Source organism: Winogradskyella echinorum, from assembly GCF_014297365.1.
Classification (GTDB): Bacteria; Bacteroidota; Bacteroidia; order Flavobacteriales; family Flavobacteriaceae; genus Winogradskyella; species Winogradskyella echinorum.
Genome location: NZ_JACOQD010000001.1, coordinates 461,372 through 519,042, shown reverse-complemented (window position 1 = coordinate 519,042; position 57,671 = coordinate 461,372). Strand labels below are relative to the sequence as shown.

At 32.1% G+C, this 57,671-nt stretch carries 47 protein-coding genes and 1 tRNA gene (1 of these 48 cut by a window edge); 42 read left to right on the top strand and 6 right to left on the bottom strand.

What is annotated here, in order from left to right:
• Positions 1-14 precede the first annotated feature (14 nt).
• From mraZ to H8K90_RS02235, 17 genes are all read left to right on the top strand, one after another.
• Positions 15-485, top strand: a complete 471-nt coding sequence (gene mraZ / locus H8K90_RS02315; protein ID WP_186844323.1) for a division/cell wall cluster transcriptional repressor MraZ — start codon at positions 15-17, stop codon at positions 483-485.
• Positions 472-1,368 (top strand): 16S rRNA (cytosine(1402)-N(4))-methyltransferase RsmH, encoded by an 897-nt coding sequence (gene rsmH / locus H8K90_RS02310; RefSeq protein ID WP_186845244.1) that lies wholly within the window; start codon positions 472-474, stop codon positions 1,366-1,368. Before mraZ ends, rsmH begins: the two co-directional genes overlap by 14 nt.
• Positions 1,365-1,682: an FtsL-like putative cell division protein gene (locus H8K90_RS02305; RefSeq protein WP_186844322.1), complete on the top strand. Its 318-nt coding sequence runs from the start codon at positions 1,365-1,367 to the stop codon at positions 1,680-1,682. Before rsmH ends, H8K90_RS02305 begins: the two co-directional genes overlap by 4 nt.
• Positions 1,683-1,830: 148 nt before the next feature.
• On the top strand, positions 1,831-3,789 hold the full coding sequence (locus tag H8K90_RS02300) for a penicillin-binding protein (protein WP_186845243.1): 1,959 nt from the start codon (positions 1,831-1,833) through the stop codon (positions 3,787-3,789).
• Positions 3,786-5,249, top strand: a complete 1,464-nt coding sequence (locus H8K90_RS02295) for a UDP-N-acetylmuramoyl-L-alanyl-D-glutamate--2,6-diaminopimelate ligase (protein WP_186844321.1) — start codon at positions 3,786-3,788, stop codon at positions 5,247-5,249. The genes H8K90_RS02300 and H8K90_RS02295 overlap by 4 nt, the downstream gene beginning before the upstream one ends.
• A 4-nt stretch (positions 5,250-5,253) precedes the next feature.
• Complete coding sequence (gene mraY / locus H8K90_RS02290) at positions 5,254-6,495, top strand: phospho-N-acetylmuramoyl-pentapeptide-transferase (protein ID WP_186844320.1); 1,242 nt, start codon at positions 5,254-5,256, stop codon at positions 6,493-6,495.
• A gap of 121 nt (positions 6,496-6,616) precedes the next feature.
• Positions 6,617-8,011, top strand: coding sequence for a UDP-N-acetylmuramoyl-L-alanine--D-glutamate ligase (gene murD / locus H8K90_RS02285; protein WP_246457486.1), 1,395 nt, complete (start codon positions 6,617-6,619; stop codon positions 8,009-8,011).
• A 106-nt stretch (positions 8,012-8,117) separates the two neighbouring features.
• Positions 8,118-9,311, top strand: a complete 1,194-nt coding sequence (locus H8K90_RS02280) for an FtsW/RodA/SpoVE family cell cycle protein (protein WP_186845241.1) — start codon at positions 8,118-8,120, stop codon at positions 9,309-9,311.
• A complete protein-coding gene (gene murG, locus H8K90_RS02275) occupies positions 9,312-10,409 on the top strand; it encodes an undecaprenyldiphospho-muramoylpentapeptide beta-N-acetylglucosaminyltransferase (protein WP_186844319.1) in 1,098 nt (365 codons plus the stop codon).
• Positions 10,406-11,758: a UDP-N-acetylmuramate--L-alanine ligase gene (murC, locus tag H8K90_RS02270; RefSeq protein ID WP_186844318.1), complete on the top strand. Its 1,353-nt coding sequence runs from the start codon at positions 10,406-10,408 to the stop codon at positions 11,756-11,758. The genes murG and murC overlap by 4 nt, the downstream gene beginning before the upstream one ends.
• Positions 11,748-12,467 (top strand): cell division protein FtsQ/DivIB, encoded by a 720-nt coding sequence (locus H8K90_RS02265; protein WP_186844317.1) that lies wholly within the window; start codon positions 11,748-11,750, stop codon positions 12,465-12,467. The genes murC and H8K90_RS02265 overlap by 11 nt, the downstream gene beginning before the upstream one ends.
• A 3-nt stretch (positions 12,468-12,470) precedes the next feature.
• Positions 12,471-13,799 carry a cell division protein FtsA gene (gene ftsA / locus H8K90_RS02260; protein ID WP_186844316.1) on the top strand — a complete coding sequence of 443 codons (1,329 nt, stop codon included), beginning with the start codon at positions 12,471-12,473 and terminating at the stop codon, positions 13,797-13,799.
• A 121-nt stretch (positions 13,800-13,920) separates the two neighbouring features.
• Positions 13,921-15,855, top strand: a complete 1,935-nt coding sequence (gene ftsZ, locus H8K90_RS02255; RefSeq protein WP_186844315.1) for a cell division protein FtsZ — start codon at positions 13,921-13,923, stop codon at positions 15,853-15,855.
• A gap of 163 nt (positions 15,856-16,018) precedes the next feature.
• Entirely contained in the window at positions 16,019-16,468 is a 450-nt protein-coding gene (locus H8K90_RS02250) for a GatB/YqeY domain-containing protein (protein ID WP_186844314.1), read from the top strand.
• A gap of 7 nt (positions 16,469-16,475) precedes the next feature.
• Positions 16,476-16,549 (top strand) — tRNA-Arg (locus H8K90_RS02245).
• Positions 16,550-16,716: 167 nt separating this feature from the next.
• Positions 16,717-17,583: a zinc-dependent peptidase gene (locus tag H8K90_RS02240; RefSeq protein WP_246457484.1), complete on the top strand. Its 867-nt coding sequence runs from the start codon at positions 16,717-16,719 to the stop codon at positions 17,581-17,583.
• A gap of 48 nt (positions 17,584-17,631) precedes the next feature.
• Positions 17,632-18,573, top strand: a complete 942-nt coding sequence (locus H8K90_RS02235) for a UDP-glucuronic acid decarboxylase family protein (protein ID WP_186844313.1) — start codon at positions 17,632-17,634, stop codon at positions 18,571-18,573.
• A gap of 82 nt (positions 18,574-18,655) precedes the next feature.
• Here the strand turns inward: H8K90_RS02235 and H8K90_RS02230 are convergent, their stop codons facing one another.
• From H8K90_RS02230 to H8K90_RS02205, 6 genes are all read right to left on the bottom strand, one after another.
• Complete coding sequence (locus H8K90_RS02230; RefSeq protein ID WP_186844312.1) at positions 18,656-19,225, bottom strand: outer membrane beta-barrel protein; 570 nt, start codon at positions 19,223-19,225, stop codon at positions 18,656-18,658.
• Positions 19,226-19,318: 93 nt separating this feature from the next.
• Complete coding sequence (locus H8K90_RS02225; protein WP_186844311.1) at positions 19,319-20,380, bottom strand: nucleotidyltransferase family protein; 1,062 nt, start codon at positions 20,378-20,380, stop codon at positions 19,319-19,321.
• Positions 20,381-20,412: 32 nt separating this feature from the next.
• Positions 20,413-21,543: a hypothetical protein gene (locus H8K90_RS02220; protein WP_186844310.1), complete on the bottom strand. Its 1,131-nt coding sequence runs from the start codon at positions 21,541-21,543 to the stop codon at positions 20,413-20,415.
• A gap of 15 nt (positions 21,544-21,558) precedes the next feature.
• Positions 21,559-21,720: a hypothetical protein gene (locus tag H8K90_RS02215; RefSeq protein ID WP_186844309.1), complete on the bottom strand. Its 162-nt coding sequence runs from the start codon at positions 21,718-21,720 to the stop codon at positions 21,559-21,561.
• Positions 21,721-22,301: 581 nt separating this feature from the next.
• Positions 22,302-26,726, bottom strand: a complete 4,425-nt coding sequence (locus H8K90_RS02210) for a fibronectin type III domain-containing protein (protein ID WP_186844308.1) — start codon at positions 26,724-26,726, stop codon at positions 22,302-22,304.
• Positions 26,727-27,144: 418 nt separating this feature from the next.
• Complete coding sequence (locus H8K90_RS02205) at positions 27,145-30,714, bottom strand: beta strand repeat-containing protein (protein WP_186844307.1); 3,570 nt, start codon at positions 30,712-30,714, stop codon at positions 27,145-27,147.
• 473 nt (positions 30,715-31,187) lie between these two features.
• Between H8K90_RS02205 and H8K90_RS02200 the strand changes: the two genes are divergently transcribed.
• The 25 genes from H8K90_RS02200 to H8K90_RS02080 form a co-directional block, all read left to right on the top strand.
• A complete protein-coding gene (locus H8K90_RS02200; protein WP_186844306.1) occupies positions 31,188-31,592 on the top strand; it encodes a DUF2061 domain-containing protein in 405 nt (134 codons plus the stop codon).
• 14 nt (positions 31,593-31,606) lie between these two features.
• Positions 31,607-32,206, top strand: a complete 600-nt coding sequence (cysC, locus tag H8K90_RS02195; protein ID WP_186844305.1) for an adenylyl-sulfate kinase — start codon at positions 31,607-31,609, stop codon at positions 32,204-32,206.
• The gene (gene cysD / locus H8K90_RS02190) at positions 32,203-33,108 is read left to right on the top strand and encodes a sulfate adenylyltransferase subunit CysD (protein WP_186844304.1); all 906 of its coding nucleotides are present in this window, start codon (positions 32,203-32,205) and stop codon (positions 33,106-33,108) included. Before cysC ends, cysD begins: the two co-directional genes overlap by 4 nt.
• Positions 33,109-33,122: 14 nt before the next feature.
• Complete coding sequence (locus tag H8K90_RS02185) at positions 33,123-34,379, top strand: sulfate adenylyltransferase subunit 1 (protein ID WP_186844303.1); 1,257 nt, start codon at positions 33,123-33,125, stop codon at positions 34,377-34,379.
• Between the two features lie 7 nt (positions 34,380-34,386).
• Positions 34,387-35,178, top strand: coding sequence for a 3'(2'),5'-bisphosphate nucleotidase CysQ (cysQ, locus tag H8K90_RS02180; RefSeq protein ID WP_186844302.1), 792 nt, complete (start codon positions 34,387-34,389; stop codon positions 35,176-35,178).
• Between the two features lie 151 nt (positions 35,179-35,329).
• Positions 35,330-36,775, top strand: a complete 1,446-nt coding sequence (locus H8K90_RS17040; RefSeq protein WP_186844301.1) for a lipopolysaccharide biosynthesis protein — start codon at positions 35,330-35,332, stop codon at positions 36,773-36,775.
• 14 nt (positions 36,776-36,789) lie between these two features.
• Positions 36,790-37,779, top strand: coding sequence for a GNAT family N-acetyltransferase (locus H8K90_RS02170; protein ID WP_186844300.1), 990 nt, complete (start codon positions 36,790-36,792; stop codon positions 37,777-37,779).
• 4 nt (positions 37,780-37,783) lie between these two features.
• The gene (locus H8K90_RS02165; protein WP_186844299.1) at positions 37,784-38,767 is read left to right on the top strand and encodes a polysaccharide deacetylase family protein; all 984 of its coding nucleotides are present in this window, start codon (positions 37,784-37,786) and stop codon (positions 38,765-38,767) included.
• 2 nt (positions 38,768-38,769) lie between these two features.
• Positions 38,770-39,921, top strand: a complete 1,152-nt coding sequence (locus H8K90_RS02160) for a glycosyltransferase family 4 protein (protein ID WP_186844298.1) — start codon at positions 38,770-38,772, stop codon at positions 39,919-39,921.
• Positions 39,922-39,923: 2 nt separating this feature from the next.
• The gene (locus H8K90_RS02155) at positions 39,924-41,354 is read left to right on the top strand and encodes an MBOAT family O-acyltransferase (RefSeq protein WP_186844297.1); all 1,431 of its coding nucleotides are present in this window, start codon (positions 39,924-39,926) and stop codon (positions 41,352-41,354) included.
• A gap of 88 nt (positions 41,355-41,442) precedes the next feature.
• On the top strand, positions 41,443-42,267 hold the full coding sequence (locus tag H8K90_RS02150; protein WP_186844296.1) for a hypothetical protein: 825 nt from the start codon (positions 41,443-41,445) through the stop codon (positions 42,265-42,267).
• Positions 42,268-42,310: 43 nt separating this feature from the next.
• The gene (locus H8K90_RS02145) at positions 42,311-43,450 is read left to right on the top strand and encodes a glycosyltransferase family 4 protein (RefSeq protein ID WP_186844295.1); all 1,140 of its coding nucleotides are present in this window, start codon (positions 42,311-42,313) and stop codon (positions 43,448-43,450) included.
• The gene (locus tag H8K90_RS02140; RefSeq protein ID WP_186844294.1) at positions 43,443-44,600 is read left to right on the top strand and encodes a glycosyltransferase family 4 protein; all 1,158 of its coding nucleotides are present in this window, start codon (positions 43,443-43,445) and stop codon (positions 44,598-44,600) included. Before H8K90_RS02145 ends, H8K90_RS02140 begins: the two co-directional genes overlap by 8 nt.
• Positions 44,597-45,673, top strand: a complete 1,077-nt coding sequence (locus tag H8K90_RS02135) for a glycosyltransferase family 4 protein (protein WP_186844293.1) — start codon at positions 44,597-44,599, stop codon at positions 45,671-45,673. Before H8K90_RS02140 ends, H8K90_RS02135 begins: the two co-directional genes overlap by 4 nt.
• Before the next feature lie 4 nt (positions 45,674-45,677).
• Positions 45,678-46,769 carry a glycosyltransferase gene (locus H8K90_RS02130; RefSeq protein WP_186844292.1) on the top strand — a complete coding sequence of 364 codons (1,092 nt, stop codon included), beginning with the start codon at positions 45,678-45,680 and terminating at the stop codon, positions 46,767-46,769.
• Complete coding sequence (locus H8K90_RS02125; protein ID WP_186844291.1) at positions 46,762-47,922, top strand: glycosyltransferase family 4 protein; 1,161 nt, start codon at positions 46,762-46,764, stop codon at positions 47,920-47,922. Before H8K90_RS02130 ends, H8K90_RS02125 begins: the two co-directional genes overlap by 8 nt.
• Positions 47,922-48,380 (top strand): acyltransferase, encoded by a 459-nt coding sequence (locus H8K90_RS02120; protein WP_186844290.1) that lies wholly within the window; start codon positions 47,922-47,924, stop codon positions 48,378-48,380. Before H8K90_RS02125 ends, H8K90_RS02120 begins: the two co-directional genes overlap by 1 nt.
• On the top strand, positions 48,377-49,609 hold the full coding sequence (locus H8K90_RS02115; protein ID WP_186844289.1) for an O-antigen ligase family protein: 1,233 nt from the start codon (positions 48,377-48,379) through the stop codon (positions 49,607-49,609). The genes H8K90_RS02120 and H8K90_RS02115 overlap by 4 nt, the downstream gene beginning before the upstream one ends.
• Complete coding sequence (locus H8K90_RS02110; protein ID WP_186844288.1) at positions 49,610-51,748, top strand: Gfo/Idh/MocA family oxidoreductase; 2,139 nt, start codon at positions 49,610-49,612, stop codon at positions 51,746-51,748.
• Complete coding sequence (locus H8K90_RS02105; protein WP_186844287.1) at positions 51,729-52,943, top strand: delta-aminolevulinic acid dehydratase; 1,215 nt, start codon at positions 51,729-51,731, stop codon at positions 52,941-52,943. Before H8K90_RS02110 ends, H8K90_RS02105 begins: the two co-directional genes overlap by 20 nt.
• On the top strand, positions 52,933-53,631 hold the full coding sequence (locus H8K90_RS02100) for a WecB/TagA/CpsF family glycosyltransferase (protein ID WP_186844286.1): 699 nt from the start codon (positions 52,933-52,935) through the stop codon (positions 53,629-53,631). Before H8K90_RS02105 ends, H8K90_RS02100 begins: the two co-directional genes overlap by 11 nt.
• A gap of 23 nt (positions 53,632-53,654) precedes the next feature.
• Positions 53,655-54,755, top strand: a complete 1,101-nt coding sequence (wecB, locus tag H8K90_RS02095) for a non-hydrolyzing UDP-N-acetylglucosamine 2-epimerase (RefSeq protein ID WP_186844285.1) — start codon at positions 53,655-53,657, stop codon at positions 54,753-54,755.
• Positions 54,756-54,871: 116 nt separating this feature from the next.
• Complete coding sequence (locus H8K90_RS02090; RefSeq protein ID WP_186844284.1) at positions 54,872-55,972, top strand: MraY family glycosyltransferase; 1,101 nt, start codon at positions 54,872-54,874, stop codon at positions 55,970-55,972.
• A gap of 90 nt (positions 55,973-56,062) precedes the next feature.
• The gene (locus tag H8K90_RS02085) at positions 56,063-56,824 is read left to right on the top strand and encodes a polysaccharide biosynthesis/export family protein (RefSeq protein WP_186844283.1); all 762 of its coding nucleotides are present in this window, start codon (positions 56,063-56,065) and stop codon (positions 56,822-56,824) included.
• Position 56,825: 1 nt separating this feature from the next.
• Positions 56,826-57,671, top strand: the start of a protein-coding gene (locus H8K90_RS02080) for a GumC family protein (protein WP_186844282.1). 1,497 nt of this gene lie beyond the right edge of the window; the window shows 846 of its 2,343 coding nt (coding positions 1-846); its start codon is at positions 56,826-56,828; its stop codon lies off the right edge, out of view.

Sequence of the window (57,671 nt, the reverse complement as noted above, 5' to 3'; positions counted from 1 at the left end):
GTAAAACAAATACGTTGAATTCATTCATAGGAACATACGAGTGTAAAGCTGATGTCAAGGGAAGACTAATGATTCCGGCTGTTTTAAAGAAACAGTTAGCAGGTGCTTTGCAGGATGGTTTTGTGTTGAAGCGTGCTGTTTTTCAACCGTGTTTAGAATTATATCCAATGTCTGAGTGGAATGCAATGATGCAGAAGGTGAATAAGCTTAATCGGTTTAAGAAGAAAAATAACGATTTTATAAGACGTTTTACAGCTGGAGTTAAAATGGTTGAAGTTGATAATGCTGGGCGACTATTGATTCCTAAAGATCTAATCAGTTTTTCTGGTATTTCAAAGCAAGTGGTGTTGGCTTCTGCAGTTAATATTATTGAAATCTGGGATAAGGATAAATATGAACAAGCTATTGACGATGCTGCATCAGACTTTGCTGACCTTGCAGAAGAAGTAATGGGACAAGATGAAGATGACAATGGATTATCATAATGCGGTATTACTAAAAGAAACTGTTGATGGTTTAGATATTCAACCTAATGGTGTTTATGTAGATGTCACTTTCGGTGGTGGTGGTCATAGCAAAGAGATATTATCAAGGCTTGGTCCAAAAGGAAAATTATATGCATTCGATCAAGATAAAGATGCATTAGCTAATGCTATTGAAGATGATCGATTTGTTCTCATAAATGAGAATTTTAGATATATAAAAAGGTTCTTAAGATTTTATGGTGTTAAGGAGGTTGATGGTGTATTGGCGGACTTCGGTGTGTCATCACATCAATTTGATGTTGCAGAACGTGGTTTTTCTACACGCTTTGAAGCCGATTTAGACATGCGCATGAATCAGGATAATAAATTGTCTGCCTTTGAGGTGGTGAATAATTACTCTGAGGAGCGAATAAAAAATGTGCTTTTACAGTATGGTGAGTTAAGACAAGCGCCAGCAATGGCAAGAGTTATTGTCGCAGAAAGAGTGAAAGAGGAGATAAAAACAAGCGAGCAATTAAAAGCGGTTTTAAAACCCTTTTTAAATCATCAAAAAGAAAACAAGGTTTTAGCTCAAATCTATCAAGCGATTAGAATTGAAGTGAATCAGGAGATTGAAGTATTAAAAGAGTTATTGCTTCAAACACCAGAAATTTTAAAGAAAGGTGGGAGATTAAGTTTTATATCCTACCATTCTTTAGAAGATAGATTAGTAAAACGCTTTATTAGAAATGGTTTGTTTGAAGGTGAGCCAGAGCGCGATATGTTTGGGAATTTTGAAGTGCCTTTAAAGAAAGTAGGTAAACTGATAATTCCATCACAATCAGAAATAAAAGTCAATAATAGAGCAAGAAGTGCAAAGCTTCGAGTTGCTGAAAAGATATGAAGAAAAACATCTACAGCATATTACGTGGAAAGTTTCTAATCAGTGATGATTCGTTTAAAAATTGGCGCATCATCATTTTTATTTCAGTCCTAGCGATTATAATGATTGCGAGCTCACATAGTGCAGATAAAAAGGTGTATGAGATTGCAAAGTTAACTAATGAAGTTAAGGAATTGCGTTCGGCATTTGTGGATAAAAGAGGGAAGTTAATGCGTCTAAAAAAAGAATCTTTTGTAGAGGCAGAAATGAAGGAAAAAGGTATTGAGATTTCTTTAAATCCGCCAACAAAAATAGTAGTAAGAACCTCAAAGTAGGGTTTGTATAAATAAAAAAATAAGTTAGGATTTTTATTAGTCTTAATGGTATTAAAATCTCGATTATCGAGTAAAATCACAAGAGCAATAGACTTTGGCAACAACAGAAACTCACATATTAAACAGATTGTACTTCGTGGCAGGCTGCATGTTTGTCTTTGCTTTGGCTGTGGTGTTTAAGCTATGTACCATTCAATTTATTCAAGGCGATGAATACAGGGCATTAGCTGAAAAACGTACCATAAAGGACTTTCCAATACCTGCTAACCGCGGAAATGTATATTCGGCTGATGGAAGCTTATTAGCAACGTCTATTCCAAAATACGATATAAGAATTGATGCAATTCAGGCTAAGCAAGCTTTGTTTGATGAGCTTCTAGGTGCATTGGCAGATTCGCTTCATGCGTACAAAGGGAAACCAGCATCTTATTATAAAAATGTGATTAGAAAAGCTAGAGAGAATAAGAATAGATATTTCTTACTAGCACGTAATATTAGTTATTCCGATTACATAAGAATGCGCAATTTCCCACTATTAAACCTTGGTGCAATTAAAGGTGGATTAATTGTTGAGCAGACTACAAGACGTGAACATCCTATGGGCGAAATAGCATCGCGTTCTATTGGTTATGAACGTTTTGATAAAGATAGTAATGTTACTAGAGCTGGTATTGATGGTGCTTTTGGAGAGAAATATTTAAGAGGAAAAAGCGGAAAACGCCTTAAGCAAAAAATAGGTAATGGACAATGGAAGCCAATTGCCGATTTTGATCAAATAGAGCCAAAAGACGGTTATGATGTTTATACAACTATAGATGTTAATATTCAGGATATAGCGCATCATTCACTGTTAGGTCAGTTAGAAAAGTACCAAGCAGAACACGGTTGTGTTGTGGTGATGGATGTAAAAACAGGCGAGGTTAAGGCTATTGCCAATTTAGCTATAACCTCAAAAGGGACTTATTATGAAAAGCGTAATTATGCCGTTTACGAATCTCATGAACCTGGCTCAACCTTTAAGGTAATGGCTTTAATGGCTGCGTTAGAGGATAAAGTAGTGGATACTTCTACAATTGTTGACACAAAAAAAGGTAGAAAGATGTTTTATGGTCGTCCTATTAACGATTCGGGTAATGGGTTTGGAGAGATTTCAGTTGCTCGAGCTTTAGAGGTGTCGTCTAATATTGGTTTGGCCACAATCATTGATGAAAATTATGCTAAGCAACCTAAGAAGTTTATAAAGCACCTAAAACGTTGGAAGCTCAATGATTCTTTAGATATTCCAATAATGGGAGAGGGAATTCCGGATATTCCTGAGCCTGGAGCTGCAAACTGGAGTAGAAATGCCTTGCCGTCAATGGCTTATGGTTACAATCTTACTATAACACCGTTGCAAACCTTGGCATTTTACAATGCTATAGCTAATAATGGTGAATTAATTAAACCGCGTTTTATAAAATCGGTAAAGTCTTTTGATAAAGAAATTGAAGTATTTAAAAAAGAAGTGCTAGTTGATAAAATCTGTACAGATAAAACCTTAGCTGAAATTCAAGACATTCTAAAAAATGTAATAATCCGAGGAACAGGTGAACGTATGTATTCTGAGACCTTTTCTATGGCTGGTAAAACAGGAACAGCTAGAACGGATTATGCAAATTTTGAAAAGTGGAATAAAGATAAAAAATACATCTCTTCTTTTGCAGGTTATTTCCCTGCCGATAATCCAAAATACTCATGCATCGTGGTTATTCATAAACCAAGTACAGAAGTTGGTTATTACGGTGCCGATGTTTCTGGTCCGGTTTTTAAAAGAATTGCTCAAAAAATATATACAGATACACCAATTATAGATGAAGTTAAAACTTTAGACTTCAAAAATAATTTAGTGAATAAAGATTTTGAAGATTACTACGAAAATGCACGTAAATATAAAGAGTTAATGCCAAGTGTTGTCGGTATGCCAGCAATGGATGCTATTGCGCTACTTGAAAATTTACAAGTTAAGGTTAAGGTGAAATTGAATGGCAGTGGAACTGTAAAAAAGCAATCCATTGAAAGACATCAAAAGTTAAAAACCAATCAAACAATTGTTTTAGACGCATCATGATGATATTAAAAGACATATTGTATAAGGTTACTATTAATGCTGTTGTAGGTAGCACAAGCATTACTGTTAATAAGATTGAATTCGACTCAAGGAAAATTCAAACTAATGATGTATTTGTAGCTATTGCTGGAACCGTAACTGATGGGCATAAATATATTGACAATGTAATTGAAGCTGGTGCAACTGCAATAATATGCGAAAAGCTTCCAGATCTTCTTAAAGATGGTGTGGCTTATATAGAAGTAGCAAATTCTAATCAGGCATTAGCTTATATGGCAGCTAATTTTTATGAACACCCTTCTGCAAATTTAAAGTTAGTAGGTGTTACTGGTACAAATGGAAAAACTACAGTATCAAGTTTGTTGTATCAACTCTTTAAAAAAGCAGGCTATAAAGTTGGATTGTTGTCTACAGTTAAGATTATGGTAGATGATACTACTTATAAGGCTACACATACAACACCAGATTCTTTGGTGATTAACAAGTATTTAAAACAGATGAATGATGAAGGTGTGGAGTTCTGTTTTATGGAAGTGAGTTCGCATGGCATTCATCAATGCAGAACAGAGGGTTTACGCTTTGCTGGTGGAATTTTTACTAATCTGTCTCACGATCATTTAGATTACCATGAAACGTTTGCCGAATATAGGGATGTTAAAAAAAGGTTCTTTGATCAATTACCAAAAGATGCTTTTGCATTATCTAATATGGATGATAAAAATGGCTTGGTAATGTTTCAAAATACCCAAGCCAAAAAATACACTTACGCTTTAAAGAATTATGCAGATTATAGAGCGCAAATTTTAGAAAATGAATTCAGTGGACTTTTATTAAAAGTAAATGATAGTGAGCTTTGGACAAGATTAATAGGAAGTTTTAATGCGTATAATATTTTGGCTATTTATGGATCAGCTGAATTATTAGGATTAGAAAAAGATGAAATTTTAAGACTTATTAGTGAACTCGAAAATGTGTCTGGACGTTTTCAGTACTTCATTTCTGATGAAAAAATTACTGCTATTGTAGATTATGCGCACACACCTGATGCTTTAAAGAATGTGCTTGAAACTATCAATAACATAAGGACTAAAAATGAAGCCTTAATTACGGTTATTGGTTGTGGTGGCGATAGAGATAAAACAAAGCGTCCAAAAATGGCACATATCGCTTCGGCTTTGAGTACCAAAGCAATTTTTACCAGTGATAACCCACGAAGTGAAGTGCCAGAAACCATAATCGAGGATATGGAAAAGGGGGTAGAGCCACAGAATTTTAAAAAAACCTTGTCGATTACAAATAGAAAGCAGGCCATTAAAACAGCTTGCCAAATGGCAGAAGCAAAAGATATTATTCTAATTGCTGGTAAAGGGCATGAAACCTACCAAGAAATTAAAGGCGAACGCTTTGATTTTGATGATTATAAAACGGTTCAAGAATTTTTAAAACAATTACAAAAATAGATAGATGCTGTATTATTTATTTGAATATTTAGAACAACAATTCCAATTTCCTGGAGCGTCACTATTTGGTTTCTTAACCTTTAGAGCAGCTATGGCAATAATATTGTCATTGTTAATTTCTACCATTTTTGGAAAACGTATCATTCGATTTTTGCAAAAACAACAAGTTGGTGAAACCATTCGTGATTTAGGTTTAGAGGGACAAGTAGAAAAAGCGGGTACTCCAACAATGGGAGGAATCATAATCATCCTTGCAACGTTAATTCCTGTATTACTTTTAGCTAAGCTTGAAAATATTTACATCATTCTTCTTATTGTAACGACCCTTTGGATGGGTACAATTGGGTTTATTGATGATTATATCAAAAAATTTAAAAATGATAAAGAAGGTTTAAAAGGTAAATTCAAAGTGCTTGGTCAAGTTGGTTTAGGGATTATAGTTGGTGCTACATTATTCTTTCATAAAGATGTGACCATAAAAGAAAAATTACCAATTCATGAACAAAAAGTATTGTTAGCTGAAAATCCAGATTTACCAGCAGCTAAGTTGTTTGACGTGGAAGAGAAATCTACCAAAACAACAATTCCATTTGTTAAAAATAACGAGTTTGATTATTCAGATTTAATTACATGGATTAGTCCAGGGTTAGAAAAATATGCTTGGGTAATTTTTATTCTGGTAACAATTATAATTGTCACGGCAGTCTCAAATGGAGCTAATCTAACAGATGGAATAGACGGTCTCGCAGCAGGTACATCAGCAATTGTAGTTTTAACATTAGGAATATTTGCATGGATTTCTGGTAACATTATTTTCTCGGAATACTTGGATATTATGTACATACCGAAGGTTGAAGAAATCACCATTTACATTGCGGCATTTGTAGGAGCCTTAGTCGGATTTCTATGGTATAACGCTTATCCAGCACAGGTGTTTATGGGTGATACAGGTAGTTTAACAATAGGTGGTATTATAGCCGTTATTGCAATTGCTGTTAGAAAAGAATGGTTAATACCAGTGCTATGCGGCATTTTCTTAGCGGAGAATTTATCCGTGATGTTACAGGTGAGCTATTTTAAATACACAAGAAAAAAATATGGTGAGGGACGACGCATTTTCAAAATGTCGCCTTTGCATCATCATTATCAAAAATCAGGATATCACGAAAGTAAAATAGTAACACGCTTTTGGATTATTGGAATTCTATTAGCCATAATATCAATAGTAACCCTGAAGATTAGGTAAATATTTGTCATTCCTGCGACCGTGTGCGCTAAAGCTATAGCGGTAGCGTAAAGCAGGAATCCAAAATAGAAGTAGTTGTAAAGTAGATTCCTGCCTTTGCAGGAATGACAGAAAGAAGTGAATGAAAGACAAGAAGAATAACCTGCAAAGTGAGAAGTCCTTCCCTTCTGGTGAAGGATTTAGGAAGGGGCTTCTAGTGATTCTTGGAGGTGGAGAAAGTGGAGTTGGTACTGCGCTTTTGGGAAAAGCAAAAGGATACGAAGTATTTGTGTCTGATAAAGGAAAGATTCAAGAAAAGTATAAAGACGTTCTTTTAAATAATGAGATTGAATTTGAAGATCAGCAACATACAGAATCAAAAATTCTGAATGCAGATATCATTATGAAAAGTCCTGGGATTCCAGAAAAAGTAGATTTAGTAAAACAAATTCGTAATGCAGGTATAACTGTTGTTTCTGAAATTGAGTTTGCTTCAAAATATACCGATGCAACTTTAGTGGCAATAACAGGAAGTAATGGTAAAACTATAACAGCAACATTAACACATCATTTGTTGAAAACAGATTTAGATGTTGGACTAGCTGGAAATATTGGAGACAGTTTTGCAAAACAGATTCTAGAAAAGAATCATGAGAACTATGTCTTAGAGATCAGTAGTTTTCAGTTAGATGACATCATAGATTTTAAACCAAAAATTGCAATACTAACAAATATTACACCAGATCATTTAGATCGCTATGATTATAAGTTTGAAAACTATATCGCTTCAAAATTCAGAATTGTAGAAAACCAAACCCAAGATGATTATTTCATATATGATGCCGATGATGAAGTAATACAAGAGTGGTTAAAAAACAATACAATTCAATCTCAAAAATTACCTTTTTCATTAACCAAAGTTATTGAGCAAGGTGCATATTTAGATAATAATAATATAATAATAACAATAGATAATAACCAGATAATTATGCCAACAGAAAATTTAGCATTAGAGGGAAAACATAACGTTAAGAATGCAATGGCAGCTTCAACTGTGGCGCATTTACTTAAAATTAGAAAACAAACTATTAGAGAGAGTTTAGAGAATTTTCAAGGTGTAGAGCACCGTTTGGAGCATGTACTTAAAATAAACAAAGTGCAATACATCAATGACTCTAAAGCAACAAATGTTAATGCAACATATTTTGCATTAGAAAGTATGGATGCACCTACGGTTTGGATAGTTGGTGGTGTGGATAAAGGCAATGATTATAAAGAATTGTTTCCGTTTGTAAATGAAAAGGTAAAAGCTATTATCTGTCTTGGGGTTGATAATGCAAAGTTATTTGAGGCTTTCGGAAATATGGTTGATGTTATTATAGAAACACAATATATGAGCGAAGCAGTTAAGATAGCGTACAAAGTAGCAGATGCTGGTGACAATGTTTTGTTATCACCTGCTTGTGCAAGTTTCGATTTATTCGAAAATTATGAAGATAGAGGGCGTCAATTTAAAAATGCTGTAAGAAACTTGTAAAAGAGAAGCTCATCTTAATCTTCCCAAAGGGAAGAAACTGTTGAGGCAGAACTAGAGATTAATTAATCTAATAAATTTTTCCATTTTGGGAAATGTCCAAAGGACTATGGGGAACATGTTTACACAAATAAAAGGGGATAGAGCCATTTGGGCTATAGCTACACTCTTAGCTATATTTTCTTTTTTGCCAGTGTATAGTGCTGCGAGTAACTTAGCTTATGTAGGTGGTATCGGTAATACCTTTTCTTTTTTTATTAAGCATTTTATGCATTTAGCTTTAGGATTTGCAATTATGTATGGAGTACACAAAGTACCTTATAAATATTTTAGAGGCTTATCAATGATAATGATTCCAATAGTATTTGTACTTCTACTAGTGACAATGCTTCAAGGAACAACAATTGATGGTGCAAATGCGAGTCGTTGGATTCAGATTCCAATTGTAAATATGTCCTTTCAAACATCAACACTTGCTGCAGTTGTTTTAATGGTTTATGTGGCAAGATATCTTTCAAAGGTTAGAGAAAAAACAATCTCCTTTAAAGAGTCTATTTTACCATTATGGGCACCAATTTTTTTGATTTTGGTTTTAATATTACCAGCAAATTTCTCTACAACAGCTATTATTTTCACCATGATTATGATGCTAGCTTTTATTGGTGGTTACCCAATAAAACATTTACTGATTGTTATTGGTATAGGTTTAGCTGCCTTCGCAATGTTTATTTTGGTTGCGAAAGCATTTCCAGAAGTTATGCCTAATCGTATTGATACTTGGATGAGTAGAATTGAAAATTTTTCAAATGGCGAAGATACAGAAGCTGATTATCAAATAGAAAGAGCGAAGACAGCCATAGCATCTGGCGGAATAAAAGGCGTAGGACCAGGAAAAAGTGTACAGAAAAACCTTTTGCCACAATCTTCTTCAGATTTCATCTTTGCAATTATTATAGAAGAATATGGGCTAATAGGTGGTTTGTTTCTTTTAGTTCTTTATTCGTGGTTATTGTTTAGAATTGTTATTGTATCACAGAAATCAGATACCGTTTTTGGTAAGCTATTAGTGCTTGGTGTTGGTTTACCTATCGTGTTTCAGGCATTAATTAATATGGCTGTTGCAGTAGAATTGTTTCCAGTTACTGGTCAAACTTTACCCTTAATAAGTAGTGGTGGTACATCTATTTGGATGACCTGTTTAGCTATAGGAATAATACTAAGTGTTAGTGCAAAACGCGAAGAGATAAAAGGACAAGAAGCATCTGAGGAGAACCCATTGGATATATTAAGTGAAACCATATAAATGAGTAATTATAAATTCATATTATCAGGTGGAGGAACAGGAGGACATATATATCCTGCTGTTGCAATTGCTGACGAATTAAAATCGCGTTATCCTGATGCTGAATTTTTATTCGTTGGTGCATCAGACCGAATGGAAATGGATAAAGTTCCACAAGCTGGTTATAAGATTGAAGGTTTATGGATTTCTGGTATTCAACGCAAACTAACTTTAAAGAACTTAGCTTTTCCATTTAAGTTAGTCTCAAGTTTATGGCGTTCAAAAAGAATAATAAAAACATTTAATCCAGATGTTGTTATAGGTACTGGTGGCTTTGCAAGTGGTCCATTATTACAAATGGCAACAACAAAGAAAATTCCAAGTTTAATCCAAGAGCAAAATTCTTATCCAGGAATTACGAATAAGTTATTGGGAAAAAAGGTGAATACAATTTGCGTGGCTTATGAAGGTTTAGAGAAGTTTTTTCCAAAAGAAAAAATAAGACTAACAGGAAATCCGATTAGAAAGGACTTATTGGAGGTTAAGAGTAAGCATTTAGAAGGTAAAGATGTCTTTTTACAAATCCATAGTAAGTATACACTTTTAGTCTTAGGAGGCAGTTTAGGTGCGAGAAGAATAAACCAACTTATTGAAGCGAATATTGAAATTTTTGAAGAACAAAACGTGCAAGTTATTTGGCAATGCGGAAAGCTATATTATGACCAGTATAAGCAGTATAATGAGTTAGCTAATGTGCAAGTTCATGCGTTTTTAAATAATATGGATATGGCTTATGCGGCAGCTGATGTTATCATTTCTAGGGCAGGTGCAATTTCTGTATCAGAATTATGCATTGTTGGCAAGCCTGTAATATTTATTCCTTCTCCTAATGTGGCAGAGGATCATCAGACTAAAAATGCTAAAGCGATTGCAGATAAAAATGCAGCAATTTTAATTAGAGAGCGTGATTTAGATTCGGAATTTAAAAATCAGTTTTCAGATTTAATTGAAAACGATGAAAAGAGGAAAGAATTAAGTGAAAAGATTGAAGCATTAGCGTTAGTAAATGCTACAAATGATATTGTTGACGAAGTAGAAAAGCTATTAAAAAAACAATGAATTTAGATTCCGTACATAACGTTTATTTTATTGGTATTGGAGGTATCGGAATGAGTGCTCTTGCACGTTATTTTGTAGCTAATGGCAAGCGTGTTGCAGGATATGATAAAACACCAACCGAAATTACCAAAACTCTTGAAGGTTTAGGAGTATCAGTTCATTTTAATGATGATATAAAACAGATTGATAGTGCGTTTTTGAATCCTAAAACAACACTTGTGGTTTATACGCCAGCGATTCCAAATTCACATTCAGAGTTTAATTATTTCAAGAATAATGGATTTATTGTTTTAAAACGTTCGGCAGTTTTAGGGGAAATTACAAAACAAACAACTTGTTTGGCGGTAGCAGGTACACATGGTAAAACAACTACAACAAGTATATTGGGCCATTTGCTAAATGTGTGTAACGTTCCTGTTACTGTATTTTTAGGTGGAATAAGTGAGAATTACAATTCAAACTTAATAATTAACGGTACTGAAGTTACAGTCGTAGAAGCTGATGAGTTCGATCGTTCGTTCTTAACCTTATCTCCAGATCTTGCCTGTATCACATCAATGGATGCAGATCATTTAGATATTTATGGTGACGCATCAGAATTAGCTAAAACGTTTAAAGATTTTTCAGAATGTATTAAACCTAATGGAAAATTGTTTGTAAGAAATGGATTGTCATTAGATGGTATTACTTATGGAATTGAAGATGATTCAGATTATAGTGCTCAAAATATAAGGATAGAAAATGGAAGTTACGTGTTTGATATGCAAACACCAGATGGTATATACAAAGATTTTAAATTTAACCTACCAGGTAGACATAATTTGTCGAATGCAATAATTGCCTTGGCGATGGCTGTAACCTACGGTTGCCCTAACGATCAGCTCGCCAAGGGTTTAGCATCTTATAAAGGTGTTAAACGCAGATTTACATATCAAATAAAAACTGATGAATTTGTTTTTATTGATGATTATGCACACCATCCAGAAGAAATTAATGCGGTACATCAGGCTGTAAGAGAAATGTATCCTAATAAAAAGGTACTCGCTATTTTTCAGCCGCACTTATTTACTAGGACAAGAGATTTTGTTGATGGCTTTGCCGAAAGTCTCTCAAAATTCGATGAACTTTTGCTGTTGGATATTTATCCTGCGAGAGAATTGCCAATAGAAGGTGTGACCTCAAATTGGTTATTTAGTAAAATTGAAAATCCTAATAAAAAACTAATAGAGAAATCTAAAATAATTGGAGAAATAAAAAATTCTGATGCTCAAATAGTATTAACTATAGGAGCAGGAGATATTGGAGAAGAAGTAAAACATATTAAAGAGGCTTTTAACGTTGCGAATTAATTATAACTATATAAAAATCATTGTTTTACTAATTATTGTTGGTGGTTTGTTTGCGTTTTCAAACCATAGAAACAATAATAGAACAGTGGCTGAACCTAATATAGAATTTATAGGAGAAAATAAATTATTCATTACAGAAGCGACTGTTAGTAAATTGTTAATACAAAATCAGCAACCCGTTACAGAACAGCCCAAAGAAATTATAGATTTGAACGAATTAGAAATTGCCCTAAATTCTAATCCAATGATAAAGGAAGCAGAAGTGTTTATGTCAGTAAATGGTGAGCTTTCAGCAGAAATTGAGCAAAAACGACCTATTGCAAGAGTTCATACTAATGCATCATATTATATAGATGATGAAGGTTCATTTATGCCTTTGTCTTCTAATTATTCTGCAAGAGTACCGCTCGTTACAGGTAATATTAAGAAAGATAAGCTCGAAACAGTTTATCAATTTGCTAAGGCTGTAGATGAAGATGAATTCTTAAAAAAGCATGTCATTGAAATTCGTCAGAATGACGATAAAACCATTGATTTTAAAATACGAAAGAGTGATTTTACTGTTCATTTAGGAACTTTAAAAAAACTAGAAAAGAAGATAAATAATTTTAAAGCTTTTTACCAAAAAGCGATAAAAGATAAAATTTTAGAAAGCTATAAAATAGTTAATCTAAAGTTTGATAAACAAGTTATATGCACCAAAAAGTAGACTATGGAAAACAATAATATTTCGGTAGGTTTAGATATAGGAACCACAAAAATTGTGGCCATGATTGGTCGCAAAAATGAATACGATAAAGTTGAAATCTTAGGTGTAGGTAAATCCAAAAGTATGGGTGTGCATCGTGGTGTAGTTAATAATATTACACAAACAATTCAATCCATTCAACAGGCTGTGCAAGAAGCCGAAGCTGCAGCATCAGAAAAAATTACCGATGTTACTGTGGGTATAGCAGGTCAGCATATTCGTAGTTTGCAACATAGCGATTATATTACCAGAGCTAATTCTGAAATGGTTATAGATGAAAGTGATATTGATCGATTAATCAATCAAGTACATAAGCTGGTTATGCTTCCTGGTGAAGAAATTATTCATGTTTTACCACAAGAATTTAAGATAGATGGTCAAGCCGAAATTACAGAACCAATTGGTATGTATGGAGGGCGACTTGAGGCTAATTTTCATGTAGTTGTTGGGCAAGTATCATCAATCAGAAATATAGGAAGATGTATTAAAAGTTCTGGTTTAGAACTCGAAGGTATAACCTTAGAACCTCTGGCATCTGCAAATGCGGTATTAAGCAGAGAAGAAAAAGAAGCTGGTGTTGCTCTAATAGATATAGGAGGTGGAACTACAGATTTAGCTGTGTTTAAAGATGGAATTATTCGTCATACAGCGGTGATTCCTTTTGGTGGAAATGTTATTACCGAAGACATAAAAGAAGGCTGCTCAATTATTGAAAAACAAGCAGAGCTTTTAAAAATAAAATTTGGATCTGCATGGCCAGGTGAGAATAAGGATAATGAGATTGTTTCTATTCCTGGATTAAGAGGTAGAGAGCCTAAAGAAATTACTCTAAAGAATTTGTCTAAAATCATACATGCTAGAGTCGTTGAGATAATAGAACAAGTATATGTGGAAATAAAAAATTATGGCCACGAAGAGCAAAAGAAAAAACTAATTGCAGGTATTGTATTAACTGGTGGTGGAAGTCAGTTAAAGCATTTAAAACAGTTAGTAGAATACATTACAGGAATGGATACTAGAATAGGATATCCTAATGAGCATTTAGCAGGAGATAGTGATGAGGATATTGCAAGTCCTTTATTTGCTACAGCAGTAGGATTAGTAATGGATGGTTTAAAACGCCAGGAAAGAAAGCGAGTAGAAGATGTAGAGGAAATGGTAATTGAAAACCAAGCAGAACAAACCATGGAAGCTCAACCAGAAGTTGTAGTAGAAGAACCAATAAAAGAACGTCGTTCGTTTTTAGATAAGTTAACCGAACGTGTTAAAGAGTTTTTAGATAACGCAGAATAGGGCTGAGTGTAAAGAAATTGTCCAGTGGACAATTTTAACAAAGAGCCAGTGCTGAGACATAGACCATTGAAAAATAAAATTAATTAATCAAAATATATAAAATCCCGTAATCACAAACAATATGAGCAAGAACAATGAATTTGGAAACATTTCCTTCGATTTGCCAAAGCACCAATCTAATGTCATCAAAGTAATTGGTGTTGGCGGAGGAGGTAGCAATGCTATAAATCACATGTTTCAACAAGGTATTAAAGGTGTAGATTTTGTGATTTGTAATACCGATGCACAAGCACTTCAAAACAGTGGTGTGCCAAACAAAATACAATTAGGTGTTAATTTAACCGAAGGTTTGGGAGCTGGTGCAAATCCAGATGTTGGTGAAGAAGCAGCTGTAGAAAGTTTAGAGGACATCCGTAGAATGCTAGATACCAATACTAAAATGGTATTTATTACAGCAGGAATGGGTGGTGGTACTGGAACAGGTGCTGCGCCAATTATAGCTAAAATGGCAAAAGAGTTAGATATTCTTACTGTTGGTATTGTAACTATGCCTTTTCAGTTTGAAGGAAAAATGCGTAACGAACAAGCACAACGTGGAATTGAGAAATTACGTCAGCATGTAGATTCTTTAGTTGTTATAAATAATAATAAACTTAGAGAGGTTTATGGAAATCTTGGTTTTAAAGCTGGTTTCTCAAAAGCAGATGAGGTCTTATCTACAGCATCTAGAGGTATTGCAGAGGTAATAACTCATCACTACACGCAAAATATAGATTTACGTGATGCTAAAACAGTATTAAGTAACAGTGGAACTGCTATAATGGGATCAGCTTCAGCATCTGGACAAACCAGAGCACAAGAGGCTATTATGAAAGCTTTAGATTCGCCATTACTTAATGATAATAAAATTACAGGAGCAAAAAATGTATTATTATTAATCGTTTCTGGCTCACAAGAAATTACAATTGATGAAATCGGTGAAATCAATGATCATATTCAGAATGAAGCAGGTCATGGTGCTAATATAATTATGGGTGTTGGTGAAGATGAATCTTTACAAGAATCTATTTCTGTAACAATTATTGCAACAGGATTCGATATCGATCAGCAAAATGAAATTTCTAATACTGAGACTAAAAAAGTTATTCATGCATTAGGTGAGGTAAGCGAGGAAATTAGTACAACAGACAAAGAGCCTGCGATTATAACACCAGATATTGTTTTAGAAGATGAAAAAGAGACGCCAATAGTCCGTCATACCTTACTTGATGAAGAGGAAGAGGTAGAAATTAAGGTTGAAAAGAATTCTGAAATGGATTTAATTACAACAACAGAGTTTCTACGTAATATGAATGTGGTATATGATGAAGTATTAGATACTAAATCTCAAGAAGAAGTTCAACCAGAAGATTTTATCATTACACCTATTGAAAATAAAGCGGAGACTATTGAAAATGAGCCAGAAGAAGAGCAAATAACATTAACTTTTGATTTGCCTTTATCTAGTAATGAGCCAAAAGAAATTGAAAAACAAAACTCAAGTGAAGAAAAAATGTTCTTTAGTTTAGACGACGATGTAAAGGATATTGATGTTAATGAGCCTATTGAAATAATTTCGGTTACTGAAGTTAATGAAGAAGGAGAGAAACGCTATGCTTTAGATGATTTTAAAACTTTTGAATCTTCAATGAATTCTAATTCTGAAGAAACTAAGGTTAAAGAAGAAATCGTTTTTGAAAAGAAAGTAATACCAGTTGAAGAAACCGAAGATATTATTCAAGATGAAATTGATCCAATGAATAGTCCAATTTCAGAATTACTTATAGCTCGTGCAGATGAGCGAAGAAAAAAAATGAAAGATTTCAACTATAAATTTAATAATGCAAAAATAGATGAAATCGAAAAGGAGCCTGCTTACAAAAGACAAGGTGTTAATTTAGAGGATGCACAGCATTCATCAGAAACCAACGCTTCAAGAATGTCCGTCGGTACAGACGAAAACGATGATATTCAATTAAGAAGTAATAATTCATTTTTACACGATAACGTAGATTAATAGCAAATTTAAGTTTAGTGTTAACACATTATTGTCTAGCCCAAAAAGCCACTCCAACTTTTTGGGCTTTTTGTTGTTATTAATTTATTGTATTGATTGGATTTATGGTATTTGTCATGGAAACTTTTTTAGTATCTTCGCTTTTCTAATAAAAAAGAGAATTATGAGCTTAAAAGATGATATAATGACCGCTATGAAAGCGGCAATGAAAGAAAAAGATCAAACAGCATTGGCAGCATTAAGAGCTGTAAAATCTGAGATATTATTAGCTCAAACATCTTCTGGTTCTCAAGAAGAATTAACTGAAGAACAAGAAATAAAAATTCTATCTAAAATGGTAAAGCAACGAAAAGATAGTGCGGCGATATTTTTAGAACAAGACCGCAAGGATTTAGCTTTACCAGAAATAGATCAAGCAGAAATTATTAGCCAATTTTTACCAGAAGCATTGAGTGAAGAAGAGATTGAGAAAGTGGTTGTTATGACCATAGATCAGGTTGGTGCCGAGGGTATGAAAGATATGGGTAAAGTAATGGGAATTGTTAGTAAAGAATTAGCTGGGCAAGCAGATGGTAAAACTATTTCAACGATAGTTAAGGCTAAGTTGTCATAGCAAATATGGCCTCGTAGTTCAACTGGATAGAATATCAGATTTCGGCTCTGAGGGTTGGAGGTTCGAATCCTCTCGAGGTCACGAATAAATAGTAATAACAAAAAAATGCCAAGTTTGCTTGAGCATTTTTTTTGTTTATAATATTGTCAAAACAGAGATTAGATGATGTATAGTTATCTTAAATTTTGGCTTTTCTTTTGGATTAAATCTACCAGACATAATTAAGTATTTTCTTTCTATATTTAGCCATGATCTTAATCTATCTTCAGGAAACCCAATCCTCTGTAATGAATCCAACTCTAAAGTTCATTTTATTAGTAATCTTTTTTGTTGGTATGACTTTAGTTGTACTTAGCCGTTTTTTCTTCTATTTTGAGCAAATGTATGCTCTTAAATATCACAAGCCTTTTTTATTAAATTATGGATTGTTCTTGAAAAAAGTTTCAAATGAGCAAATGAAAATTCTAGAAAGAGAATTTTTATTTTATCAAAGACTTAAAGAAAAAGAAAAGCAAGTATTTCAGCATAGAGTAGTATCATTTATTAATCATAAACAATTTATTGGTAGAGAAGGATTAGTAGTAAGCGAAGAAATGAAAGTTTTAATTTCTGCTACAGCAATAATGTTAACGTTTGGATTTAGAAAATATAAAATCGATTTAATTGACAAGGTTATTGTTTATCCTAAAGCTTATTATTCTAAAACAAATGAAGTATTTCATAAGGGTGAAACTAATCCGCAGTTAAAAGCTATAGTATTTTCATGGGAAGACTTTAAATATGGTTATAAAATAGGAGATGACAACCTTAATTTAGGTATACATGAGTTTGGGCATGCGATACATTTAAATGCAGCTAATAACGATGATATTAGTAGTTTAATTTTTAATGAAGGGTTTGATAGATTAACAAGTTATTTGCAAAACCATGAAGCTGTAAGACAGAAGTTAATTGCATCTAAATACTTTAGAGCTTATGCATATACCAATCAATTTGAATTTTTTGCTGTGATATTAGAGAATTTTATAGAGACTCCATTAGAGTTTAAAAATCAATTTCCTAAGCTATATTACTACTTGAAGCAAATGCTTAATTTTAATTTTGCTGGATACTAATAGCTATGAAATAAAGTATTATTTTTAAACCTTAATTGTAGTAAAAATATGAAAAGAATATTGGTTACTGGTGGTGCTGGTTTTGTAGGTTCCCATTTGTGCGAACGATTATTAAATGAAGGTAACGAAGTTATTTGTTTAGATAATTATTTTACAGGTTCTAAGCGTAATATTGAACATTTAATGGATCATCATTATTTTGAGTTAGTCCGACATGATATTACAAATCCTTATATGGTAGAAGTAGATGAAATCTATAATTTGGCATGTCCTGCTTCACCGGTTCATTATCAATATAATCCCATTAAAACTGTAAAAACATCAGTAATGGGTGCTATAAACATGTTAGGTTTAGCTAAACGTGTTGGTGCAAAAATTTTACAGGCTTCTACAAGTGAAGTTTATGGTGACCCTACTGTACATCCGCAACCTGAAAGTTATTGGGGAAATGTAAACCCTATTGGTTTAAGATCATGTTACGATGAAGGAAAACGCTGTGCAGAAACATTGTTTATGGACTATCATAACCAAAACGAAGTTAAAATTAAAATCATCCGTATTTTTAATACATATGGACCAAGAATGCATCCTCAAGATGGTAGGGTAGTTTCAAATTTTATTGTGCAGGCTTTAAAAGGAGAGGATATTACAATTTTTGGTGAAGGAAAACAAACTCGAAGTTTTCAGTATGTTGATGATTTAATTGAAGGTACACATCGAATGATGAATAGTAGAGATAGTTTAATTGGTCCGGTTAATATAGGAAACCCAGTAGAATTTACTATGCTAGAGTTAGCAAAGGAGGTGGTTGATATAGTTGGGTCTAAATCTAAAATCACCTATTTGCCGTTACCACAAGATGATCCTATGCAACGCCAACCAGATATTAGTTTAGCTAAGAAAGAACTTGGTGGTTGGGAGCCTAAAATTAACCTAAAAGAAGGACTTAAATATACTGTAGATTATTTTGATAATTTATTGAAAGAGTAATTGTAATTACAGAATACTGCTAAAAAATAAAAGAGGCTCACAATTGTTAGCCTCTTTTATTATGAGTGAATATTGTATCTATCTATAATTTAAATACTGCTTGTAAATGGTATTGATAATGGTTGTTGTCTAAGCCACTATCCTTATGATTAAAAGCAAATTTACCGATGACTTGAGTTCTTAAACCAAAAGTTCTAGTTTTGTTTAGCCAAAAAAGAACTCCACCACCTAGATTTGCAGAAATATTAGTTTCATCTATATGAAAGAATCCTAACCCACCGTTAACGTATAAATCAATCCAATCTACACGTCTAGAAAATATATATTTTCCAAAGTAGTATTTAACATGTGTGTCTAACGATATATAGTTATAATCTTTCTTTAAATCAGCACCATCAATTTCATCATCTTCAGTAAAGCCATTAAATGTTAAAGATTGTTCTACAGCAAAATCATCACTCCAGTTAAATTCTACTGCTGCTGAAAGAGGGAACTGGTTCACCCATCTTTCTGGATGGAAAATTGGTGATCTAGATCCTAAACTATTAACTGAGTTTAAACCAATACTTAATAACCAATCCTTATTATTTCTTTGAGCATATGATGATAAGCTAAATGCTACTAATGTTAATATTAAAACTAATTTTTTCATGCTAAAATCATTTTGCCCAAAGTTAAACTTTATGAATTATAAAACAAATATTGAAGTAAAGTTATTAGATTAAATACGCAAAAAAAGATAAATTCACTTAAAAATGGACTTAAAAAGGCTGGAAACTCTCTTTCTGTCCTTTATTATCGACTTTCTATAAGAATTGTTAAATATAAAATAGTAGAAACGTTTTATAAAAATCGGTGTAAAATTACTAATTACTAATATTTTATTCCAAAATTTATAAAATCTAAGATGCTTTAATTTAAACAAATAGAAAGATGTGAAAATGTTTTTGTTGCCCTTATTGGTTATTTGGTCATCTTTAAAAAAAAGGCTTAGATTGTTAAAATAACGACTGAAGATTTTAGTGGAATACCATGGAACATCTTCATTAACATAATTCCGCAATAAACATAAGGTGTCATAAGCTGAACGAAAATTTATACTATTAAATAAAGCCCCTTTATCATTGATTTGATAATTGAGAATGTTATGCATTAATAGATGTTTTTGAGAAGGTATGTCTATGTAGTTTAAGTTTGTTTTTTTGTTTAAAAGATTATTACTTTTAAGTTCATTATAGGTGAAAGACGTAAATAGTTTTTCATGCACTTCTACTGCGCATATTTCATGTTTAGTTTTCAATCTTGGAAGGTGCTTATGCTCAAAATATTGATGTCCTATGGTTTGATCTATTGGTACATAATGATTTTTTGTTAATAAATTGTACGCTTTTTCTAGATCGTTTGTAGTAACTAAAACATCTATATCACCTATCATACGTTCTGCATTATCATTAAAACAACCAAAAACCAATAAAGCGGAGCCTTTTAAAAATACATGATTAATACTATGTTGATTAAACAATTGAGAAATGGAATGTACTTGTTGTAATATGGCTATATTTCTGTTTCTGTTGATAGAAGTAATTTCTTCTAAATAGTTATTTAACTCTTTAGGTAGTAAATGCAACAGTTGTTTGGCCTTTAACCTACAATAAATAGCCGGTAAAATTAAATGTTTGCTACCTTCAATAACAATGGCATCCCAATTAAAAGATTGTCTACTAAGTGTCTGCTCTAATTGTTCGGTTGGAGTATTAAAACTTAGGATATCTGCAATATGTTGATATGTAATAGCAAGATTACCCATTGATAGTTGTCTAAAATACTAATATAGTATTATTATAAGTTTTTATTAAGTTCTTGGAATAATTCCGAAATTTTTAAGGTCACTTTATCAGTATCGCTATAGGTTAATTTATAGAGATTCAGTGTTTCTAACCAATCTAAAAATTGCCGAGCATGCAAAGGGTTTGGTGATAGCCACGATTCCGGAATTAATGTTTCTAACATAGTTTTAACAGATATATCCTCTAAAATAGTTTCCGATTCGCTTTTATAATTTACCATAACAACCGTATTACTAGGGTAATAATCTTTTTTCGGGTTTTTACATGGTAAGTACTTTATTAGACCTTTTGCTTTGTTAAATTGAATATTAGGCAATGCATTAAAATTATCAACTAGTGGTTGTAGTAAATTAAAAGCACCCTCTTTTATTGATATTGCTGAAGGGTTATGATAAATGCATTTGTTTTTCGAAAGCATTGGCGAAACATCATCGGCAAGAAGATTATATCCATTAGCCGCTAACAACGCGCACAAAGTACTTTTTCCTTTGCCAGATTTACCAATAAAAAGTATTGAAGATTTACCATCTGTTATTGTAGAACCATGAAAAGTACTAATCCAATTACCTTCTCTATTATTATGAATATTACAAAGTAATTGCATTATAAATTTACCCTGTATAAGATGATAATCTTTTTTTGCGGCTTTGGTTATTAATTGTTGATCTTTAAATAAATATAATTGCTCATCTTTGAGGTAAATATCAAAAATTGTTTCAGCAGAATTACTTGTATCAATCTCCAGATGTGCTATGGCAGGATGTATTGTTTTTAGAACTTTTTCTGAACAAAAATAAATATTAATAGATTTACCTTTTATAAAATATTGCTTTATAATATTACGATAAGAAGTATCGATAGATACATGTTCATCTATTGATGGGGCAATAGAAATATTGCAGTCTTTAAGATAATTATTAATTGTTGATGCTATCGCTTCAACTTCTAAAGAATCTATATTACAATCTCTTTTAAAGTCACCGATAGTTTCGGCTTTTAAGTAAGAGTCTAAATAATTTTTGAATGAGGACTCAACGACACTATAACTATTAGACTTTGAGTACCATAATACCCAATGCTCACCAATCTGTCTTTCATATGTTGGTGCTAAGCTATTGTTCAAAATAAAATTTAAGAATTAATCGAATGGGTCTCCTCCTGGATCTGGTGGTGATGACGATTGTGCTTTAAGCGGATTTAAAATCACGAATGTTCCTACAGCAGTTAATGCAGCGTATTTCCCCATTTTTTTTATGGCTTCTTTACGAGTGATTTTATCTAAGTTGTTTTCTTTCTTCATGGCTTTAGCCCTAGATTTGAGTTCAAAAATAATAAAATAATTTATTTAATGAAGTAAAATACGAAAAGGTTTACATTAAAAATCGTTTTTACCCTTTAAATAGTGTTGTTTTCGACGAAATGCTCCTAATATTTAGGATTTAAATTTTATGAAAACAAACTTTATCATTATTATATACGTAATTTTATAATAAATGGTTTGTTTTTTCCATTTTTCTAGATGAAATGCAATACAAATCTTCTATTTAATTTTTCATTTATTAAAATTAATTCTGATGATTTTAAAAATAATAATTTTGAATTCTACTTTGTAAAATATTTACTAAATAATATAATCTTCAAAATATAAAAATTTGTATTCTCTATAATGTATTGGTATTATACAAAATAGATGTAGTTACAATTAGTCGTTTTTTATCTTAGTTAGCATTTAATGTGATGCTAGTCAATTTAATTTATTTACTTATGTATATGACACTTTTTCTTTATTTAAGTCACATAACTATTGATTAGTCTAAGCATAAAATAAAAAAATGCACGAAAATAATTTAGTGCATTTTTCAATAAAATATGTCTTTAAGATTATTTCATAATAATTTTTTGAGTTTTCAGTTGTGATTTATTTGAAAGTTGAACAACATAAACGCCAGTATTTAAATTACTCACATCTATAGATTGAGTTGTGTCTGTTGTATATAAAGTTGAAATGTTTACAACTCTACCTTGTAGATCGTATATTTTTGTAATAGTATTCTCAGATAATTGACCTTCAATCACAACAGTCTTATTTTCTTGATTGTTGTAAATATTCAGATGATCTAATGTGTTGAGAGTGTTTGATAACAATCCATTTGTTATACGTAAGTAAAAACGACCAGTGCCACTTGTATTTTGGTTTAATGTTAAGGTATAGTCACTCGAGTTTAGTAAGGTTGTTGTATTGTTAACATTATCTTCTAAATAAACATTAATAGTACTAGGCAAAGAGGTTTCACTAATACTAAAAGTTATTTGTTCACCTTGGTTAGAGTTAACTCCCAATGGAATAATAACATTATTAATATCATCTTCTCCAAGTGCCTGAATTGTCATGTTTCTTCCTTCATTGTTTTCAACTAAATGAGAATATAGCTTATAACTATCACCAAATCCATCAAAAGTTGCTGCATCATAACCAGGATCTAAGCCTAAACTAGCATTAGAATTAAAATAAAAACTTGTAGTATAGATTTCAGAATTGGTAAGCGATAATTTTAGCTTATAGTTTACTGTACTACTTCTACCTTCAATAAAATCATCAGTTCCTGATGTGGTTCTCATATCTGTTGGTATCATAGTACCATCTGTAAAGCCGATTGAACCAGAAAAATTAATGGTATTACGAGCAGCAATAAAAAAGCCCTGCCCAGGTGCAATGTTTAATCCTGAATTGCTTACCATATTTATAACGGTAAATTTTTCGCTGGTCTCACCACTACCACTGAAAGTCCCACTATTATACCCATATATAGCAACTGCTGAGTCATCAAAAACACCACTGTTAGCACTAAGAAAGTCCATTGAGTTAACATAACTAGGAAAAGGGTTGCCAATTAAATTCCATTGGCTATTAGCTATGGTTGGGGTACTAATATCTACAGCAATATTGCCAGTTGGTACGTCACCTGAAAAAGTTAAATTTTCGCCTGTTGTAGTCGCTACCCTATATCCTTTACCACTCTCTAAATTATCAGTTCCTTCATTAAGAAAATTTATGAATTGTAATAGAAGGTTGTTGTAAGGAGCAAACGCATAGAATACTCCATTGGTCGCTAATTTGGTAGAGTTTGCAGGATCTCCTAAATCAATAAACTCATCGAATGACATACCTCCAACAGATGGAATTAATGGTAGGGAAATTAAATCATTACCTGTACCAGAGTTTCCGCTGCCAATTACATTAACAAAGCGTTCGTAAGTTATAGTTCCAACAATATTACCATCTAAAATTAAGCTAGAATAAGCATTAGAAACTGATTCTAGAGTCACCGATGTTGCATTTAACGTTACTCCAGTGTCAATGGTTATACTGGCACCAGGATTAATAGTCACAGTATTGATATCTGTATTTGAAGAGATTATTGCATCTCCAGATTCAATAATCATTTCTTCTATTGAGGTTGACATGCCATTAGGGTCGCTTGGTGACCAAGTACCATTATATACATAAGTAATAGTAGGTGGTGTAATATTTAAATTATCAAAATATATTCTACGACTTGATGAAGTATTCGCGAATTCTTGAAAAATTCCAAAATAAGACGACGTATCGTACACATCATTTGTTAATGTACCTGCCGAAGTTGTTGGGGTTGAACTATACTCAAAACCAGTGGAATAAAATAACTCAAATACTCCAGTAGCACTTCTAGTAATTCTTATGTTTAAACCATTAGATATTGCTCCCGAACCAAAATTAGGGCTACTAGGAAAATCACCAACTTTAGTTTGTCCAGATCCTGTTTTTCTCCAAAGTTCTATAAGATCTGTACCTCCATTGACACCAATTCTAATAAAATAACCTTGAAAATTAGCATCGTTAATTGAGCCAGAAATAGGAGCATTAGACATTAAAATTACTCCAAAATAGTTTGAAGTTGAAGGGCTGAAGCTACCTGAGCCAAAGGAAAACTCCCATTCAGTGGTTTCATTACTTTCAATTGAAAGACTCTGATCACCTTGACTTGTATTACTTGCTAGATAAGAACCATCTGTACTAGCGTTACCATTAGGTAGTGTTGTATCTGTAATAATAGAAAAACCACTTGTATTACCTGTCCAAATTGGGTTGGCAGTAAAGTTGCCATCATCAAAATCTTCATAAATTAAAGAAGGTGGAAATGAGCAGCTACTAGGATCACTAATTGTTACAATATCAAAGCAATTGTTGTTATCTATATCAAGAACGATGGCGTCTAAGTCTCCACCAATACCTGCACTACCTGGTTCTAGATAAAATGTGGTAGCACTACCGTAGGTTATTCCCGAAATAACATCATTGTTAAATGGACCATTAGGATTTGTACTAATATTAGCAAAACCATCCATATCAACTGAATAACTATCTCCAAGTAAATCGCCCGTAGGATTTAATTCAAATGAAGTAATGTCGTCAGAACCATCTAGAGGAGTGCCGTTATCGTTACAAGTTATATTTGCTAATCCAGAATCTGAAATATTACAGGTCTGTTCATATATATTTACACTATCAAAAGCAACACCTTCATCTTGAAAAGATCCATCTGAAGCAAAAGCTACACGTAGCAATACATTACTTTGTCCACCTAAGCCTGTTAAATTATTAATTGCTGTAACCCATCCGTATGAACCATCGCTGCTACTTTCTTCTCTGCCAGTCCAGCCAATTAATTGCCCACCTGGATTAGCGTCTATATCATTATCATTAAACCAGTTGTTTGGATCATTAAAAGCACCAACATTTTGCCAAGTAGTACCATTATCGATTGACGATTGCAAAACCATTCCGTCCCATCCAGATTCTGAATTCCACCAAATGCTAAACTCTATTACTGGAGTGGTTATGGTAGAAAAATTAAAAACAGGGCTAATTACTGAAGAATCCTCGTCGGCATTATAATCTCCATCTAAATTTGTTACCCATGCATTTACACCAGAATCAGCGCTATTAATTATTGTGTTTGTTGGTGGACCTAATTCCCAACTTCCGTTAGTGGTATTATCTGCGGTCCAACCTCCATTGCTAGATTCAAAATTTTCATTATATGGAAAACTTGTTATTGGTGTTGCTATAGTTGAGAAAAGAACTGGTCCCACCCAATTACTAAAGCCATCAGTTATACCGCAATTTGCTCTAACATAAACTTCATATGCTGTGAATTGGGTTAATCCAGAAGCAATGTGAGGATTGTTTGTTGTTGTAGCTGTACCCGAACTACTAGGAAAACCTGCTCCTTCGTTTTGTATAATTATTTCCCAATCCGTTTCAGTACCACCCGCTGTCCAACTAATATTTGCAGATGTATCTGTAAAGCTATCGATTGTTAAATCTGTAACTTCTGGACATGTGGCTAAAGTTGTAAAAAGAACTGGACCAACCCAATTGCTATAACCATCTACCACGCCGCAATTTGCTCTAACAAATACTTCATAGTCGGTATCTGGAGTTAAACTTATTTGAGTATGTGGATTAGTAATCGTTACAGTTCCAGAACCACTAGGTGTACCAATTCCTTCAGGTTGTACAACTATTTCCCATGAGGTTTCACTGCTTCCAGCTGTCCAGCTAATTTCTGCAGAAGTTTCTGTGAAACTATCAACGGTTAAATTGGTGATATCTGGGCAAGTTGAGCTTGCTGTACCTTCTATTATAAAATTGTCAAAGGCAAATTCTTCACTAGCAGAGTTTGCACTAACAAATAATCTTAATTGAATTGTATTTCCTGTTATGCCAAGGGAAGAAGAGTATTCTGTAAATGTTGTTGTAATAGCAGATCCATCACCTGTACCATCTAAATTAGAGTCAAAATTTAAACCTGAATTAGAACCTGAAGTTGGTGAAGCAAATTGAATAAATTTTTGATATGTTCCTCCATCTAAACTGTACTCAATATATAATATGTCAGATGAATCCCAACCAGAGCCACCATTTCCAGAAGCAAATAGACCTTTAAAAGTGATGTCATTGTATCCAGAAATGTTTATCGAATTGAAAGTTATGGTCTTAGTTGGTAAACCATCTCCACCATTATCGTCTAAATCCTCACCGGCCCAAAAAAATGTATTACTAGGTGAATTGTAGGTTCCGCTTATATTTCCACCATTTGTTCTTCCAAAATGATCATTAGATCCATCATCAAACGTGTTAGATGAGGTATATCTTGAACCCGAATCTCCGTCAGTTTCAAAATCCTCAACCCATAAAACTGTCTGCCCATACCCTAAACCACTTATAAAAAGAAGTATTAAAAACGTGTAATTTTTTTTCATTTATGAAATAATTATAGTTAAAACACAATTTGAGTAAAAACACAAAAAAAATTTGTTTATATGATTTCACAAATTGTGTTTGAATAATGTTTCATTTAACATTAAATAATAAAAACTTGGCTAAGCCTTTAAGGATAAGGGGTAGCAAATATAGGGAAACGTAGAGTTGAAGCGCGATTTAGATATTAACAGTCTGTTAATTTAGCTTTAAGAAAAGGTTTGTTTAACTTTTATTTTAAGTAGATAATTGTTAAAATATGTTAAAAAAAATCTTACAACGAAAATTAATTTTGAAAAAATTAGAATTCTGATGTTGAGTCTTTTAAGTGTAATAAAATAATTTAATCACTTTATATGGATATAAAAAAAGCGCATCTTCATAGATGCGCTTTTTAAAATTGTTAATAATTTTATAAAATTATTTTAAAATCACTTTTTGGGTTTTATTCCCATTATTACTTTCTAATTGTACAACATAAACACCAGCAGTTAAATTTGAACCATCAACTCTATTTGTTGTGTTTTCAGTATTTAATGATTGCGTATTTACTAAGCGACCTTGTAAATCATAAAGATTAAATGTTGTATTAGCTGCTAACTGACCTTTAACTACAATCTGCTTAGGATTTGCATTAGTGTAAATCTCTAAACCGTTAAATACATTATCAGTTGTACTTAATATTCCACGTGAGAAATGAAGGTAAAAACGACCTGTATCCGTTAAAGTAGAGTTAGGTGTAAAGGTGTAGTCACTTGTTAGTAAATTTGTAAATGTATTAGTAACATTATCTTCTAGAATTACGTTTACACCTTCAGGTATATTATTTTCAAAAATACTTATTACAGCTTGTTCACCTTGAGTAAGATTAATTCCTAAAGGAATAGTTACATTATCTAAATCACCATAACTAACCGATTGTACTGCCATGTCTTTGCCAGAATTGTTTTCAACTAAATGAGAATACATTGCAAATGATGGTGTGTCATCACTATACATTGCAGAATCATAACCAGAATCCATACCTAATGATGCATTGTCATTAAAATAGATATCGGTATTGTAAGATGATGAATCCTCTTTTGATAATTGAAGCTTTACATGCGCTAAGTTTTGTCCATTAGGTCTTCCTGAAATAAAATCATCTGTTGTACCCGTAGATCTCATAGCAGGTGTAAAACTAATTGTTCCACCACCAGTTTTAGATGCTAAAAGGAAGCCTTGTCCTGGTGTCATAACAGCAGTAGGGTTAGCGTCTGAATAAGCTTGGTTCCAAATAGTATAACCATCTGTTGCAGAGCCGTCATAGCCATATACACCTGAATTTGCAGGATCTAATTCACTATTGTTAGCTAATAAAAACTCATCAAGTAAAATATAAGAAGGATAAGGATTACCTACAAGATTAAAAATATTACTTGTACCGACAGTAATAGGTACAGAAAGTGATCCTGTTTCTACATCACCAACAAATCTAAATGTAGATCCAGTAGGTTGTAGAGATGCAGTTCTATATCCTATACCAGATGTTATAATTGAACTATCATCTGCGGCTGTGTAATTCACATAAGTATTGGCGTCATTATCAAAAGGGCCAAATAAATATGAAAAGACTCCTCCAATGTTTCCAGAAGGTATATCTGGATTAGCTGTTCTTAGAGCTAAAAATGTTTGAGCACTATTAGTTACAGGCGCCGAAATAAAATCATTATTTCCTGTTGAAGAATCAGAGTCTGCAAATTGGTTGACGTGACGGTTGTAAACTACCTCTCCACTAACATTATCTGTAATTAAACTAGAATATGAAGTTGAAACAGAATTTAATTCTAACGTTCCGTTATTAATTATACCAGAATTAGCCGTTATAGACTGACCAAAAGCGACTGTAATTGTAGCACCATTATTAATAATTAAATTATCAATTTCAATATTAGTACCAACATTATAGCTTCCATCTAAAACCAAAGCATCTTGAGCTCCTGTAGTTGCATCTGGAGCAATACCATTTGCCCAATTACCACCACTGTAAATCAAACCATCGAATTCACTAACCAATCTAAAGTTATCAAAACCAGAATAACCAGCAGCTCTGTTGTTTCTTAATCGTACTTGAATACCAACAGTAGAATTTCCGTCTGGTATTGAGATTTTTACCCTTCCTTGATCGTCGTTGATAGGGCCATTTCCATCAAATACAGTTTGCCAACCACCAGTACCAGCTGTACTACCATTGTAAACAAGGCGGTATTGAATGTCGTTAGCATTATTGTTATAACCAACAACTTGCCAATCAAAAAGAATATTAATATTCGAATAAGAACTAACATCTATATCAGTAAACGTTATAACAGCAAATGGGTTATTTGTATCATTTAAGTCATTTTCTCCAAGTATCTCATCAGAAAATAGAACATTATTTATTGGTGCAGCATCGGCTAAGGCTATTTCACCAAAATACCCTAAAGTATCTCCCCAGTCAGCAACAGTTCCAAAAAAGGCAGTATCACTTGTGTATGTCCAACCTGTAGCTGTATCAAAATTTTGCTCTACAATATTTACAAGTGGTCCTCCAATATCAAATGTGCTACTAGTACCAGAAAGACCTGGTGCGGTAGCTACTAAGCTTATTCCAGTTTCTGTATCTGTGAATAAAACATTGTCTAAAATAGCCTCACCGCTAACCATATCATATGTTTCTGCAACAATACTACTAGCTGGCGTAGTTGCAATACTAATACCAGTAATATTTGCATCTAAATCTTTATTTAAATTAGCATCTACGGCAGAAATGGTTGGAAAAGGTACCATTACCTCTCCTTGATTACCATCAGTTGGCTGTTGTTGAAATACAAATTGACTCGCAGTAACTTCAATACGGTTATCATCACCAGCTATTGACGTTGCTGCTCCACCTGCATTAGCTGTTGCAAAAAGTGAACTTCCGGCTGCAGGTGTTGTTACAGAATTAACAGTTAATTGAATTTGGTCATTATCAGTTACAACAGATTTAAAAGTTGCAAATACATAAAAATCTTTTGTTCCGTTATCTGGAGCTATTAAGTTTAAGCCAGTGAAATTCGTAAAGTCAGTAACTGTAGTAACCTCTGCTATATTAGCAAAACCATCAAAAATAGCTAAAGCAGCAATGTTTTCACTATTGGCTACTTCAAATTCAATTGAACTTAAAATTGTGGCATCAATGTCTGAATCAGAGGCTGCAGCTCCACCATCTCTAATTGTAAAAGCTCCTATTGCTTTGGAGTTTGCGCTTGGAAAAACGGTTAATCCAGAAGTGGCATTAAATGATGTGTAGTCAATATTAGAGTCAGGAACACCTGGTAATGTTAGTGTGGTTATATCAGAATCAATACTATTTAATGATGTTGTTGCAACACTACCAACAAGTCTTAATCCTGGCGATGGTACACTTCCAGATATTGACCATGATGTATTAGGTAAAATACGTAAAATACCAGCATTAGTAGTTGAACCCCATGCATATAATCTAAAAGTTATTGTGCCAGAAGGGCCAGATAAAATTCCTAAGCTTGGAAGATTGAAATTTGTATTTGTATTTGCTGCTAAAGTTTGCACACCAGCAAGAGGTACACCAGCTGTAGCAAAACCATCTAGGCTGTAAAAAATTTGCCAATTACTTGGTCCATTTGTGTTTCTTCTTAGTCTAATATCTAATTCATCTAAAGTGATTTCAAAGGTTGTACTAGCAGTTGTAGACCATTCAATATAGTCATTATTAGTTTCTGCAGTAGCTTGATCAGCTCCAACGGTCCAATTTCTGGAAGTAAAGTTAGCATTTGCGGTACTTTGATCAACACCTGCGCCTCGAGTAAAACCAACGGAAGATACAGAAGCAACATTATCTGTATTTGTCGGTCCTGAAATATTAGGACGATCAACAGTTACAATAGTCTGACCAAATCCAAATATTACAAAAGATAAAGCCATTAATAAAAAGTAAGTCTTTTTCATAATTTCATAAATTTTAATCTAAACACTTTAATATTTATATTTTTTATCACTTAAGTGTTTAATATATAGAGGGTGTCCAAAGGTAGTAAAATTTGCGAATAAACAAACTTTCTATGTAAAATTTCCTAGACAAACGGGGTTTTAACGAGGTAATTTTCTTACATTTGTAGCTATTTTCATTAAAATTGCGTTTTTTTTTGAAATCTTATAAGAAACTTTTTTATAGTTTTTTTTTCAACTTCTTCATAATATAATTAATAGTGTAATTCTAATTATTTTAGTTGATAAGTGTTTTACAAATAATAAATAATTCATAGATCTTATTTATTATTTCGAAATCTAAAGTTTTCTCTCTTTTTTTTGATTTAAATGTAAAAATTGTGATGGTGATATCCATTATTTAAGAACATTGTTTATAAGTTGTATTTATATGTTAATTTTGCATGTATAAAAATTTGATTATTTAAATAAAGTTGAAATTCAGTAAACGCCATATAGCCAAAACAATTACATGGCGTATTTTGGGTACATTAGATACATTTCTTTTGTCCTGGTTTATATCAAATGATATCACTGTTGGTTTTCAAATTGGTGTTTTTGAATTAGTAACTAAGATGGTCTTGTATTATGTGCATGAAAGGCTTTGGTATAAATCGAAAGTAAAGTCTTCAAATAAACGCCATATTTTAAAAACTTTTTCTTGGAGAGCTGTAGGTACTTTGGATACCATTGTATTAAGTTGGATAATAACAGGTAATCCATTAACCGGAATAAAAATTGGAGGTGCAGAGATAATTACTAAGATGCTATTGTATTATGGTCATGAGAAATTATGGTATCGAATTGACTTTGGTTTAGATAACAGAAAAAAACGTTAAAAAAATAAATTGCAATGAGTTTAAATACCATTAGGCAAGATTATAAAATAACTAAAGCGGATCGTGAAAAACTGAATGATCATCGTTCTTTTTTAATATGGTTTACTGGTTTGTCGGGTTCGGGTAAGTCTACTTTAGCCAATTTAGTAGAAGTAGAGCTTCATAAAAAAGGAATTTCTACATTTAGTTTAGACGGTGATAATATAAGACAAGGAATTAATAAAGACCTTAGTTTTTCTCCTGAAGATCGTACTGAAAATATTAGACGCATTGCCGAAATTGGGCATTTAATGATTAATGCAGGTGTTATTACTTTAGCAGCATTTGTGTCACCCTATATAAAGGACAGAGAAAATATAAAAAGTATTGTTGGTACAGATAATTTTATTGAAATCTATGTAAATACATCTTTGGAAGAATGTGAAAAAAGAGATGTTAAAGGATTGTATAAAAAAGCAAGATCAGGGGAAATAAAGAATATGACAGGTATTTCAGCTCCTTATGAAGCACCAAAAAATCCAGATTTAGAAATAATAACAGATAATCAGTCTGTTGAAGACTCCACTCAAACAGTTTTAAACTTTATTATTCAAAAATTAAAATTAGAAATATGAGTAATTATGTGATTAATCACTTAAAAGAATTAGAATCGGAAGCGATTTTTGTAATTCGAGAGATTGCTGCGCAATTCGAAAATCCAGTATTATTGTTTTCTGGTGGTAAGGATTCTATATTGTTAACCCATTTAGCTAAAAAAGCATTTTATCCTGCGAAGATTCCATTTCCTTTAATTCATATTGATACTGGACATAATTTCCCAGAAACTATTGAATTTCGAGATAACCTAGTTGAAAAATTAGGAGTTAAACTTATTGTGGGTTCTGTGCAAGAGGCTATAGACAAAGGACGTGCTAAAGAAGAAACAGGTGCAGATGCCTCTCGTAATTCTTTGCAAATTGTTTCGCTTTTAGATACGCTCGAAGAATATAAAGTAGATGCAGCAATGGGTGGAGCAAGACGTGATGAGGAAAAAGCACGTGCAAAAGAACGTTTCTTTTCTCATAGAGATGAGTTTGGTCAGTGGGATCCAAAGAACCAACGACCAGAATTGTGGAATCTTTTCAATGGGCGAAAAAATTACGGAGAGCACTTTAGAGTGTTTCCTATTTCTAATTGGACAGAAATGGATGTTTGGGAATACATTAAATTAGAAAATATAGACTTACCATCACTTTATTTTTCACATCAACGCGATTGTGTGGTAAGAGATGGTGTGATTTTAGCAAATTCAGAATTTATTAAACTTAAAGAAGGCGAAAAAGTAGAAAATATGACTATTCGTTACCGTACCTGTGGAGATATGCCTATAACAGGTGCAGTAGAATCTGAAGCTGATAACTTAGATAAAATTATTGAAGAAATTGCAACAACAAGAACTACTGAAAGAGGTGGACGCGCAGATGATAAACGCGCCGAAACAGCAATGGAAGATCGTAAAAAACAAGGTTACTTTTAAATTTAAAGAATACAATGAATTATCAAGATATAGAATTATTACGTTTTACAACAGCAGGAAGTGTTGATGATGGTAAGAGTACATTAATCGGTCGTTTGCTGTATGATAGTAAATCAATATTTCAAGATCAATTAGACGCTGTAGAACAGTCTAGTAAAAGTAAAGGGTTTGATTATGTAGATTTGTCCTTACTTACAGATGGATTAAAATCTGAACGTGAACAAGGCATTACTATTGATGTGGCCTATCGTTATTTTGCAACGCCAAAACGTAAATTTATTATTGCTGATACACCAGGGCATATACAATATACGCGCAATATGGTAACTGGTGCCTCAACGGCTAATCTAGCTATAATACTTATAGATGCGCGTAAGGGAATGTTAGAACAAACACATCGTCATGCATTTATTGCGTCTTTACTACGTATACCTCACGCCATTGTTTGTGTAAACAAAATGGATTTGGTAAATTATAGTGAAGAGGTTTATGATGGCATAGTTGCAAATTTTAAGGCGTTTTCTTCAAAATTAGGGATAAATGATATTCAGTTTATCCCAATTTCTGCATTAAACGGAGACAATGTGGTTAATCGTTCAGAGAATATGGATTGGTATCAAGGGAGTACATTAATGTATCATTTAGAAACTGTGCACATTTCTAGTGATCATAATTTAATTGATTGTCGTTTTCCTATCCAATCTGTAATTCGTCCTCATACATTAGAAAATCAAGATTATAGAGGTTTTGCAGGTCGTATTGATGGAGGTGTTTTTAAGCCTGGTGATAAAGTAAAATCGTTACCATCTGGGTTTGTTTCTACAATAAAAACAATCGAGCTAAATGGTGAGCAGATTTCAGAGGCATTTGCACCAATGTCTGTAACAATGACTTTAGAAGATGAGATAGATAACAGTCGTGGAGATATGATTGTGCGCGAAAACAATGTGCCAGAAATTGGTCAGGATTTGGAAGTTTTAGTGACTTGGATGAGTACAAAGCCTATTCAAGCACGTACTAAAGTGGTTGTAAAACACACTACAAATGAAAGTATAGGTATGGTGAAAGAATTGAAATATAAAATAGACATAAATACCTTACATAGAATTGAAAACATTGATAAAGTTGAAATGAATGATATCGCTCGTATGTCAATTAGAACAGCAAAACCTATGTTTTACGATGCTTATAAAAAGAATCGCCAAACAGGGAGTTTAATTATTATTGATGAGCAAACCAATGAAACCATTGGTGCAGGAATGATTATTTAATTTTTTGATGAACAAAAATTTAAAAATAGCTATTACAGCAGCTTTAGAAGCAGGTAAAGAGATATTAGAGATTTATCATTCTGATGATTTCGAAGTTGAATTGAAGGGGGATAATTCACCTTTAACAAAAGCAGATTTAGCGTCACACAATGTGATTATGTCACATTTAAGCAAAACAGATATTCCTGTACTTTCAGAAGAAGGCAAATCTATACCTTATACTAGTCGTAAAGATTGGAAGCAATTATGGATTGTTGATCCTATTGATGGAACAAAAGAGTTTATTAAGCGTAATGGCGAATTTACAGTTAATATTGCTTTAATAGAAAATCAAAAGACTGTAATCGGAGTTATTTATGTGCCAGCTTTAGGAGATCTTTATTTTTCAACATCGCATATTGGTTCTTATAAAATCTCGGTTAATCTTAAAGATTATGATGTTGATGACTTGATGGACCAAGCTAGTAAATTACCTTTAGAAAGAAAAGATAGAACTTTTACAGTTGTTGCAAGTCGTTCACATATGTCATCCGAAACGGAAGCTTATGTTACAGAAATGCGAGAAAAGCATGGCGATGTAAAATTAATTTCTAAAGGAAGCTCATTAAAACTATGTATGGTTGCCGAAGGGCAAGCCGATTGCTATCCTAGATTTGCACCGACCATGGAATGGGATACAGCTGCTGGTCAAGCTATATGCGAACACGCAGGTTTTGAAGTGATTGACTGGAGCACAAAAGAAAGAATGTTATATAACAGACAAGAGTTACTTAATAAGTGGTTTTTGGTGATGAAATAGATTTTGTTCTAACAGACTAAGTCTGTTTTAAATATAATATAAGCTCTAGTAGTTTATTAAATGTAATTATTTACTATTTAAACTCTTATATTTAGAATATATTTGTCGCTAATTGAGCTAAGAATAAACTACACATTATATAAATTCTATTGTGTCCCAGAAATCATTAAAAAAACAAGTTGTTGGTGGTATTGCTTGGCGTGGTAGTGCAGATGTTATTCAACAAGTTTTACAGATTGTTTTTACAATAGTTTTAGCTAGACTTTTAACTCGTGGTGATTTTGGTTTAGTTGCTATGGCGCTAATTGTTAATAGATTTGTATTGGCAATGACTAGCATTGGGTTTGGCGCTGCAATTATTCAAAGTCAAGATATTACAAAAGGGCAAATATCTGCTGTCTTTTATATACAATTAGCACTTAATATATTACTAACAATAGCAGTTTATTTTGGGGCTGGTATTGCGGCAAACTTTTTCGAAGAGCCTAGTTTAGCTCCTATAATAGAGGCAATGGCATTTGTTATATTTCTGCAAACATTTCAGTTTCCAAATATACTTCTTCGTAAACGCATGGAGTTTAAAAACTTTTCTATTGCGCAAATCGTTTCTATGCTTGTTGCTAATATTTCTGCAATCATAATGGCCATTTATGGTTTTGGGGTGTGGTCTCTAGTTTGGAGATTAATTATACAGCGAATTATTTATGGTTTGCTCTCATTTTATTATGGAAAATGGTTGCCAAGTAAACCAGAATTTAAAGGGGTAAAACCATTATTTAAGTTTGGAATAAATATGTTAGGTGCTCATATGGTTTATTTTTTTGCTGAGAATATTATAGGAATGTTAACAGGTAGGTTTCTTGGAAAAGAAATTATGGGGCTATTTAATATTGCGTTTAATCTTGCTATTGTGCCTGCAAGTAAAATTCAATCAGTTTTAACCTCAGTTTTGACACCTGGTTTTTCCAAGGTTCAGCATCAAGTAGAAAAGTTTAGGGCTAATTATACGATTGCTTTAGAATATACATCATTATTGTTTATACCATTTATGGTAATGTTAATGGCAATAAGTCAAAATTTAATTCCAACATTCTACGGTGATGAGTGGAATGAGGCAGGAGGTTATTTAATGGTGCTTTCTGTTGTTGGTTTATTAAGAGGGTTGTCTCACATTTTGCGCAGTGCAATAATATCTAAGGGTAAATCTAGAGTGATATTTATTTCAACAATAGTTGAGGTGATATTCTCTTTGCCAATTATGTACCTCTTAATGGAAGATTTTGGTGTTTATGGTTTAATGATAGGGTATCTTTTAGGAGCATTGTTTGGATGGATTTACACTTCAATATATTATAATAAAGTACTAGAACAAAAGAATGCTGCATTAGCAACTATTAAAGAAGCATTATTGATTGCTGTGATAATTTTTATTCCAGTATATAGTATTACTTTTTTAAGTATAAGACCAATAGTCGGATTGGTTATACAACTCATTATAGGAGCAATAATTTTTGTTGTTATATTAAGGAGATTAAAACGAGAGCTATTTGAAAACGTTCTTGTTAAATTAAAAGTAAAAAAAGCAAGTAATCTTTAAAGATAATAACCTATATGTATCAAATAACATTATTAGACAAAACATCTATAACTCAAATTAATCAATGTTTAGATTTATTAGATAGAAGTTTTGGTAAGGGCTTGGACTATTACCGATGGAAACACAATGTAAATGGAGATTACAGTATAGAGGAATATACCTTTTGTATTTTTAAAGATGACTTGTGTATAGCAACCACACAAGTGATAATTAATGAAATGTTTATTTTAAAAAAGCCTTATCGCTTTGGTATATTATGTGATGGAGCAACTCATAAAGATTATAGACGTTTAGGTTTATTTGAAAAGCTGCTTAGTCATATCAACACATTTTGTTCTCAAAAAGATGTGACTTTTGTATATAGTACAGGAAACGCCAAATCTAGAAATGCGTTGTTAAAGTTAGGTTTTGAGGATTTTTTCTCATCCTACAAAGCTACAAAAAGAGTAAGGTACACACATACTGCTATGAAAGGTTATAATTTTTTATTGACCGTGTTTGGAAAATTAGTTGTTAAGCAAAATAATGACATTAGAGAAGTATCTATTGAGGAATATTCAACGTTCTTTGCGGCTCAAAAAAATAAGTTTGATATTACTTGTGAAAAATCTCAAGAATATTTAAAGTGGAGATTAGACGAGACCACAGGTACTTATAGTGTGTTTGGTTCATTTGATAAGAATAAAAAACTACAGGCAGTATTGGTTTTAAAAAAATCAAAAAATGGATTTTATATTGTAGATGCTATCTACAAGGAAAATATGCTTTATCTTAATCAATTGCTAAAGTATACATATAGCTTAGCTATGTTAAATAAAAATATTATTAAAATAAATAGTATTCACAATAATTTTAAAGGAATAAAAAAAGTATTTCAGAATAACAATTATAAAATTACTAAAAGTGACTCAAGTACATTATTGTATGTATTAAATTCAGATTTTAAAATACCATATAACCAATTAGAGAATATGCATTACATGCGAATTGATAAAAATGAATAGTAGCATGAAATCAAAAATTTATCTTGCAATCACAATTGATACAGAATGTGATAAAGGCGAAAAATGGATAGTGAAGCAACCATTTTCATTTCATAATATTTACAATGGAGTTGAGAGTCAATTACAGCCTATATTTGATAAATATAATGTAAAAGCAACCTATCTTTTAAGCCCAGAAATAATACGAGATCAAAAATCAGTAGAGATTTTTAAGAAATTTAATAGTAGAGTTGAGCTTGGTACTCACTTACACTCTGAATTTATTGGTCCAGAAGCTGATTTTTCTTCAAAAACAACAAAAGAGTTTCAAAGTAATTTTAAGCCTGAAATAGAAAAAGCTAAGCTTAAAAATTTAACAACTTTATTTAAGGATACTTTTGGATATCAGCCCCTTTCATTTAGAGCTGGTCGTTTTGGTATAAGTGAGTTTTCTTTAAAGTTTTTACAAGACTTGGGATATTTAGTTGATAGTTCTGTTACACCAGATTCTACAATAAAACATAAAGAAAGTAATAAAGTCATCAATTTCTTCGGTTCACCATATCAACCTTATTTTCCATCCTTAAAAGATTTTCGAAAAAAAGGTAAGATGAAAATACTACAAGTTCCCGTAACGGTAATGCATAAAAAACTGTTGAGTCTTCCGTTATGGTTAAAGCGAGGTTTTGTTGTTGATAAATCTTATCAGCATATTATCTTTAATTATTTAACCAAGTTTTCAAAGCAGACGTGGTTGAGACCTACATATGCGGACTTTGATGAAATGAAAAATATTACAGATGATATGATACTTAAAGCAAAAGGGAAAGACGTTTTTTTGTGTATGATGTTTCATAGTAATGAGTTTGAAGTGGGTATGAGTCCATATAGCTTAACAGAGGATAATGTAACTAAAATTTTAGATAGATTAGATACTTATTTAAATTGGCTTACTAAAAAAGATGATTTCCATTCACTAGGTCTTTCTGAGATAAAAACAAAGTTTTAGAAATGATAAATGTTGGCGTTATTACAGGTAATCACTATCCTCGTTTAGGAGGTATGGAAATAGCTGTGCATAATCTTGTAAAAAAAATGCAACCCATAAATGGGGTCTCAACAGCTGTAGCATGCAGTACAATGCCAGAAATTTCGAAATCATTTCAGTATCCCTACCCTTGTTATAGGGCAAAGAGTTTTTCTTTTCTTACCCCTTATCTATTTAAAATAAATCAGATAAAAATGATTAGAGAAAATAATATTAATATTCTTCATGGACCAATGCTACATGGTGGAGGTTTTGATGCTGTTAAACTATCTAGTAAACTAAATATTCCTGCTGTAGTACATTCTAGAGGGTCTGATGTACAGATGGTAAAAGAAATAAATTACGGTGCACAATTGGATGCAAAAAGTCTAGAAAAAATTAAGTTTGCTATACAACACTCTAATCATATTATTGCAGTAAGCGATATTAATAAAAAGAACTTAATAGAATTAGGTGCACAAAATGATAAAATTTCGGTAATACCTAATGGTATTTTAATAAATGAAATAAATAACATTCCTTTTCAAGAAGTAAGAAATAAATACGGTTTGTCTCTAGACGATTTTGTGCTTATTGCAGTAGGTAGAAATAGACCTATTAAGCGAATGGAATTATTATTTAAAGCCTTAAGTCTTTTAAAATCTTATAAAAAAATAAAGTGTCTTTGTGTTGGTCCAAAAGAAAATCTAGGGGTTTTAGCAAAAAAATATAATGTTCAGGATAATGTTATAATAACAGGTAAAATTCCATTAAAGAATGATATAAGCCAAGAGCAACCTTATGCAGAGTTAATCAATGCTTATAGAAGTGCTAATTTGTATATATCAACGTCTTATGTAGAGTCGTTTGGCAATGCGGCTGCAGATGCCTTAGCTTGTGGAATTCCTGTAGTTATAGGTCAAAAACATGGTGTAAAGGATATAATTATAGAAGGAAAAACGGGTTGGACTATGCCACAAGAAAATGAGAATTCTTTAGCTGAACTTATTATAAGTTTATACCAAAAGAGAGAATCAATTTTAAATGATAAGGAAAAAATAAAGGAATCAGTATCTCATTTGACATGGCATAATATAGCATTGCAGACCGTTGAGGTATATAAATCAATGCTATAGGTATGTTATTTAATTCTATTGAGTACTTAGTTTTTTCACCTATAGTGTTTCTACTATATTGGTTTGTTTTTAATAAACATTTAAAATTCCGTAATTTATTTTTACTGATAGTTAGTTATGTGTTTTATGGCTGGTGGGATTGGAGGTTTCTAGCATTAATAGCATTTAGCTCATTAATAGATTACAACATTGGTTTATTATTAGAAAAAACTGATATTCAAAAAAAACGGAAGCTCTTACTTTATACAAGCCTTCTAGTAAACTTAGGATTTCTAGGCTATTTTAAGTATTATAATTTCTTTATAGATAATTTTAAAATCGCCTTTGAATCTATCGGAATCCAAATGGAGGTGTCTTCATTACAAATCATTTTGCCTGTTGGTATTAGTTTTTATACGTTTCAGACAATGAGTTATACGATAGATATTTATAGAAAAAAATTAGAGCCCACAAAAGATGCAATCCAGTTTTTTGCCTATGTTAGTTTTTTCCCTCAGTTAGTTGCAGGTCCAATAGAAAGAGCAAAAAATTTATTGCCACAGTTTAAAGAAAAGAAGCAATTTAACTATGATTTGGCAACAGATGGTATGCGTCAAATTCTATGGGGATTGTTTAAAAAAATGGTTATTGCCGACAATTGTGCAGTCTATGTAAATCAAATTTTCGATGCGCCTCAAGATTATAATGCATTAACTTTAATCTTAGGGGCAGTGTTATTTGCATTTCAAATTTATGGTGATTTTTCTGGATACTCAGATATAGCAATAGGTACTGCAAAATTATTTGGGTTTAATTTAATGCAAAATTTTGCTACTCCTTATTTTTCTAGAGATATTGCCGAATTTTGGAGACGATGGCATATCTCTTTATCTACATGGTTTAGAGATTATTTATACATTCCGTTAGGCGGAAGTAAAGGGGGTAAGTGGATGAAAGTTCGGAATACGTTTATTATATTTATTGTTAGTGGGTTTTGGCATGGAGCAAATTGGACGTTTATTGTTTGGGGATTTTTAAATGCCTTATTTTTTCTGCCCTTATTATTAACAAATAAAAACAGGAATCATTTAGATGTAGTGGCAGCAAATAGAATATTTCCAAGTTTAAAGGAGGTGGTTCAAATAAGTTTCACATTTATGTTAACCTGTTTTGCTTGGATTTTTTTTAGAGCCAAAAATTTTACTAGTGCAACTGATTATATTAGCGAAATATTTTCTTTGGAAGCTGCAATAGCAATTAAACCAATTAAAATTTTTTGTGTTATACTTTTTATGGTTGTCTTAGAATGGAGAAATAGAGATAAAACTTTTGCTTTACAATTTTCAAGTTCGCAACCTAAGGTGTATAGTCGGGTCATTTACTTCATCATAGTTTTTACGATTCTTGTCTATGGGAAATTTGAATTAACAGAATTTATATATTTCGATTTTTAAAATGAAGATTTTTTTAAAAAAAATAATAATTTATAGCTTAATAGTCATTCTGTTTTTTCATCTAGGATCCTATATTCTCTCTTTTTCAGTGAAATCGCGCAATTTCGATAATTCTAATTTAAAAAATAGTGTAAATTTATTTGAAAAGAAAAAGGAGTACGATTTACTTTTTATGGGAATTTCTCATGCTAGGGTTTATTCAAGGGGTGGTAATCATGCAGAAATAGAAAGGATACTTGATGCTTCTGTATTAAATATAAGTAAGGGTAATGCAATGTGTGGTCTTGAGGATCAAATATATTATTTCAATTATGTTATTGAGAATAATATTAAGATTAAGAAAGTAGTTTTAGTGTTGTCCCCAACATTATTTTTAACTAACCATTTAAATTATGCAACTAATACTTTTAATGATGAGCCTTTAGAGTTAAGTTTTTATTTTAACTATTATTTTTATGATGCACCCAATAAGCATAAAAGGCTGTTTAATTACGTCAAATCGAAATATAATCCTAAAGAATGGATTAAAAAACAACCTTTAGTTAAAAAGAAAAAAACTAAAATTATAGACTCTATAAATCAGGATAAATTAAATGATTTATTTAAGTTATATTATCCTAATAAATTTGATGGTGTTGAGTCTAATAAACAAAGATTATTTCGTTTGAGAAATATTTGCAGAGAGAATGATATTAAGCTTCAAATTATTATTCCTTCGGCTTTGTTTGGTGCTTGGCCTGGACACGATTTATTAGTTAATTCATTAAATGAAATGGGTTTTGCTAAATCTGTTGATTATTACGATTTTTCAAGATCAATAATGGATAAAAAATACTATTATGATGAGCATCATCTAAATTCTGAAGGTGTTGAATATTTCTTTACAAATTTTTTAGAAACCCGAATTAAATAAGTCTATCATTAACTTTATAGATTTATTAAAGAAAATAATATTAATGAAATTAGCAATTTTAGCCCAATCCTATTTATTTGACGAGTTTACATCTATTAATGGAACCTTGGTACAATTGCATAATTTGGCTCAAGGATTTAGTAAATCTGAGATAGATGTACATTATATATGTAGTACCAAAGACAAAACTAAACCAGCTTATGAATTTAAAGACGGAATTCATTTCTATTGGCTTCAGCATAAAAACGGATTGCTAGGTTGGAAACAACTTATGCCTCTATATAAAGAAAAACTTAATACTGTAAAACCAGATGCTGTATATGTACGTGGTAGAAACACCATGCAATATGTAGCTGGTGCTTATGCCAATAAAGCTAATATTCCTTATGTATGGGGAACTAATGGAGATGATAGTGCAGAGCAATGGAAAAATCTAAAACGTTTAAAGTACTCTAAGCTGGGAATAATTAAAACATTAGTGTTATTGCCATTAAAAGCATATGAAGATATGTACATTAATAAAGGTATGAAATTGCCAACTTCTATTGTAAATCAATCCATACAGCAAAAAAATGCCGTTAAAAAGCTACTCAATAAAGAAGGGATTGTGTTGCCAAGTTATTTTTTGCCTGTGGTACATCAATCTGAAAAAAAAGATATGATTTTGTGGTTGGCAACGCTTTCTAAACAAAAACAACCAGATAAATTTATTGATATAATAAATCGTTCTAAACTCAACCAATGGTACGCGGTTTTAGGAGGAGGTACAAATAATCAATCATATAATAATAATATTGATAATAAACTAAAGGGTACTAAAATTAAACGCCTTGGTATAATAGAATTTAAAGATTCCTTTAAATATTATCAAGAAGCAAAAATTTATATTAATACCAGCTTGCCAGACGCAGATGGGCTCCCTAATGCTTATCTACAAAGTTGGTTGAGTGGTACAATAGTATTATCATTGCACCATGACCCTAATAAGTGGATGAAAAAACATAATATAGGATTCTGTTCCTATGGAGATGAAGAAAAATTAGTTTCAAAACTGCAAGAACTTATAGCTTCACCAGAAACAATAACTCAAATGAGTAATAATGCTAAGAAGTTTGCAGAAGCAGAATTTTCAAATGATAAAATAATTCAAACATATAAGAAGTTATTTAAAGGGAATGCATAAAGGAAGTAAGGTAGTATTTGTTATGCCATGGCATATTAGTGAGCGTGGTGGTGGTGCAGAGGTGCAGGCTAATTATTTAGCGCAATCATTGGCAGAACGAGGCTTTAAAGTATCTTATATTTGTCAAACAATAACGCCAAATAAAATTAACTCACATACTACTATAGGTAATATTGAAGTGTATTATTTAAAACCTTCTGGTAGGTTTCCATGGAGAGATCAAAATAAATACCTTAAACCTCTAGCAGAGATAAAACCAGATTACATTCTACAACGTATGTCTTCTAATGTTACTTATGTGCTTGGGAGATACCGTTCTAAAAATAATTGTAAACTAATTTGGTTTTGTACCGATAATAAAAATCCAGTTGCAAATTTTCACTACTTTAAGTTTAAAGAACAAGCCTCAGTTAAATCGCTAGGGCTTATTAAGTATATTGTTTTTGCTTTAAATAATAAATTGATGGATTATTTTAGAAGGTCTGGTATGAAGCAGGTAGATGTTGCTTTTACTCAAAATGATTTTCAAAAACAGCAAGTTAAAACGAACTTTAATTTAGAGTCTCATCGGATGATATCTGGCCACCCAATACCAAATAAGTTAATTGCTATTCCACAAAGGTTTAAAAACAAAACCATTTTATGGTGTGCAAATTGGGGACCACATAAGCAACCAGAATTGTTTATAGAATTGGCGACAAGGATGCAGCATACGGATTACAAATTTGTAATGATTGGGTCACATAGCAATAAAAATTATGTAGATCAGCTATTAAAAAATAAACCAAATAATTTAATTACTACAGGTAAACTATCATTTGATGATGCTTTAACCTATTTCGATACTGCTAGTGTATTTGTAAATACATCTACACCTGGTGGTGATGGTTTCCCTAATACGTTTATACAAGCGTGGTTAAGGCAAGTACCTATAGTAAGTTTAGGGTTCGATCCAGATAATGTTGTGGTTAAAAATGATCTTGGTTTTGTTGTAAAAAGTACTGATGAAATGGTAGATTGCTTAGAAGGATTATTACAGTATAAAACGCAATTTAACATGGTGTCCACTAATGTATATAATTACGCTAAAGAAAATCATAGTATTAAAAAAATGACCGATAATTTTTTAAAAGCGTTACCATCTCAATGAAAATTGTGCATTGTATAAATAGTCCACATATAGGTGGTATAGAGCGCTTAGTGATTGAGCTTGCTATTGAGCAAAAAAAGCAAGGGTTAGATGTGGTTATAATGTTAGATACTACAAAGGGGCAATATTATGAGTATTTACTTTCTCAAAATATTCCGATTTTAGAATCAGGTATTAAAGGTGGTTTTGACATGAGTAGGACTACTTTTAAAAACTTAAAAACTATGTTTAATACGTTTCAAGTTGTACATCTTCATAGCTTTTCTCCAATTCGGTCAATGGCGGCAAAAGCTTCAAATGCTAAGGTGGTTTATACCATTCACGGCCTTTCTAAAGGGGTAAGAAAAGAGAATTTTTTTAAATATACAATTAGAGAAACTCTAAAAAAATACGAGCTTAATAAAGTTGATTATTTTGTAACGAATTCTAATTCTACCTTGTCTAAAGCAAAACTTCATTATGGTTTAAAAAAAACAAAGAAAGCAGTCATTTTAAATGGTGTTTCTATAGGGTCATACAAACTAAATACTATTCAAGATAAAGAATTTACAATTGGCTTGGTTTCCAGATTTACCCCAAGAAAACGGATTGATAGATTGTTAAATGCTTTTAATTTATTCTTGAAAAATGAACAGAAGGGACGTTTGATATTAGTTGGAGATGGTGTTAATTTCTCTGAAATAAAACAGCTTGTTAAAAGACTCAACCTTGAGAGTAATGTAGATCTTGTAGGTTATTCAAATAATGTGGATAGATATTATAAACAATTTCATGTATGTGTTCAGCCCTCAGATAATGAAGGATTTGGCTTGGTGGCAGTAGAGGCTTATCTTTATGGTCTTCCAATTTTGGCTTTTAATGATTCTGGTGGATTAAAGGAGGTTATTGAGCCCTTAGAGCCAGAAAACATAGTTAACTCAGAAGCAGAACTAGCAGAACGATTAGCTTGGTATTCTAAAAACATGGCTCAAATAGGTGATGATTCTCATAAAAGAATTGCTTATGTCAAAAATAATTTTTCCATAGAGCGTATGGAAAGAGATTATTATAATGTCTATTTAAAATTGATATAACTTTATGAAAATACTTTGGCTGGCACCAAATTTTAATCACTATAAAGCACGTTTTTTAAACCATCTAGCTGTTCAAAATGATGTAGATTTAACAATATTGTCTGGCACAGGACGAGACAATATGGGTGATCAAGAACTAGATGAAAATTGGGGTTTTGAGCTTATTAAAGTTAATGTTTCTAAGAAAAACTTTGGGAAATCTATAGAGGTAAAGCAAAAGCTAAAATTACTATTGAGTAACTTTGATTGGGTATTGATACCAGCTGAAAAAAAGAATTTGTCATTGTTTTTTTATGCAATAAAACTTAGAAAACTTAATAAATCTGTACGTTTATTTTCATATAATCATGCAAAACTGAAATCTAAGAATGGTGTTTATGGATTTTTAGACTACAAGCTTTCAAAATTCTTTAATAGATATTTAAATCGTGTTATTTATTATACAGAAGAAGCTTCGAAATTTGCAGTAGAACAAAAATTAGTATCACCACAAAAAGCATTTTGGGCAAATAACACCATAGATAATACTGAAATAGAAAAATATTATAATTTCCAACTACCTCCAGAAGAATTGCAAACGATACTTTTTATTGGTAGGTTAATTCCTTCTAAAAGAATTAAAGATGTCATAGCTTACTACAAAGCATTAAAACCAAACTTTAAACAGCTTAGGCTTGAGATAATTGGTGATGGTCCAGAGCAAAATATTGTAAAAGATGCCATACAAAAAGATACGACGATTAAATGGCATGGTACATTAGTTGATGAAGCTAAAATTGCACCAATAATGAAAAGGACATCTTTAGTATTTATTCCAGGGCTTTCAGGTTTATCAATAAATCATGCATTTGCCTATGGTAGACCATATATTACGTTAAAAGCAGAAAAACACGGGCCAGAAATCAGTTATTTAGAAAATGATAAAAATGGTTATATTCTTGATGATAATATAATGGAAAACACAAAAATAATTACCAGTCTTTTACAAGATAGAGTAAAGCTTATTGAGCTATGCAACAGTGCTAAGCAAAAAGGGGAAGAGTTATCGGTTCAAAAATGGGTGCAACAAATAAAAGCAAGTTTATTAAATGAGTAAAAAGCCAAAAATATTATTTATTGGTCCAACGCCTCCTCCGTACTCAGGTCCAGAATTGAGTATGCAACAATTTTTAGAATCGGATACCTTAAACAATGCTTTTAATATTAAGTTTCTTAAAACAAATTTTAGAAGCGATAACACTAAAAAGGGAAAGTTAGATCTGTCAATGTTAACTAACTTTTTTATTTTCTTCACCAAACTTTTTAAATTACTAATTACTAATAGACCCAAATGTGTGTATTACCCAATTACACCAACCCAAATTGGATGGATTGGAAGAGATGTTTGGACAATTTTACTCAGTAAACTCTTTGGTGCTAAAGTAATTATTCACTTAAGGGGAAGTCATTTTAAACTAAATTTTACTCAGTTTAATCCTATTATTAAAAAACTTGTTGGTTATAGTTTAAAGAAAGTAGATTGTGCCATTGTACAAGCCAATTATTTAAAAGATCAATTTCATCCTTTTGTACCAGAATCTAAAATGGCAGTGTTGTATCAGGCTATGGATACGGAGCAATATGCTAAAAGTGATGATGCTGAGATACAACAAGGTAAAATACTAGTTATGGGTCATATGACGAAAGCCAAAGGATTTACCGATATTTTAAAAATAATTCCTCAAATTTGTCAGGAATTTCCTTTTGCAACTTTTTATTTTGCAGGAAATATAAGAAAAGGAGAACGCGGAGTCTTTTACAACCAGTTTACTGGTAAAAAAATCACTTACGAAGATCCTTTTGAAGCTGAGGCTAAAATTGTAAACTCAGATTACAAAAATAACTATGTTAATTTGGGAATAATTAATGGAGCCGATAAAATGAAGCATTTGCGCACAACAGATATTTTTTTAACAGCATCATATTCTGAAGGATTTTCGCGTTCGCTTCTTGAAGCTATGTCAATGGGTAAGCCTACTGTTTTTACACCAGTTGGTGCTCATAGGGAAGTTTTTAAAGACCAGTTAAATGGTTTTTCTTTTGTGCCAGGTGATCTAGAGCAACTTAAAATAGCATTAAAAGCAATATTAAGTGATTATGAAAAACGAAGAGCAATAGGTGAGTATAATAGAGCCTATGTTGTTTCCGATTTTTCAATAGAAAAAATATCAAAAGATTTTAAAACTATCATTTCTAACACGCTTACATAATGAAAGTAGTAATTCGAAAACTTATACACTACTTAGGGAATATACTTCGTTTGTTTCAAATGTCTTTTTTAAGAGCATCTGGGGCTACAATTGGTAAAAATACTATGATTAGTTTGGGAGCTAAAATAGATGTAAGGCGCGGTAAAGTAACCATTGGTGATCATTGTTTAATAACACATGGTTGTTATATATTGTCTCATGATGGTGCTGCGCATATTATTAACCAAGAAGATAATGGAACAGGTTATGTAACCATTGGTGATCATGTGTTTATTGGTGTTAATACTGTGGTTATGCGCAATGTTACCATAGGAAACCATGCTATAATCGGAGCAGGTTCTGTGGTTAATAAAGATATACCAGAAGGAGTGGTTGCTGCTGGTAACCCTATAAAGATTCTAAAAACATTAGAAAAACCTTATAGACCATTACCTAAAGTGCATAAAGACGTGTCATGATATTAGTGCCTATATTTATTTTACTTGCTATAATAGCTGCCAAAATACAAAAAGGTCTGTTTGCGTCCTTTTTAGTTTTGGTAGCTACAAAATCTATAGTAGATGCTTTTTGGGAAGTAAAGATTGGACCATTATCGATACTTGGTGTTCAAGGTATACTGATTTCAGTTTTATATTTTAAAGTTTTTTTAAATAGAAAGAGTGTTCCAAAGCGTTGGTTAGAATCTGCAAAAATATACGTTTTGGCTTTGTCATTAGGACTTATTTGGGCTTTAGGAGTTAAACCTATGGCGACCATAGAAACCGTTATCCTTAATATTAATATTTACTTAGGGTTTATATTAATCCCTATCTTTTTAAAGGATCAAAAATGTCTTAAGCAATTTTTAATTGCTATTATGATATGTGGAGTGTTTCCTATATTAGTTAGTGTTTATCAGTTGAGTACAGGTGTTGTGTTTCAGGAGAGAGAGACTGTAGGGTTAACACGATATGTTGGCTTTTATCACGATGCATTTCCAGTTAGATTTTATGGCTTAATGACACTTATTTCAATATTGATATACCAATCTATTTTTCAACTCAAAGGGTTATTTTTTAAGATGTTTCTTTTGTTGTTAGCTGGTGGAGCCTTAGTTTCTATTTATGCTGTTTTCAGTAAAGCAGGAGTGGGAATAATTGGGTTATGGATAGTTTTATTATTGTTGTTTTCAAAATCTAGAATAAAACAATCATTTTCAATTCTTGTAGGTGTTCTCGTTATAATATTAGTTTTTGGTGATGCTGTTTCAACTAACATAGAGCAATTATTCAGTAAAGAAGTAGGTTATCAAACTGGTGAGGTGAGAGATGCTCGGTATACATTGGCAGGTCGTGGATATATTTGGCAAGAATATTGGGACTTTTGGACTCTAGAACAGTCTCCATTTTTTCAATGGCTAGGTGATGGAATAAATAGGCCTGTACATAATGAATTCTTACGGGTACTAATGGTAAATGGTATAATCGGATTTCTAATCCTATTCGTTTTCATTATTAGAAAAATAAAAAACATCTTTAGTATACATAAAAATGTAAGAGTATTTGGTATGATGCTATTAGGAATGTACTTAGTAGATTGTATCGGTCTAGTTCCTGGTGTATATTATTATTATAATATCTTAGTTTGGGGTATCTTTGGCACTTTATTAATGAAACCTCAATTATTTATAAAAGAAAACAAAGTTTAAATGCAACAACTCACACAAAAGTTAGGTTCTGGCGATATGATTATACAAGAAGTACCTTATCCACAACTAGGAAAAGGAATGGTTATTGTTAAAAATCACTATTCAATAATTAGTGCTGGTACGGAGGGTTCTACAGTCGTAGCAGCACGTAAAAGCTTAATTGGTAAGGCTAAAGAACGTCCGCAGCAAGTAAAACAAGTAATAGATACTTTAAAGAAACAAGGGCCAGTACAAACTTACAGAGCTGTAATGAAAAAGCTAGACGCATACTCTCCATTAGGGTATAGTTGTGCAGGTGAGGTAATTGAAGTAGGTGAAGGAGTTACTGAATTTGAAGTAGGAGATAAAGTAGCATGTGCAGGTGCAGGTTACGCCAACCATGCTGAGATTGTTTCTGTACCAATTAACTTGTGTGTAAAATTAGATAATGATTCCAATTTAAAAGATGCAGCGTACAATACTTTAGGTGCTATTTCAATGCAAGGTGTTCGTCAGGCTGATTTACGTTTAGGCGAATCTTGTGTCATAATTGGTCTGGGGCTTTTAGGCCAATTAGCAGCCTTAATTTTAAAAGCTTCTGGAGTTACCGTAATAGGAATAGATGTATCTGAAGCAGCAGTTAAACAAGCTGTTGATAATAAAGTCGTCGATTTAGGATTAACAAGAAATGCAGCAGGTGTTGAAGAACAAATTTTAAATGCAACTAACGGTTATGGTGCTGATGCAGTTATAATTGCGGCAGCTACAGCTAGCTTAGACCCTATAAATTTTGCAGGTGCAATTGCTCGTAAAAAAGGCAAAGTAGTTGTTTTAGGAGCTGTACCAACTGGTTTTGAGCGAGATCCGTATTGGTACCGTAAAGAACTAGAACTCAAAATGGCCTGTTCTTATGGCCCTGGACGTTACGATCTTAATTATGAAGAAAAAGGAATAGACTACCCTTTACCTTATGTGCGTTGGACAGAAAAGCGAAACATGGAAGCCTTTCAAAATTTAATCGCTACCAAAAAAATAGATATAGAATATCTTACAACGCATGAATTCGATTTTGATAATGCTAAAGAAGCATTTGATTTAGTGGTTTCTAAAGCAGAACCTTTTACAGGAATTGCTTTAAAATATGATATAGAAAAAGAAACAAACAAATCTAAAATTTCAACCAGTGAATCTGAGAAACTAGGTAAAATAAATATTTCTTTCGTAGGTGCTGGTAGTTATGCACAAGGTAATTTATTACCTAATATCCCAGAGTCTAATGAAGTTGGCAGAGTAGGAGTATTAACTAATACAGGTACTACATCAAAAAGAGTTGCTGAAAAATTTAAGTTTCAGTTTTGTGCAACAAAAGAGGATGATGTTTTAGATGATAAGACAAATACTGTTTTTGTAGCCACGCGTCACGATTCTCATGGGTCATATGTTTTAAAAAGCTTAAAAGCTAATAAGAATGTTTTTGTAGAAAAACCCTTATGTCTTTTAGAGTCCGAGTTGCAGAATATTATAGAGTTGCAAGCAGAAACCAATAAATCTGTTATGGTTGGCTTTAATAGACGGTTTTCTCCGCTTACGGCAAAGCTAAAAAAAGCAGTAGGTAATAATCCTATGACGATGCTATACCGTATTAACGCAGGTGCTATTCCTGGTGATACCTGGATACAAGATATAGAAATTGGAGGAGGACGTGTTTTAGGTGAAGTATGTCACTTTATTGATTATCTAACCTATCTAAATGGAAGCCTTCCTGTTAAAGTATCGGCTTCTGCCTTACCAGATGCCAATAAATTAAATGATACTTTAAATATTTTAATTCAGTTTGAAAACGGATCTTCAGGAGTTGTTGCATATTATGCTAATGGTTCTAAATCTATGACTAAAGAATATGTTGAAGTATTTTCTGCCGGACTTTCAGCTACCTTAAACGACTTTAAAGAATTAAAAATTTATGGAAAAGGGAAACCTAAAAAGCAAAAGATTTTTAATCAGAACAAAGGCCAAAAAGAAATGGTTGAAGCTTTTGTAAATGGGTTGTTAACCAATGGTAAAGCACCAATTCCTTTTGAAGACATTGTCGCGGTTACAAAGGCATCATTTAAAGTTTTAGAATCTGTAAAACGTGGAGGTGAGCAAGTCGAAATCTAAAGTTATATCGAGTTTTTTAAAACTTAAGAATTACTGTGAGGCTGAAAACTTTAAAGGTTGGGATCCTTATGATGGGATGAACTCTAAGATTTTTCAGGCCTTACCATTAAAACATTGGGATTTAGCACGTTTGGCTTGGATACAAGGTTTTAAGCGTAGTCCAATTAATTTTAGAAGACTTCTGCTTGTTCCAAAAGAGCACAATACCAAAGGTGTTGGTTTATTTTTATTGGCCTATTGTCGTTTATACAAGTTGGCTGAAAAAGGATGTGAAGATTTTGGTACAAAAACAGAATTGCTAAATCGTATTAATGAACTTTCAGAATTATTATTAAGCTTAAGGTCTAAGGGATACTCGGGTTCCGCTTGGGGTTATAATTTCGATTGGCAGGCTAGACGCTTATTCTTGTTTAAAAAATATACACCAACCGTTGTTGCGACTTGTTTTTGTGTAGAAGCGTTACTAGAAGCTTACGAAATTACTAAAAACGAAACAGTTTTAAAAGAAACATTAACTGCCGCTAATTTTGTAGTTAATGATTTATCGAGAACATCGCATCAAAGAGGAATTATTTTTTCATATAGCGTTCAAGATGGTAACAACACTGTTATTAATGCGTCGTTATTGGGCGCAAAGATTTTAAGTTATTCTTATAAATATACTAAAAACCAAGAACATGCGGATTTAGCGAAAAAGGCAGTAATTGCTGCTTGCGATTTGCAAAGCGAAGATGGTTCATGGATTTATGGCTTGTTACCAGTGCAATCATGGATAGATTCTTTTCATACAGGTTTTAATTTAGATGCTATTGAAACGTATCAGCAAAATACTGGTGATCAAAGTTTTCAAGTGTATTTAGATAAAGGATTAAAGTACTATTTAGAGAATTTCTTTGAGGCTGATGGTATGCCAAAATACTATCATGATAAAACATTTCCAATAGATATTCATTGTCCTGCGCAAGTCATTGTAACATTATCTAAAATGAATGCTTTTCAGAAAAATGAAGCTTTGTTAACCAAAGTGTTGGTTTGGACCATTACTAATATGCAACACAAAAAAGGCTATTTTTACTATCAATATAGAAAAACCATGAGTTCGAAAATATCGTATATGCGATGGAGCAATGCCTTTATGTTTAATGCTATGGCACATTATTTGCTAGAAACAAAATCAGATCAACATGGAAGCTAAGTCCTTAAACGGAGTAATGACTTTTGCTCCTACTTCTCGAAAAGAATTGATGCAGTATGCTTTTGATAATCATAAGATTATGGTGGCTGTTAATGCGGAGAAGATATTACATGCTACAGATGAAAGTAGAGCTTTAATCAACCGGAATTTAGGTTATCCTGACGGAATTGGTGCTGTTTGGGCATTACAGAAAAAAGGAGCAGAGAAGGTGGTTAAAATTCCAGGATGCGAGCTTTGGTTAGATGTGGTTCAAAGTTATTATAAGGTTAAATCTTTTTATTTAATTGGTGGTAAACAAGACATTATTGAAACCACTGTTTCTAAGCTTAAATCTGAATTTAAAGGAATAAATATTTGCAACTTTAGAAATGGATATATAAAAACCGAGGCAGAAGAATTGGCTTTAATAGAAGATATAAAAAAACACAATCCAGATGTGATATTTGTTGCTATGGGCTCGCCTAAACAAGAGTTGTTAATGGAGCGAATTCAAAAACAGCACCAAGCAGTATATCAAGGTTTGGGTGGAAGTTTTGATGTGTTTACAGGTAACGTAAAACGAGCTCCAGATTGGTGGGTTAGAAACAATATGGAGTGGACTTACAGATTGTTAAGTCAACCTTCAAGAATAAAAAGACAGATACACTTAGTTCGTTTTTTTGTTAATTTGCATTTAAATCGGTATTAATTCGGTTTTCAATTAAAAACTATATGTATAAAATCACAATAATTGCAGGTGCACGTCCAAATTTTATGAAGATTGCACCAATTATTCATGCCATTCAAAAAGCAAAACAAGACAATATTGATATCGACTATCGATTAGTTCATACTGGTCAGCATTATGATAAAAATATGTCTGGAAGTTTTTTTGAGCAATTAGAAATTCCTAAACCACACGTAAACTTAGAATGTAGTGGAGGAACCCAAGCGGAACAAACGGCTGCGATTATGATTAGTTTTGAAAAAGAATTGATGGCTAATCCTGCTAATTTAGTGTTGGTTGTTGGTGATGTTACATCTACAATGGCTTGTGCTTTGGTAGCTCAAAAATTGCATACTAAAGTTGCTCATGTAGAAGGAGGTATACGTTCCGATGATTGGTCAATGCCAGAAGAAATAAACAGATTAGTAACCGATAGTATTACTAATTACTTTTTTACAACGTCGGAAACAGCAAATAAAACTTTGAAAGAAAGTGGCGTAAAAGATAATCAGGTATTTTTTGTTGGTAATACAATGATAGATACGTTGCTTAAACAACGTCCAAACTTTAAACAGCCTAAAGTATGGGACGATTTAGGGCTAAGTAATAAGAATTATATTGTTATGACACTTCATAGACCTGCAAATGTTGATGAAGAGTCTCAATTGAAAGATATGATTGACGAAATTATTGCCAACACCCAAGATTTACCGTTAATATTTCCAGTACACCCGAGGACCGCTAAAATATTAGAACGTCTTAATGTTAGTCACCCACGATTGCATATGGTAGAACCCTTAAGCTATTTAGAATTTAATTTTTTAGTTGAAAGAGCTAAGGCTGTTATTACTGATTCTGGTGGAATTACAGAAGAAGCTTCAGTAATGCGAGTACCATGTTTAACCTTAAGAGATAATACAGAACGGCCAGAGACCATTACTTTAGGAACTAATGAGTTGGTAGGTACAAACCCAAAGAATTTAAAACAGTACTTAAATAAATTGTTTGAGGGAAATTGGAAAAAAGGGCAAGATATTCCGTTATGGGATGGAAATACAGCTTTGAGGATTGTAGATAGTTTAACGACTATGTTATTAAATGATTAATAGTAGAATTTAATAAGAATAGTTATCTAAATAGGCTTTAAGTAAAAGATACTAGCTTTTTAATTTGTATCTTTCGTAAGGTATTTTAGATATAATAACTTTATATCATTGCATGTATGATTGAAATATTACTTGAAAATTTTAATCCTGAAAATAGACCATTTGTATGGTTGGTTTCTGCTTTTATATTGGCATTCATCATAGCTTATCAAACGTTTCCTACTATTTTGTATGTAGCAAAGGAGAAACATTTGATGGATGAGCCAGACAGTCGAAGTATGCATTCTAATAAAACACCTACCTTAGGAGGTATTGGTATATTTTTTAGTATCGTAGTGGTATTGACTATTGTTGGTGCAATGCTTAATACTAAAGTATTATTACTTGTAATGGGTGCATTAACAATATTGTTTTTTTTGGGTTTAAAAGATGATTTAACGATACTTTCACCTAGAAAAAAATTTATTGGACAATTATTAGCGGCCTTGTTGTTAATTGTTTTTACTGATACTAGAATTATTGGGTTTTCTAAAATCTTAGACGTGGATATGTTACCTTATTGGGTGTCTATATTTTTTACATTATTTGTTTACATTTTAATCATTAACGCATACAATTTAATTGACGGAGTAGATGGATTAGCGGGTAGTATAGCTCTATTAATAAGTGCTGTTTTTAGCGTGCTTTTTTATAAATCTGGAGCTCTAAGTCTGGCTACAATTTCCGTAGCGCTAATAGGTGCTTTGTTAGCCTTTTTACGTTATAATTTTTCATCTGGAAAGAAAATTTTTATGGGTGATACAGGTTCTATGATTGTTGGTTTTCTTTTAGCATTTTTTACTATTAGCTTTATTTCGCAATCTCAGCTAAATACCGATTCTCAATATTTTAGGGCATCTCCTGCTTTGGCCATTGCCATGTTATTTTATCCTTTAATGGACACATGTAGAATATTTTTTATTCGAATTTTTATATTAAGAAAAAGCCCTTTTGAAGCGGATAGAAATCATGTGCATCATCGTTTTATACTATATGGTTATACGCACTTACAAACCACATTGGCGATTGTTCTAATAAATTTTATAATAATAATTATTGCTTTCAATATGCTCCATTTAAACTTAAACACACAGATAGGATTGTTATTTGTGTATGGTGCAGTATTGTATTATTTACCTTTCCTAATTAAAAAAAGGCTAAAGAAAAGTAATAATTAGGCTCAGTTATCTGTGGAATAGACGATTAAAGTATTATTTTAAGATAACTTTAAATGCTTTATATTTGCCGTCCAAATAATAATTAAAAATATGAAAGTTAGGGTTTTAGTAATATTGATGTTAATTATTGTATCATCTTGTGCTTCTAGAAAAGACATATTGTATTTACAGGATGCTGGTACAAATAACACATCAGATATTACTTATCAAGAGGTGAAAATACAACCTAACGATATTTTAAAAATCACAGTTGAGAGTTTAATTCCAGAAGCAGCTATTGCATACAATTCTGGTAATCAGGGTCAAGCAGGCGGGAATTCTGTGGAATTAATGCAACTAAATGGATATTTAGTATCTAATGAAGGTCATATTAATTATCCAATATTAGGAAAAATTTCAGTCATTAACCTTACAACTCAAGAAATTGAAAATAAGATTAAGTCTTTATTAATTGATGGAGGACATCTAAAAAATCCTAGAATTAATGCCCGTCTTTTAAACGCCAAAATAACCATTTTAGGTGAGGTTAATTCACCTGGTACATACACTTTTACAGAACAAAATATTACCATATTACAGGCATTGGGATATGCAGGTGATTTAACAATTAATGGAAAAAGGGATGATATTATAATTACCAGAGATGTAGATGGAGTGCGCAAGATATCTCATATTGATCTAACATCAACGGACTTTATGAATAGCGAATTCTATTACATTAAGCCAAACGATAATATTATAGTAAATCAAAATGACCCTAGAGTAAAACAATCAGGATATATCGGTAATGTTGGTACCGTGCTCAGTGTTGTTTCTTTTGCATTAACTCTAACGATTTTATTGACAAAGTAATATGGATGATTCTTTTAACAATTTTAAATCGTTTGAGGACGAAAATAGTTTAGATTTAAAGCAAGAAGTAAGTAAGTTTTTAAGGTATTGGCCTTGGTTTTTATTATCATTAATAATTGCCTTAATAAGTGCTTATGTTTATTTAAGATTTGCACCAAGAATCTATGAAACTTCAGCTAAAATGAAAATTTTGGATGAGTCTGAAGGATTAGAATTACCAACATCTGCCTTTGTTTTTAAAAGAGTAAATATCAATCTAGAAAATGAAATTGAAATTTTAAAGTCCTATCTTATACTAGAAAAAGTAGCAAAAGAATTAAAGCTTAATACTAATTTTTACGAAGAAGGTACTATTCAAACTGCTCAGATTGGAGAATTGCCGTTTCATTACACGCAAATTATTCACCCAGACAGTATCACATCTGGTATGTCTTATAGCGTAGTTGTTAAAGAGAAGAGTTTCGAAATTACTAATAGAAATACTGAGAAAACTTTTAGCCTTTCTAATAATGGAAGTGACAGCAGTCAGCATAATTTACCGTTTAATATAAAAATTGAAAACAATAAATCTTTAAATAGAATTATTGGTAAAAAGTTCATTATAAAATATGGACCATTAAAATCTGCTGCTCTTGGATTAAGATCGAAAATAAAAGTAGAACCAATTGGTGAACAAAGTGATTTATTACAAATGACTATTAAAGGAGAGAGTAAAGAGCGCTCTGAATGGATATTGAATAAATTAATGGATGTTTTTAATAAGGATGGTATTAACGACCGTCAATTAGTATCTAAAAGAACAATAAAGTTCATCGACGAAAGATTTGTCTTTTTAGCAGAAGAGTTA

Excerpts from the sequence above, each read along its gene's own strand:
- wecB (WP_186844285.1), top strand. The coding sequence starts at position 53,655 with ATGTATAAAATCACAATAATTGCAGGTGCACGTCCAAATTTTATGAAG.
- H8K90_RS02115 (WP_186844289.1), top strand. The coding sequence starts at position 48,377 with ATGATATTAGTGCCTATATTTATTTTACTTGCTATAATAGCTGCCAAA.
- H8K90_RS02125 (WP_186844291.1), top strand. The coding sequence starts at position 46,762 with ATGAGTAAAAAGCCAAAAATATTATTTATTGGTCCAACGCCTCCTCCG.
- H8K90_RS02205 (WP_186844307.1), bottom strand. The coding sequence starts at position 30,714 with ATGAAAAAGACTTACTTTTTATTAATGGCTTTATCTTTTGTAATATTT.
- H8K90_RS02295 (WP_186844321.1), top strand. The coding sequence starts at position 3,786 with ATGATGATATTAAAAGACATATTGTATAAGGTTACTATTAATGCTGTT.
- H8K90_RS02140 (WP_186844294.1), top strand. The coding sequence starts at position 43,443 with ATGCATAAAGGAAGTAAGGTAGTATTTGTTATGCCATGGCATATTAGT.
- H8K90_RS02185 (WP_186844303.1), top strand. The coding sequence starts at position 33,123 with ATGAATTATCAAGATATAGAATTATTACGTTTTACAACAGCAGGAAGT.
- H8K90_RS02130 (WP_186844292.1), top strand. The coding sequence starts at position 45,678 with ATGAAAATACTTTGGCTGGCACCAAATTTTAATCACTATAAAGCACGT.
- H8K90_RS02090 (WP_186844284.1), top strand. The coding sequence starts at position 54,872 with ATGATTGAAATATTACTTGAAAATTTTAATCCTGAAAATAGACCATTT.
- murC (WP_186844318.1), top strand. The coding sequence starts at position 10,406 with ATGAATTTAGATTCCGTACATAACGTTTATTTTATTGGTATTGGAGGT.
- H8K90_RS02145 (WP_186844295.1), top strand. The coding sequence starts at position 42,311 with ATGAAATTAGCAATTTTAGCCCAATCCTATTTATTTGACGAGTTTACA.
- H8K90_RS02225 (WP_186844311.1), bottom strand. The coding sequence starts at position 20,380 with ATGGGTAATCTTGCTATTACATATCAACATATTGCAGATATCCTAAGT.
- H8K90_RS02280 (WP_186845241.1), top strand. The coding sequence starts at position 8,118 with ATGGGGAACATGTTTACACAAATAAAAGGGGATAGAGCCATTTGGGCT.
- cysC (WP_186844305.1), top strand. The coding sequence starts at position 31,607 with ATGAGTTTAAATACCATTAGGCAAGATTATAAAATAACTAAAGCGGAT.
- ftsA (WP_186844316.1), top strand. The coding sequence starts at position 12,471 with ATGGAAAACAATAATATTTCGGTAGGTTTAGATATAGGAACCACAAAA.
- H8K90_RS02160 (WP_186844298.1), top strand. The coding sequence starts at position 38,770 with ATGATAAATGTTGGCGTTATTACAGGTAATCACTATCCTCGTTTAGGA.
- cysQ (WP_186844302.1), top strand. The coding sequence starts at position 34,387 with ATGAACAAAAATTTAAAAATAGCTATTACAGCAGCTTTAGAAGCAGGT.
- murD (WP_246457486.1), top strand. The coding sequence starts at position 6,617 with ATGAAAGACAAGAAGAATAACCTGCAAAGTGAGAAGTCCTTCCCTTCT.
- H8K90_RS02250 (WP_186844314.1), top strand. The coding sequence starts at position 16,019 with ATGAGCTTAAAAGATGATATAATGACCGCTATGAAAGCGGCAATGAAA.
- H8K90_RS02305 (WP_186844322.1), top strand. The coding sequence starts at position 1,365 with ATGAAGAAAAACATCTACAGCATATTACGTGGAAAGTTTCTAATCAGT.
- H8K90_RS02135 (WP_186844293.1), top strand. The coding sequence starts at position 44,597 with ATGAAAATTGTGCATTGTATAAATAGTCCACATATAGGTGGTATAGAG.
- H8K90_RS02240 (WP_246457484.1), top strand. The coding sequence starts at position 16,717 with ATGATCTTAATCTATCTTCAGGAAACCCAATCCTCTGTAATGAATCCA.
- H8K90_RS02165 (WP_186844299.1), top strand. The coding sequence starts at position 37,784 with ATGAAATCAAAAATTTATCTTGCAATCACAATTGATACAGAATGTGAT.
- H8K90_RS02120 (WP_186844290.1), top strand. The coding sequence starts at position 47,922 with ATGAAAGTAGTAATTCGAAAACTTATACACTACTTAGGGAATATACTT.
- H8K90_RS02215 (WP_186844309.1), bottom strand. The coding sequence starts at position 21,720 with ATGAAGAAAGAAAACAACTTAGATAAAATCACTCGTAAAGAAGCCATA.
- H8K90_RS02170 (WP_186844300.1), top strand. The coding sequence starts at position 36,790 with ATGTATCAAATAACATTATTAGACAAAACATCTATAACTCAAATTAAT.
- ftsZ (WP_186844315.1), top strand. The coding sequence starts at position 13,921 with ATGAGCAAGAACAATGAATTTGGAAACATTTCCTTCGATTTGCCAAAG.
- H8K90_RS02210 (WP_186844308.1), bottom strand. The coding sequence starts at position 26,726 with ATGAAAAAAAATTACACGTTTTTAATACTTCTTTTTATAAGTGGTTTA.
- H8K90_RS02300 (WP_186845243.1), top strand. The coding sequence starts at position 1,831 with ATGTTTGTCTTTGCTTTGGCTGTGGTGTTTAAGCTATGTACCATTCAA.
- rsmH (WP_186845244.1), top strand. The coding sequence starts at position 472 with ATGGATTATCATAATGCGGTATTACTAAAAGAAACTGTTGATGGTTTA.
- cysD (WP_186844304.1), top strand. The coding sequence starts at position 32,203 with ATGAGTAATTATGTGATTAATCACTTAAAAGAATTAGAATCGGAAGCG.
- H8K90_RS02155 (WP_186844297.1), top strand. The coding sequence starts at position 39,924 with ATGTTATTTAATTCTATTGAGTACTTAGTTTTTTCACCTATAGTGTTT.
- H8K90_RS02100 (WP_186844286.1), top strand. The coding sequence starts at position 52,933 with ATGGAAGCTAAGTCCTTAAACGGAGTAATGACTTTTGCTCCTACTTCT.
- mraY (WP_186844320.1), top strand. The coding sequence starts at position 5,254 with ATGCTGTATTATTTATTTGAATATTTAGAACAACAATTCCAATTTCCT.
- H8K90_RS02085 (WP_186844283.1), top strand. The coding sequence starts at position 56,063 with ATGAAAGTTAGGGTTTTAGTAATATTGATGTTAATTATTGTATCATCT.
- murG (WP_186844319.1), top strand. The coding sequence starts at position 9,312 with ATGAGTAATTATAAATTCATATTATCAGGTGGAGGAACAGGAGGACAT.
- H8K90_RS02230 (WP_186844312.1), bottom strand. The coding sequence starts at position 19,225 with ATGAAAAAATTAGTTTTAATATTAACATTAGTAGCATTTAGCTTATCA.
- H8K90_RS02110 (WP_186844288.1), top strand. The coding sequence starts at position 49,610 with ATGCAACAACTCACACAAAAGTTAGGTTCTGGCGATATGATTATACAA.
- H8K90_RS02235 (WP_186844313.1), top strand. The coding sequence starts at position 17,632 with ATGAAAAGAATATTGGTTACTGGTGGTGCTGGTTTTGTAGGTTCCCAT.